General features: G+C 39.4%; 69 protein-coding genes (2 of these 69 running past the window's edge). 54 read left to right on the top strand and 15 right to left on the bottom strand.

What is annotated here, in order from left to right:
• Together ACHZEU_RS04720 and ACHZEU_RS04715 are read right to left on the bottom strand one after the other, a co-directional pair.
• On the bottom strand, window positions 1–183 hold the 5' portion of the coding sequence (locus ACHZEU_RS04720) for a DUF4260 domain-containing protein (RefSeq protein WP_404804093.1). The gene continues 171 nt to the left of window position 1, outside the view; only the first 183 of its 354 coding nucleotides appear in the window; its start codon is at window positions 181–183; its stop codon lies beyond the left edge, outside the window.
• On the bottom strand, window positions 184–609 hold the full coding sequence (locus ACHZEU_RS04715) for a MerR family transcriptional regulator (protein ID WP_404804092.1): 426 nt from the start codon (window positions 607–609) through the stop codon (window positions 184–186). It abuts the gene before it with no gap.
• A 123-nt stretch (window positions 610–732) separates the two neighbouring features.
• On the opposite strand from ACHZEU_RS04715, the gene ACHZEU_RS04710 reads away from it, so the two are divergent.
• From ACHZEU_RS04710 to ACHZEU_RS04700, 3 genes are all read left to right on the top strand, one after another.
• Window positions 733–1,239 (top strand): sigma-70 family RNA polymerase sigma factor, encoded by a 507-nt coding sequence (locus ACHZEU_RS04710; protein WP_054550910.1) that lies wholly within the window; start codon window positions 733–735, stop codon window positions 1,237–1,239.
• A complete protein-coding gene (locus tag ACHZEU_RS04705) occupies window positions 1,232–2,422 on the top strand; it encodes a hypothetical protein (protein WP_404804091.1) in 1,191 nt (396 codons plus the stop codon). Before ACHZEU_RS04710 ends, ACHZEU_RS04705 begins: the two co-directional genes overlap by 8 nt.
• Window positions 2,423–2,643: 221 nt before the next feature.
• Complete coding sequence (locus tag ACHZEU_RS04700) at window positions 2,644–4,092, top strand: diguanylate cyclase domain-containing protein (protein WP_404804090.1); 1,449 nt, start codon at window positions 2,644–2,646, stop codon at window positions 4,090–4,092.
• Between the two features lie 51 nt (window positions 4,093–4,143).
• On the opposite strand, the gene ACHZEU_RS04695 is transcribed toward ACHZEU_RS04700, so the two are convergent.
• The gene (locus ACHZEU_RS04695; RefSeq protein WP_131519866.1) at window positions 4,144–4,692 is read right to left on the bottom strand and encodes a GNAT family N-acetyltransferase; all 549 of its coding nucleotides are present in this window, start codon (window positions 4,690–4,692) and stop codon (window positions 4,144–4,146) included.
• A gap of 165 nt (window positions 4,693–4,857) precedes the next feature.
• Between ACHZEU_RS04695 and ACHZEU_RS04690 the strand changes: the two genes are divergently transcribed.
• From ACHZEU_RS04690 to ACHZEU_RS04650, 9 genes are all read left to right on the top strand, one after another.
• Window positions 4,858–5,328, top strand: coding sequence for a DUF2975 domain-containing protein (locus ACHZEU_RS04690; RefSeq protein WP_048390401.1), 471 nt, complete (start codon window positions 4,858–4,860; stop codon window positions 5,326–5,328).
• Between the two features lie 10 nt (window positions 5,329–5,338).
• Window positions 5,339–5,560 (top strand): helix-turn-helix transcriptional regulator, encoded by a 222-nt coding sequence (locus ACHZEU_RS04685; RefSeq protein WP_004229042.1) that lies wholly within the window; start codon window positions 5,339–5,341, stop codon window positions 5,558–5,560.
• A gap of 118 nt (window positions 5,561–5,678) precedes the next feature.
• Entirely contained in the window at window positions 5,679–6,329 is a 651-nt protein-coding gene (locus tag ACHZEU_RS04680) for a TetR/AcrR family transcriptional regulator (RefSeq protein WP_202341847.1), read from the top strand.
• A 56-nt stretch (window positions 6,330–6,385) separates the two neighbouring features.
• Complete coding sequence (locus ACHZEU_RS04675) at window positions 6,386–8,704, top strand: ABC transporter permease (protein WP_404804089.1); 2,319 nt, start codon at window positions 6,386–6,388, stop codon at window positions 8,702–8,704.
• A 5-nt stretch (window positions 8,705–8,709) separates the two neighbouring features.
• On the top strand, window positions 8,710–9,465 hold the full coding sequence (locus tag ACHZEU_RS04670) for an ABC transporter ATP-binding protein (protein ID WP_404804088.1): 756 nt from the start codon (window positions 8,710–8,712) through the stop codon (window positions 9,463–9,465).
• Between the two features lie 104 nt (window positions 9,466–9,569).
• The gene (locus ACHZEU_RS04665) at window positions 9,570–10,088 is read left to right on the top strand and encodes a sigma-70 family RNA polymerase sigma factor (protein WP_103117878.1); all 519 of its coding nucleotides are present in this window, start codon (window positions 9,570–9,572) and stop codon (window positions 10,086–10,088) included.
• Complete coding sequence (locus tag ACHZEU_RS04660; protein ID WP_404804087.1) at window positions 10,075–10,737, top strand: TIGR04104 family putative zinc finger protein; 663 nt, start codon at window positions 10,075–10,077, stop codon at window positions 10,735–10,737. Before ACHZEU_RS04665 ends, ACHZEU_RS04660 begins: the two co-directional genes overlap by 14 nt.
• 141 nt (window positions 10,738–10,878) lie before the next feature.
• A complete protein-coding gene (locus ACHZEU_RS04655; RefSeq protein WP_004229030.1) occupies window positions 10,879–11,430 on the top strand; it encodes a biotin transporter BioY in 552 nt (183 codons plus the stop codon).
• An 18-nt stretch (window positions 11,431–11,448) separates the two neighbouring features.
• Window positions 11,449–13,014, top strand: coding sequence for an amidohydrolase (locus ACHZEU_RS04650; RefSeq protein ID WP_281216612.1), 1,566 nt, complete (start codon window positions 11,449–11,451; stop codon window positions 13,012–13,014).
• 34 nt (window positions 13,015–13,048) lie between these two features.
• On the opposite strand, the gene ACHZEU_RS04645 is transcribed toward ACHZEU_RS04650, so the two are convergent.
• The gene (locus ACHZEU_RS04645; protein ID WP_048390417.1) at window positions 13,049–13,258 is read right to left on the bottom strand and encodes a hypothetical protein; all 210 of its coding nucleotides are present in this window, start codon (window positions 13,256–13,258) and stop codon (window positions 13,049–13,051) included.
• Window positions 13,259–13,326: 68 nt separating this feature from the next.
• On the opposite strand from ACHZEU_RS04645, the gene ACHZEU_RS04640 reads away from it, so the two are divergent.
• The 25 genes from ACHZEU_RS04640 to ACHZEU_RS04520 all read left to right on the top strand — a co-directional run bounded on the left by ACHZEU_RS04640 (window position 13,327) and on the right by ACHZEU_RS04520 (window position 32,483).
• A complete protein-coding gene (locus ACHZEU_RS04640) occupies window positions 13,327–13,449 on the top strand; it encodes a hypothetical protein (protein ID WP_255409659.1) in 123 nt (40 codons plus the stop codon).
• Between the two features lie 21 nt (window positions 13,450–13,470).
• Window positions 13,471–15,240 carry a glycerophosphoryl diester phosphodiesterase membrane domain-containing protein gene (locus ACHZEU_RS04635; protein ID WP_404804086.1) on the top strand — a complete coding sequence of 590 codons (1,770 nt, stop codon included), beginning with the start codon at window positions 13,471–13,473 and terminating at the stop codon, window positions 15,238–15,240.
• 214 nt (window positions 15,241–15,454) lie between these two features.
• Window positions 15,455–16,405: a stalk domain-containing protein gene (locus ACHZEU_RS04630; protein ID WP_305193788.1), complete on the top strand. Its 951-nt coding sequence runs from the start codon at window positions 15,455–15,457 to the stop codon at window positions 16,403–16,405.
• A gap of 318 nt (window positions 16,406–16,723) precedes the next feature.
• Window positions 16,724–17,515 (top strand): DeoR/GlpR family DNA-binding transcription regulator, encoded by a 792-nt coding sequence (locus tag ACHZEU_RS04625; RefSeq protein ID WP_004229022.1) that lies wholly within the window; start codon window positions 16,724–16,726, stop codon window positions 17,513–17,515.
• A gap of 13 nt (window positions 17,516–17,528) precedes the next feature.
• Entirely contained in the window at window positions 17,529–18,794 is a 1,266-nt protein-coding gene (locus ACHZEU_RS04620) for an aspartate aminotransferase family protein (protein WP_004229019.1), read from the top strand.
• Window positions 18,795–18,837: 43 nt separating this feature from the next.
• Window positions 18,838–19,857 (top strand): phosphotransferase enzyme family protein, encoded by a 1,020-nt coding sequence (locus tag ACHZEU_RS04615; RefSeq protein WP_269898676.1) that lies wholly within the window; start codon window positions 18,838–18,840, stop codon window positions 19,855–19,857.
• A 25-nt stretch (window positions 19,858–19,882) separates the two neighbouring features.
• A complete protein-coding gene (gene eat, locus ACHZEU_RS04610; protein WP_048390427.1) occupies window positions 19,883–21,289 on the top strand; it encodes an ethanolamine permease in 1,407 nt (468 codons plus the stop codon).
• Window positions 21,290–21,309: 20 nt separating this feature from the next.
• The gene (locus ACHZEU_RS04605; RefSeq protein WP_004229012.1) at window positions 21,310–22,053 is read left to right on the top strand and encodes an HAD-IA family hydrolase; all 744 of its coding nucleotides are present in this window, start codon (window positions 21,310–21,312) and stop codon (window positions 22,051–22,053) included.
• A 4-nt stretch (window positions 22,054–22,057) separates the two neighbouring features.
• Window positions 22,058–22,348, top strand: coding sequence for a hypothetical protein (locus ACHZEU_RS04600; RefSeq protein ID WP_004229009.1), 291 nt, complete (start codon window positions 22,058–22,060; stop codon window positions 22,346–22,348).
• Window positions 22,349–22,363: 15 nt separating this feature from the next.
• Window positions 22,364–23,845: an aldehyde dehydrogenase family protein gene (locus tag ACHZEU_RS04595; RefSeq protein ID WP_374805979.1), complete on the top strand. Its 1,482-nt coding sequence runs from the start codon at window positions 22,364–22,366 to the stop codon at window positions 23,843–23,845.
• A gap of 14 nt (window positions 23,846–23,859) precedes the next feature.
• Window positions 23,860–24,141, top strand: a complete 282-nt coding sequence (locus tag ACHZEU_RS04590) for a BMC domain-containing protein (RefSeq protein WP_004229005.1) — start codon at window positions 23,860–23,862, stop codon at window positions 24,139–24,141.
• A gap of 16 nt (window positions 24,142–24,157) precedes the next feature.
• Entirely contained in the window at window positions 24,158–24,772 is a 615-nt protein-coding gene (pduL, locus tag ACHZEU_RS04585) for a phosphate propanoyltransferase (protein ID WP_404804084.1), read from the top strand.
• Window positions 24,773–24,777: 5 nt separating this feature from the next.
• Window positions 24,778–25,398 (top strand): hypothetical protein, encoded by a 621-nt coding sequence (locus ACHZEU_RS04580; protein WP_404804083.1) that lies wholly within the window; start codon window positions 24,778–24,780, stop codon window positions 25,396–25,398.
• Window positions 25,399–25,413: 15 nt separating this feature from the next.
• Window positions 25,414–25,704 carry a BMC domain-containing protein gene (locus ACHZEU_RS04575; protein WP_048390435.1) on the top strand — a complete coding sequence of 97 codons (291 nt, stop codon included), beginning with the start codon at window positions 25,414–25,416 and terminating at the stop codon, window positions 25,702–25,704.
• Window positions 25,705–25,734: 30 nt separating this feature from the next.
• Window positions 25,735–26,505 carry a 3-oxoacyl-ACP reductase FabG gene (gene fabG, locus ACHZEU_RS04570; RefSeq protein WP_016995121.1) on the top strand — a complete coding sequence of 257 codons (771 nt, stop codon included), beginning with the start codon at window positions 25,735–25,737 and terminating at the stop codon, window positions 26,503–26,505.
• 18 nt (window positions 26,506–26,523) lie between these two features.
• Window positions 26,524–26,799 carry a BMC domain-containing protein gene (locus tag ACHZEU_RS04565; protein ID WP_048390439.1) on the top strand — a complete coding sequence of 92 codons (276 nt, stop codon included), beginning with the start codon at window positions 26,524–26,526 and terminating at the stop codon, window positions 26,797–26,799.
• 16 nt (window positions 26,800–26,815) lie between these two features.
• A complete protein-coding gene (gene pduL / locus ACHZEU_RS04560; protein WP_066037475.1) occupies window positions 26,816–27,658 on the top strand; it encodes a phosphate propanoyltransferase in 843 nt (280 codons plus the stop codon).
• A 6-nt stretch (window positions 27,659–27,664) separates the two neighbouring features.
• Window positions 27,665–27,934, top strand: coding sequence for a EutN/CcmL family microcompartment protein (locus ACHZEU_RS04555; protein WP_016995124.1), 270 nt, complete (start codon window positions 27,665–27,667; stop codon window positions 27,932–27,934).
• The gene (locus tag ACHZEU_RS04550; RefSeq protein ID WP_112117870.1) at window positions 27,924–28,316 is read left to right on the top strand and encodes a BMC domain-containing protein; all 393 of its coding nucleotides are present in this window, start codon (window positions 27,924–27,926) and stop codon (window positions 28,314–28,316) included. Before ACHZEU_RS04555 ends, ACHZEU_RS04550 begins: the two co-directional genes overlap by 11 nt.
• Window positions 28,317–28,350: 34 nt before the next feature.
• Window positions 28,351–29,289 (top strand): malate dehydrogenase, encoded by a 939-nt coding sequence (gene mdh / locus ACHZEU_RS04545; protein ID WP_048390446.1) that lies wholly within the window; start codon window positions 28,351–28,353, stop codon window positions 29,287–29,289.
• A 171-nt stretch (window positions 29,290–29,460) separates the two neighbouring features.
• Window positions 29,461–29,994 (top strand): cysteine hydrolase family protein, encoded by a 534-nt coding sequence (locus tag ACHZEU_RS04540; RefSeq protein ID WP_404804082.1) that lies wholly within the window; start codon window positions 29,461–29,463, stop codon window positions 29,992–29,994.
• The gene (locus tag ACHZEU_RS04535) at window positions 29,984–30,529 is read left to right on the top strand and encodes a GNAT family N-acetyltransferase (protein ID WP_404804081.1); all 546 of its coding nucleotides are present in this window, start codon (window positions 29,984–29,986) and stop codon (window positions 30,527–30,529) included. Before ACHZEU_RS04540 ends, ACHZEU_RS04535 begins: the two co-directional genes overlap by 11 nt.
• Window positions 30,530–30,554: 25 nt before the next feature.
• On the top strand, window positions 30,555–31,424 hold the full coding sequence (locus tag ACHZEU_RS04530; protein WP_048390452.1) for a DMT family transporter: 870 nt from the start codon (window positions 30,555–30,557) through the stop codon (window positions 31,422–31,424).
• Between the two features lie 477 nt (window positions 31,425–31,901).
• Window positions 31,902–32,045 (top strand): hypothetical protein, encoded by a 144-nt coding sequence (locus ACHZEU_RS04525; RefSeq protein ID WP_279494655.1) that lies wholly within the window; start codon window positions 31,902–31,904, stop codon window positions 32,043–32,045.
• Between the two features lie 15 nt (window positions 32,046–32,060).
• The gene (locus tag ACHZEU_RS04520) at window positions 32,061–32,483 is read left to right on the top strand and encodes a hypothetical protein (RefSeq protein WP_048390454.1); all 423 of its coding nucleotides are present in this window, start codon (window positions 32,061–32,063) and stop codon (window positions 32,481–32,483) included.
• 35 nt (window positions 32,484–32,518) lie between these two features.
• Here ACHZEU_RS04520 and ACHZEU_RS04515 read toward each other — a convergent pair whose 3' ends face one another.
• On the bottom strand, window positions 32,519–33,592 hold the full coding sequence (locus ACHZEU_RS04515; protein ID WP_066037480.1) for a hypothetical protein: 1,074 nt from the start codon (window positions 33,590–33,592) through the stop codon (window positions 32,519–32,521).
• Entirely contained in the window at window positions 33,585–34,139 is a 555-nt protein-coding gene (locus ACHZEU_RS04510; RefSeq protein WP_066037481.1) for a sigma-70 family RNA polymerase sigma factor, read from the bottom strand. The genes ACHZEU_RS04515 and ACHZEU_RS04510 overlap by 8 nt, the downstream gene beginning before the upstream one ends.
• A gap of 163 nt (window positions 34,140–34,302) precedes the next feature.
• On the opposite strand from ACHZEU_RS04510, the gene ACHZEU_RS04505 reads away from it, so the two are divergent.
• The 3 genes from ACHZEU_RS04505 (at window position 34,303) to ACHZEU_RS04495 (ending at window position 36,667) form a co-directional block, all read left to right on the top strand.
• Complete coding sequence (locus ACHZEU_RS04505) at window positions 34,303–34,860, top strand: GNAT family N-acetyltransferase (protein ID WP_048390456.1); 558 nt, start codon at window positions 34,303–34,305, stop codon at window positions 34,858–34,860.
• 176 nt (window positions 34,861–35,036) lie between these two features.
• A complete protein-coding gene (locus ACHZEU_RS04500; protein WP_054550937.1) occupies window positions 35,037–35,636 on the top strand; it encodes a hypothetical protein in 600 nt (199 codons plus the stop codon).
• A 47-nt stretch (window positions 35,637–35,683) separates the two neighbouring features.
• Window positions 35,684–36,667 (top strand): hypothetical protein, encoded by a 984-nt coding sequence (locus ACHZEU_RS04495; protein WP_066037482.1) that lies wholly within the window; start codon window positions 35,684–35,686, stop codon window positions 36,665–36,667.
• A 251-nt stretch (window positions 36,668–36,918) separates the two neighbouring features.
• Here ACHZEU_RS04495 and fumC read toward each other — a convergent pair whose 3' ends face one another.
• Together fumC and ACHZEU_RS04485 are read right to left on the bottom strand one after the other, a co-directional pair.
• A complete protein-coding gene (gene fumC / locus ACHZEU_RS04490) occupies window positions 36,919–38,310 on the bottom strand; it encodes a class II fumarate hydratase (RefSeq protein WP_404804080.1) in 1,392 nt (463 codons plus the stop codon).
• 278 nt (window positions 38,311–38,588) lie between these two features.
• Window positions 38,589–38,804, bottom strand: a complete 216-nt coding sequence (locus ACHZEU_RS04485) for a hypothetical protein (RefSeq protein ID WP_004228943.1) — start codon at window positions 38,802–38,804, stop codon at window positions 38,589–38,591.
• A 386-nt stretch (window positions 38,805–39,190) separates the two neighbouring features.
• On the opposite strand from ACHZEU_RS04485, the gene ACHZEU_RS04480 reads away from it, so the two are divergent.
• The 3 genes from ACHZEU_RS04480 to eis all read left to right on the top strand — a co-directional run bounded on the left by ACHZEU_RS04480 (window position 39,191) and on the right by eis (window position 42,135).
• Window positions 39,191–39,748, top strand: coding sequence for a hypothetical protein (locus ACHZEU_RS04480; protein ID WP_328011805.1), 558 nt, complete (start codon window positions 39,191–39,193; stop codon window positions 39,746–39,748).
• A 435-nt stretch (window positions 39,749–40,183) separates the two neighbouring features.
• Window positions 40,184–40,915: an AAA family ATPase gene (locus tag ACHZEU_RS04475; protein ID WP_404804079.1), complete on the top strand. Its 732-nt coding sequence runs from the start codon at window positions 40,184–40,186 to the stop codon at window positions 40,913–40,915.
• A complete protein-coding gene (eis, locus tag ACHZEU_RS04470) occupies window positions 40,912–42,135 on the top strand; it encodes an enhanced intracellular survival protein Eis (protein WP_257961251.1) in 1,224 nt (407 codons plus the stop codon). Before ACHZEU_RS04475 ends, eis begins: the two co-directional genes overlap by 4 nt.
• A 30-nt stretch (window positions 42,136–42,165) precedes the next feature.
• Here eis and ACHZEU_RS04465 read toward each other — a convergent pair whose 3' ends face one another.
• Window positions 42,166–43,548: a PLP-dependent aminotransferase family protein gene (locus tag ACHZEU_RS04465; protein ID WP_313871982.1), complete on the bottom strand. Its 1,383-nt coding sequence runs from the start codon at window positions 43,546–43,548 to the stop codon at window positions 42,166–42,168.
• A 110-nt stretch (window positions 43,549–43,658) separates the two neighbouring features.
• On the opposite strand from ACHZEU_RS04465, the gene ACHZEU_RS04460 reads away from it, so the two are divergent.
• A complete protein-coding gene (locus ACHZEU_RS04460) occupies window positions 43,659–44,099 on the top strand; it encodes an N-acetyltransferase (protein ID WP_103117897.1) in 441 nt (146 codons plus the stop codon).
• A 73-nt stretch (window positions 44,100–44,172) separates the two neighbouring features.
• Here the strand turns inward: ACHZEU_RS04460 and ACHZEU_RS04455 are convergent, their stop codons facing one another.
• Complete coding sequence (locus ACHZEU_RS04455; protein WP_103117898.1) at window positions 44,173–44,865, bottom strand: class I SAM-dependent methyltransferase; 693 nt, start codon at window positions 44,863–44,865, stop codon at window positions 44,173–44,175.
• Between the two features lie 232 nt (window positions 44,866–45,097).
• Between ACHZEU_RS04455 and ACHZEU_RS04450 the strand changes: the two genes are divergently transcribed.
• The 5 genes from ACHZEU_RS04450 to ACHZEU_RS04430 all read left to right on the top strand — a co-directional run bounded on the left by ACHZEU_RS04450 (window position 45,098) and on the right by ACHZEU_RS04430 (window position 47,827).
• Window positions 45,098–45,700 (top strand): CPBP family intramembrane glutamic endopeptidase, encoded by a 603-nt coding sequence (locus ACHZEU_RS04450; RefSeq protein ID WP_103117899.1) that lies wholly within the window; start codon window positions 45,098–45,100, stop codon window positions 45,698–45,700.
• 72 nt (window positions 45,701–45,772) lie between these two features.
• The gene (locus ACHZEU_RS04445) at window positions 45,773–45,958 is read left to right on the top strand and encodes a hypothetical protein (RefSeq protein ID WP_048390683.1); all 186 of its coding nucleotides are present in this window, start codon (window positions 45,773–45,775) and stop codon (window positions 45,956–45,958) included.
• On the top strand, window positions 45,951–46,118 hold the full coding sequence (locus tag ACHZEU_RS04440; protein ID WP_016993359.1) for a hypothetical protein: 168 nt from the start codon (window positions 45,951–45,953) through the stop codon (window positions 46,116–46,118). The genes ACHZEU_RS04445 and ACHZEU_RS04440 overlap by 8 nt, the downstream gene beginning before the upstream one ends.
• A gap of 8 nt (window positions 46,119–46,126) precedes the next feature.
• The gene (locus ACHZEU_RS04435) at window positions 46,127–46,759 is read left to right on the top strand and encodes a hypothetical protein (RefSeq protein WP_103117900.1); all 633 of its coding nucleotides are present in this window, start codon (window positions 46,127–46,129) and stop codon (window positions 46,757–46,759) included.
• A gap of 81 nt (window positions 46,760–46,840) precedes the next feature.
• On the top strand, window positions 46,841–47,827 hold the full coding sequence (locus ACHZEU_RS04430) for a YafY family protein (RefSeq protein WP_103117901.1): 987 nt from the start codon (window positions 46,841–46,843) through the stop codon (window positions 47,825–47,827).
• Between the two features lie 130 nt (window positions 47,828–47,957).
• Here the strand turns inward: ACHZEU_RS04430 and ACHZEU_RS04425 are convergent, their stop codons facing one another.
• Entirely contained in the window at window positions 47,958–49,307 is a 1,350-nt protein-coding gene (locus ACHZEU_RS04425) for an IS1182 family transposase (RefSeq protein ID WP_279494669.1), read from the bottom strand.
• 336 nt (window positions 49,308–49,643) lie between these two features.
• On the opposite strand from ACHZEU_RS04425, the gene ACHZEU_RS04420 reads away from it, so the two are divergent.
• On the top strand, window positions 49,644–50,273 hold the full coding sequence (locus ACHZEU_RS04420) for a type 1 glutamine amidotransferase family protein (RefSeq protein ID WP_066037491.1): 630 nt from the start codon (window positions 49,644–49,646) through the stop codon (window positions 50,271–50,273).
• Window positions 50,274–50,327: 54 nt separating this feature from the next.
• Here ACHZEU_RS04420 and ACHZEU_RS04415 read toward each other — a convergent pair whose 3' ends face one another.
• Window positions 50,328–50,825, bottom strand: a complete 498-nt coding sequence (locus tag ACHZEU_RS04415) for a hypothetical protein (protein WP_066037492.1) — start codon at window positions 50,823–50,825, stop codon at window positions 50,328–50,330.
• A 93-nt stretch (window positions 50,826–50,918) separates the two neighbouring features.
• Here ACHZEU_RS04415 and ACHZEU_RS04410 point away from each other — a divergent pair, with 93 nt between their 5' ends.
• Together ACHZEU_RS04410 and ACHZEU_RS04405 are read left to right on the top strand one after the other, a co-directional pair.
• Window positions 50,919–51,659 (top strand): sulfite exporter TauE/SafE family protein, encoded by a 741-nt coding sequence (locus ACHZEU_RS04410; RefSeq protein ID WP_279494671.1) that lies wholly within the window; start codon window positions 50,919–50,921, stop codon window positions 51,657–51,659.
• Between the two features lie 12 nt (window positions 51,660–51,671).
• A complete protein-coding gene (locus ACHZEU_RS04405) occupies window positions 51,672–52,628 on the top strand; it encodes a PD-(D/E)XK nuclease family protein (protein WP_341715419.1) in 957 nt (318 codons plus the stop codon).
• Here the strand turns inward: ACHZEU_RS04405 and ACHZEU_RS04400 are convergent.
• The 3 genes from ACHZEU_RS04400 to ACHZEU_RS04390 form a co-directional block, all read right to left on the bottom strand.
• The gene (locus ACHZEU_RS04400) at window positions 52,582–52,830 is read right to left on the bottom strand and encodes a tyrosine-type recombinase/integrase (protein ID WP_404804569.1); all 249 of its coding nucleotides are present in this window, start codon (window positions 52,828–52,830) and stop codon (window positions 52,582–52,584) included. The two genes, ACHZEU_RS04405 and ACHZEU_RS04400, sit on opposite strands and share 47 nt — an antisense overlap.
• A 20-nt stretch (window positions 52,831–52,850) precedes the next feature.
• Entirely contained in the window at window positions 52,851–53,291 is a 441-nt protein-coding gene (locus ACHZEU_RS04395; protein ID WP_404804078.1) for a hypothetical protein, read from the bottom strand.
• A 189-nt stretch (window positions 53,292–53,480) separates the two neighbouring features.
• Window positions 53,481–53,660, bottom strand: coding sequence for a hypothetical protein (locus tag ACHZEU_RS04390; RefSeq protein ID WP_404804077.1), 180 nt, complete (start codon window positions 53,658–53,660; stop codon window positions 53,481–53,483).
• Window positions 53,661–55,060: 1,400 nt separating this feature from the next.
• Between ACHZEU_RS04390 and ACHZEU_RS04385 the strand changes: the two genes are divergently transcribed.
• Together ACHZEU_RS04385 and ACHZEU_RS04380 are read left to right on the top strand one after the other, a co-directional pair.
• Window positions 55,061–55,693 carry a hypothetical protein gene (locus ACHZEU_RS04385; RefSeq protein ID WP_066037497.1) on the top strand — a complete coding sequence of 211 codons (633 nt, stop codon included), beginning with the start codon at window positions 55,061–55,063 and terminating at the stop codon, window positions 55,691–55,693.
• A gap of 21 nt (window positions 55,694–55,714) precedes the next feature.
• Window positions 55,715–55,877, top strand: partial view of a hypothetical protein gene (locus ACHZEU_RS04380; protein WP_066037513.1) — the beginning only. Its footprint extends 410 nt past the window's final position; only the first 163 of its 573 coding nucleotides appear in the window; its start codon is at window positions 55,715–55,717; the stop codon falls past the right edge of the window.

The following is a 55,877-nucleotide window of genomic DNA, read 5'->3' as shown; positions in this document are numbered from 1 at the left end:
ATGCCCCATATTATAGAAAAGAGCGCCTATTTTTGTATTGATGAGATAGCCAACCATGGTGATGTCTGGGAGCAATAAAAACACAATAAAATAAAGCCATGGAAAATTTAGATGACCATAGAAAAAAGCTATGATGATGAAAGCAAGGATATATTCGATTGAGATGATTTTACGTAGTGACATTTAACCACGACCTTCCAGTAAATTTTGATACATATCCTCAATGAGTAAGGCAATTTTTTCTCGATTTTCTTCAAATTGTCCGTCAGCCATTAATGTTTTTGTCAATTGTAACGAATGAAGCGCATGCTGATAGAATCGTAGTTGCTGCTCAATTTGGGCAATCTTTGTGGAAAATAGCTGTACCGTTTCTTCATTACATGCTGTTGAAATAGGCTTTTGTTCGAGTGTCAGTAAATGTTTAATTTCTTGAAGCGTAAAGCCTAGCTGACGTAAAACGATAATAAATTTCATTGTATGTTCACACATGGCATCATACACACGGTAGCCATTGTCTTGTTTTTGCGGCTGTAAGAGTCCCTCTTTTTCATAGTAGCGAACGGTATCAGTTGTTAATTGAAATTTCTCGGCGAATTGTTTAATTTTCATGTAAGTACCTCCTAAATTCATCCTAACATTGGAGTATGCTCCAAGGTCAAGGTGCTTGAGGAAAAAATTTAAAAAAATGAAACGGTCATTCAGTGGCAGTCGTTTATAGTGTAAGAAGGGGAGGTGGACGGCATACTTGAGGAAATGATCGAAGAACATGCAGCACATTTATTACGTCTCGCCTATTTTTATGTAAAAAACCGACAAACCGCAGAGGATATTGTGCAAGAGGTCTTTATTAAATTTTCTCAGCGTGGTTATGAAGAACGCGGGCAGTTGCGTGCGTATTTATCCACTCTAACGATTAATCAAAGCAAGGATTATTTAAAAAGCTGGCATTATAAGAAATTACTATTACAAGAAAAAATATCTCCTATTCAGGGGAATAGACAACGAGATGAGCTCGTGGCAGCAGAGGAACGGTCTCACATTGGGGCAGCTATTTTAAAGCTTTCACTTACCTATCGGGAGCCTATTATCCTTTATTATTTTGAAGAAATGAAAATTCGTGATATTGCCCAGCTACTTGGCATTGCGGAGAATACGGTGAAAACAAGACTGAAGCGGGCAAGAGAAGCATTAAAGCCTCATCTAAAGCAGGAGGAATGGGAGGTGCTTAGACATGAATGAGATACAGAAGGAATTACTCAAAGTCGCTGGTGATATGACAGCAAGCAAAGAACGAGTCAAAAAACAAGTACTACAACAGTCTATCAATAGAAGGAAGCCTTTTCGTTTCACTCTATTAACCATCCTACTGACACTTTGTGTGGTGGGGTTTATGATGGTGCAGCTTCTTACGAACGAAACAGAGCAAACAACCTCACTATTTCATGAAAGACAGCTTGAGCATTTCGAACGTATTAATCGGCTAATGTGGCCAGGGAAAGAGCAGGAATTTTATAAAGAGGAAGCCTATCTATCGTATGAGAAGCTCGTTGCCGCCTACTATTTTGCGAAATCATTAGGGATTGATTATTCTAAGGCAGAGCTAGAGGCGGAGAGAAAGAAGCAGGTAGAACAGTTGGAAATGCTTTATCAAGCATCTGAATACGAAGCACTATTTCAGGGATTAGCACCGAAACAGTATGTTGAAACATATCTCGAGCCCCTACTGCCGATGTATACAACGCGAACAAAGCTTTATGCCTTCTATAAAGAAAAATATCCAACTTTTTATGTTTACCAAGAAGTAGCCAATATTGATGCCAAACGATATTTCCAAGCGCATTATACTGATCAGGCAAAAGCCTTTCAAGAGGAGCATAACATCGTCATACGGACTAGTTCACATGGCTCTTCAATGGTTGGAACAGTTGCAGAGGTTGAAGCGAATGTTTTCTTATTTATTGAAGGAGTGATTCCCAAGGACCTTGATCATATGACGGAAGAACAGCTTGCTGAAAAATATGAACAGGCCAATTGGTATCCTGTGCTGGATGATTTTCCTGTCAAGCAGGGGGATTATATTACTTTAACTTCTATGGGAACAGGCAGTATAGAGGAAAACGGGGTCGTAAGAAAATATGGTTTATTATCTAAACTGGAAAAGCTAGAGCCAACCATTACAAAAAAGCTTGAGCTAGAAAATGACAAAGAGGTCGCTCAGTTTTTACAGGATATCCCTTGGCAGCCCGCAAATTATATGAAAAGGCCACCCGAATATTCATTTGAAGTAGAAGGCGTCCGTATTGAAATGTGGAAGGGCTATGGCGGTTCAATTTATCTCCAAAAGGCTGGAAGCGGAGAAATTCACCTTAGTGCCAACAGAGCGAAGGCATTAATAGCCATCCTAGGCATAGAAGAATCTTAACAAGTCTCTTGAAAGAGGCTTGTTTTTTGTTTAGGGGAAAATTATAGTGAAAGTACCATGTTAAAATAACCTTTAATTGAATGTAGGAAAAAATACACAGTGATTTTCTTTATTAGGCTGAATTACTTAATGTCGAAAAAATAAATGAGTCCAAAGAATTGTAATATTTTAAGGTCAAAGGTAGTATTAAAGAAGTAAGGATGAAGAAAAGGAGGGGCGGTATGAACGCACAAGAATTTGAAGAACTATGGATTACGCTTAATGAGTTATATAATGCGGATCGTTTTTTAGAATATATAGAAATAAGTAGTGCCGCAATTGAAAGTGCCATTAAGCTTGAAATGTATGATAAGGCTATCCTTCTATTACGTTATAGCTGTGCCAGTTATTTTCAAACGGGTGATTTACAGCTTTCTATAAGTGTCCTTGAACAATATCGTGAGTTAACCTTTCAACATGGCAACGATATTGATTTAATTCAATATTACAATTTAGCAGCCATTTATTGGGGAACATTTGGTCATTTAAAGAAATCAGAAGAGTTGATGCTGAAAGGCTTAAAAATTGCTGAAGCAATCCAGCACGTGGAGAGCATGGGGAAAATCTATAACAATCTGAGCGACTTAGAAATATCCATGGGAAGCTATCGGACAGCTAAGGAATTTGCCTTAAAGAGTTTATATTATGCGAATGCGTTTGAAATAAAGCATAAAGAGCCTTATACAGGGATTATCCATCCGAAGACAAACCTAGCTGTTGCACTTATTTGGCTTGAAGAATTTGAGGAAGCCAATACGATATTGCAAGAATTAATGGCAACGATTCATCATCCACCCTATTCGAAAGTACAACTTGAGGTACTCAATGCCTATGCCTTCCTGTGTGAAAGACAGGGACGTATAAGTGAGGCCATAGATTTATATCAAAAGACAAAGCATTATGCTTTACAAAACAATGACCTTTCTCTACTTCAACTAATTTATAATTCTTTAGTGAAGCTAATTGAGGAGCAAGGCAATAAAATTGTATTATGTGCGATACAAAAGGAATATATAAATATTTTGTTAGAAATCCAGCGTGAAAACTATTCACATGTATTGTTTGAAATGGAATATAACGATCATAAGAAGCAGTTTGAAAAAAATGCCTATATTGATCCTCTGACGAATATTTACAATCGTCGCTATTTTGATGAACAGGCCAAAAAGATGGTCGAAAAGGCGACTGAAAATCATCAGCAATTGGCCTTGATGATGGTGGATTTAGACCATTTTAAAGAAATCAAGGACATGAATGGCCATTTATTTGGCGATGATGCTTTGACGAATACAGCCAAAACTTTACAGGACTATTTTCAGCCCTTTGAGTCCATTGTTGCCCGTTTTGGTGGGGATGAATTCATTGTGTTGAGTCAAGTAAAGGAAGGTGAGTCCGTGCAAACATTGGCTGACAACCTGTATCAAACCTTAACGGCACTATCACTAACAGTGAATAATCAAACGGTTCAGTTGGAATTTAGTATTGGTGTCAGTACGAATGATCATGGCAAAATTCAGAAAGTAGAGGAGCTTATCCAGCATGCGGATGAAGCGCTCTATAAATCAAAGCGTAACGGCCGCAACCAAATTACGCACTATAATCATTATTGCGATGTGGGAAATGGTATTTAAAAGAGAGAGAGGCATATCTACGCGGAAAGTGCCTCTTTCGTAAACGTGTTGCTAGTGTGATGGATTAAGCAAGCCATAAAACACAATATCTTCAAAAGTCCCGTTTTTATAAATATGCTCCTTTAAGGTTCCCTCATAGTGCATGCCACATTTCTCCATAATTTTCCCAGAGGCGGGATTAGATTGGAAATACCGGGCATAAATACGATGATACTGTTTCACCTGAAAGGCAAATTCAATCATCGCTTGAGCAGCCTCTGTTCCGTAGCCATTACCCCAATAGGGCTCTCCAATCCAATAAGCGATTTCTCCTCTTTGATGTTGGGATTGATTTGACAGTCCTATCGCTCCATATAATTGTCCACTTTGTTTGTCTGTTATCGCAAATTCGTAACTTCGATTTTCCTCAAAGTTTTGTTGATGCGTGGAAATCCATGATAATGCACATTCTAATGTATAAGGATAAGGTAAACTCAATGTGCTTTTATAGATCGCATAATTGTTACATAAAACACTTACTTCCTGTGCATCTGCATTCGTAAAAAGTCGAAGTATTAAACGTGTCGTTTCTATCGTCTTTTCGGTTGGCGAATAAATCATCGAATACCCCCTTTTCAATGGTTGGATTGATTATAGCACAATAAAAAGTAAAGTAAACCAAATAATGGGTGTTATAACGCATCTTGAATTGGAATAAAAATTTATTGAAAAACGATAAACTATATGATAAATTAAACAGGAGAATAAATAAAAGAGGTGCGTAAGATGAAACGAGAAACGCTCTTTTTAAAGATAGCTGTTTTTCTAATAGGTATACCCGTTCTTGCCTTATGTGTATGGGTGGTGCCTCGTGTTGCTTTGAATACAGTGGAGCATTCTCCCATTTTAACCATTGTTGCTTTAATTGGCGTCTATGCAACGGCTATTGCTTATTTTGTTGCGCTATTTACGACGATCAAACTATTAAGCTATATTGACCAAAACATTGCATTTTCAGAGCTGTCTGTCAAAGCTTTAATCAAGATCAAATATTGTGCAATTATTATTAGTAGTGTTTACGTGGTTGGCATGCCACTGATATACTATGCTGCGGAAGTAGACGATGCCCCAGGTCTTATACTTATTGGAATGGTCATTATTTTTGCTTCCTTTGTCGTGGCAGTATTTGCTGCTGTGCTGCAAAAGCTTCTAAAAAATGCCATCGATATCAAATCAGAAAATGATCTAACGGTTTGAGGTGAATACTATGGCAATGATCATTAACATTGATGTAATGCTGGCGAAACGAAAAATGAGTGTCACAGAGCTTTCAGAAAAAGTTGGCATCACGATGGCGAACCTTTCGATTTTAAAAAACGGCAAGGCCAAAGCCATCCGCTTTTCAACATTAGAGGCTATTTGTGAGGCATTGGATTGCCAGCCTGGCGATATTTTGGAATATCGGAAGAACGAGGAACTACAAAAATAAGGATCTGCGTAAAGCAGATTCTTTTTTTGAAGAAATTATTGCCAACAGAAGTAGTCCTATGCTAGGATAAAGAAAAGATATATCGACAGGCAGTCGGTCAATTATAAGGAGTTGTCTTATGAGAGAAATAAAAAAAGCGGAAGAACGCAGAAATGAAATATTAGATGCAGCGGATGAATTATTTGCACAGAAGGGATTTGATGGCACTAGTACGAGTAATATTTTGGAAAAAGTAGGCATTGCTCGAGGCACCCTCTATTATCACTTTAAATCTAAGGAAGATATTATGGATGCGCTCATTGAGCGTTATACAAGCACGATGCTAGCAAAGGCAAAAAACGTTGCAGCAGACAAGACTATAGCTGTAAATGAGCGGATATTGCGCGTTGTCATGGCATTGAATATGCAAAATGAACAGGGCGGACAGGAAATGATGGAGCATGTTCATAGGCCGCAAAATGCTTTGATGCACCGTAAAATACAGCAAGTGGTCATCAATCAAGTACCACCAATCCTCACTGCCATTATTCGTGAGGGCATTGAGCAAGGTATTTACCAAACGCCTTATCCCTATGAGTGTATGGAAATGATTATTGCTTATACCAATACGGTGTTCGATGATGATCTCGTCTTGATGACAGATGAGGAAAGAGCTGCCCGTATTCCGGCATTGATTTTTAATATTGAACGAATGCTAGGGGTGGAGAATGGTAGCTTATTGTATATGATGCAAATGTTTGGAAATAAAGAAGAAGGCAGTACGAACTAAGTTTTTTAGGTCTTGTTAGGTTTGATGGAGGTTAACAATATACAAAGAGGTGACTTATGTATTGGAAAATTGTTCGAAATGATATGGCGAATAGCAAGCTAATTACAGGTATGACCATGCTATTTGTGGCGGTAGCAGCTTTACTTGTCACACTATCAGCAGTACTTATTGTCCATTTGACAAGTGCAATTGACACGCTGATGAAACAAGCAGAAACGTCTCATTTTCTTCAGATGCATGCAGGGGAAATCGATCAAGTGCGGCTGACTGAATTTGCAGAGCAAAATAAATATGTAGATGAATATCAAATGAATGAATTTCTAAATGTGGAGGGCACGAAGATCAATATTGCGGGTACCACCTTGGCACATAGTGTGCAGGACAATGGTTTCAGCACACAAAGTGAGAAATTTGATTATTTACTTGATCTTGATGGTCATGTGATTGAAGTGGCAAATGGTGATATTTATGTACCTGTAAGCTATTGGAAGGACGGCATCGCTGACTTGGGGGATACTGTCATCGTTCATGATCAAACCTTTACAATAGCAGGATTTCTAAGGGATTCACAGATGAACTCAATGCTGGCTTCCTCCAAACGCTTTCTTGTCAGTGAACAAGATTATGCAGCAATCCAGGAAGCGGGAACAGTTGAATATTTAATTGAGTTTCGTTTGAAAAATTTGGCGGATTTGAAGAATTTTGAAGAAGCCTATACAAGTGCAGGGTTAGAAGCAAATGGACCAACCATTACCTATAAGCTTTTTCAAATGCTGAATGCCATATCAGATGGGCTTATGATTGCTGTTATCTTGCTCATCAGTGTCCTTGTAGTCGCTATTGCGTTTATGTGTATTCGATTTACATTGCTCACTAAAATTGAAGAGGATACTCGAGAAATCGGTGTGATGAAAGCAATTGGCCTACGAGTGGCAGATATTCAGAAAATGTATCTAGCCAAATATGGCGTTATAGCTGTGATTGGTTGTATGCTCGGTTTTGCCTGTTCCTTCTTCCTTCGAGATATTCTATTAGAAAATATCCGTCTGTTCATGGGAGAAACAGACAAAGTTTCACTCATTTGGTTGTTCACGGGTCTGGGGTTGTTGCTCGTGTTTATCGTGATTATGGGCTATGTGCAATCGGTACTGAAACAGTTTCGCAAGCTATCAGCCACGCAGGCTCTGCGCTTTGGCACAATGCAAGGAAAAGGGCAACATGCAAAATTATTGAACCTCAGCGCCAATAAAAGGCTACCGATTAATCTTTTCCTTGGCATAAAGGATGTGCTATCACGAAAAACACTTTATGCGACAATGCTTGCAGTATTAGTATTGGCAACATTTATTATCATCGTCCCTCAAAACTTACACAACACAATTGCAGCTAAAAGCTTTATTACGTATATGGGTATTGGGAACAGTGACATCCGAATTGATATCCCACAAGGCAAGCAAAATGAACAACAGGTGGCAGCGGTGAAGGATAGGCTTGAGCATGACACAGCCATTAAGAATTATACTGTTTTGACAACAAAAAAATTCACAACGATTGCCGAGGACGGAACAGCGCAAAACCTAAAAATAGAGCTGGGTGACCATACGATTTTTCCCTTAGAATATGCACACGGAGAGGCTCCGGTTGCTCCTAATGAAGTGGCACTTTCGGTGCTCAATGCAGAGGAGCTTCAAAAAAAGGTTGGCGATAGTTTAGCAGTGGTCATTAATGGACAGAAGAAAAATTTGAGGATCAGCGGTATTTATTCAGATATTACCAATGGAGGCAAGACTGCGAAGGCAGCTTTCTCTGACCATTCTACGGATAGCATGTGGAGTGTCGTCTATAGTACGATGGCAGATCCATCTCTTGTTGCAGATAAAAGGGCGGAATATGCAAAAACCTTCTCATTTGCCAAAGTGTCAGGTATTGATGATTATATTTATCAAACTTTTGGTACGACGATTCATGCCATCGAAAAGGCAGCTCGTGCAGCACTCGTCATTGCCTTATTGCTGTGTGTGCTCGTGACATTATTATTTATGAATATGCTGATTGCGAAGGATCAAGCGCCCATCGCTATCATGAAGGCATTGGGATTCACGAATGTCGATATAGCTACACAATATGCTGCACGTTCGATTTTTGTATTACTGCTTGCTATCTCGATGGGGACGTTGCTCGCAAACACGTTAGGTGAATATTTAACTAGTACGGTCATTGCCTCATTCGGGGCGGCTTCCTTTGATTTTATGATTAATCCACTAGCAGCGTATGTTTTTTGCCCACTAGCGCTTACAAGCGTTGTTCTGCTAGCTACGCTATTTGGTACGTCAAGGGCAGGGCAGGTAAAAATTATTGAGCATATAAAGGAGTAGAACCTATGAATATCGTAAGTGGTGAGCAAATAGCAAAGACGTTTCAGGTAGGCAAAGAACAGCATCCCGTTTTACTGGATGTATCAGTTGCCATCAATCAAGGGGAGTTTATTTCCATCATGGGCCCATCAGGCTGTGGTAAATCGACACTGTTGTATGCCCTTAGCGGAATGGACAGTATTGATCAAGGTCAGGTCATCTTTGATGGAATGGACTTAACGACATTAAGTGACAAAGAACTGGCTGATTTGCGTAGAACGAAAATGGGCTTTGTCTTTCAGCAGCCGACCTTTCTAAAAAGCTTAAATATCCTCGATAATATCCTGTTACCTGCGATGCGTGATGAGCGAAAAAATGTCAGGGCCTTGACAGAAAGGGCACTACAGATCATGAACAAAATGGGGATTGCAGACTTGGCAAAGCGAGATATTACACAAGTGTCTGGTGGGCAGCTTCAACGGGCAGGCATCTGCCGGGCCTTGATTAGCAACCCGCAGGTGATCTTTGGAGATGAACCCACAGGCGCATTGAATTCAACGTCTGCTCAGGAAATCATGGATTTATTAGCCKCCATCAATAGTGAAGGCACAACGGTGATGCTTGTGACCCATGATCCAAAGATTGCCGCAAGAACAGAGCGTATCCTTTTTATGTCTGATGGTGCTATCGTGAATGAATTGAGATTGCCTCGATTCACAGGCGCCGATTTAGACGATCGAATGCTCAAAGTTGTCTCTACTATGCAAAAAATAGGTATTTAGCTTGAAGAAATCCGTAATGATTTAAAAATTACGGATTTTTTTTTGATAAAATGAATCGCATTCGTTATGGCGACCGTCAGTAGTGTAGAAAGTAGGTGAGGGCAATGATGGCTATTGAACAGATAATCGAGGAGCACGGTGATTACTTACTAAAGGTCGCTTATCTATATGTAAAAAATAAGGCAACGGCGGAGGACATCGTGCAGGATGTGTTCATCGCCTTTTATCAAAAGCAGGGACAGTTTCGTCAGGAAGCATCCTTACGTACATATTTAGTGAAAATGACGGTTAATCGAAGTCACGATTATTTACGAAGTTGGAAAAGTAAACGACTGACATTGTTTGAAAAGATCACGGGGCGCACAACAGCTATGACACCTGAAAAGGAGATGCTAGAGAAAACTGTAAAAAAAGAGCTGGTAGAGGCATTGTTTACATTATCAGTTGCCTATCGAGAGGTCTTGATTTTGTATTATTTTGAGGAGATGTCGACAGTGGAAATTGCACAGCTTGTACAATGTCCGGAAGCAACGATTCGCACAAGATTACAGCGAGCTCGTAAACAATTAGCAACAGCAATGGGTGACTTTGATTGGGAGGTGCTACGCCATGAATCAATTTAAAGAGGAACTATTAAAGGAGCTACAAGATGTCAAGCTCTCACAGCAGCGCAAACAGGTAATCACGGAGAAAGCACGACGAAAAGTTCAACGTAAAGCAGATGGTCAATGGACGTATCGCATCGTGTTCGCAACCTTTACTATTTTTGTTATCGGTTTTAGCTATATCCTGACACAACAGAAGGGGCAACAGAGTTCAGGCCATCAGGCGGCTAGCCTACAGTCGGATAATTGGCATTGGTGGTCACTATTTGCTTCGGATTATGTAAGAGGAATGATTTTACTGAGCATTTTTATAGGCGCTACATTTATTGTCAAACGCTATCTATTGAAAAAGGGGTATGGTTTACCTGTTTGTATTGAATGTGGGGAGAGTTGGTCTGAGAAGGATGCACGTAAATTATATCGCAAAAATAGTGAAATTGTGTGCCCTCATTGTGGACAAAAACAATATCGCACAAAAAAATCCATGCAAATCAGTGGTGTAATGACGATGCCAGTGCCACTGCTGATTATGCTACAGCATGTTTTCCATCATTTTGTTATCGGTCTCATTTTCTTTTTAGTGGGCATGCTCTTCTACCATTATCAAATTGCGCCATATGTGTTTAAGCTACAAGAGAAAGACCCGATGAATGAACCTTTATGGTAATGATTTTGGCAAGAAATTGCTAGGCTAATCTAGCAATTTCTTTTTTTATTCTAAAATAGATTGACAATGGTTTTCATTTGCTTTATCTTTGTGTTAACTTATTTTTATTATTAGTTAACGCACAAGGGGAGGCTTTTTACATTGAAAAAAGGAAGTACATATCAATATGTGTTAGCAGCATTTGGGGCAGCAATAATCGCAGTTTTAGCACAGGTAACAATCCCACTACCACTTATCCCGATTACAGGTCAAACGTTAGCGGTTGGAATTATCGTGACGATTTTAGGGACAAGATTAGGCACGTTATCTGTTCTATTATATATTTTACTAGGGGCAGCAGGTTTACCTGTATTTAGCGGTATGTCAGGTGGACTAGGAATTTTAGTTGGTCCAACAGGTGGATATATTGTAGGCTTCCTTGCCACAGCCATTATTATGGGCTTATACTTAGATAAATTTGGTATTACGTTTACTCAAGCTATTATTGCGAATATCATTGGGATGATTGTTACATTAGCGTTTGGGACAGTGTGGTTAAAAATTGTAGCAGATTATACATGGACAGCTGCCTTTATGGGTGGTGTTGCACCATTTATCGTGGTTGGTATCGTCAAAGCGGTACTTGCAGCATGGATTGGTGTGATCGTTCGACGTCGCTTAGAAAGAGCGCACTTAATTGAAGCAATAGCATAGGACATGGGAGGAATTGTTTTGGCAACATTATGGACAGGTGGTAAGATTTACACGATGGCTCAGGTTGGTGAAACAGTGGATGCAGTCCTTGTTGAAGATGGAAAAATTGTGGCGACAGGCTCAGTGGAGAGCTTGTCGCCACTAGCTGCTTCTATCCAACATTTAGAGGGTAATATCATGTATCCAGGCTTTGTCGACAGCCATTTACATATTATTGGCTACGGAGAAAAACTCAAGCATCTTGATGTATCGGCAGTTACGAGTAAAGAGGCGTTACTTGTGAAGCTTCAGGAGCGAATGGCTGAGGCGTCAGCACATGAATGGGTCATTGCGATTGGACTAAATGAAAACCAATTTGAGGAGCCCGTTTTTCCGACCTTAGCAGAGCTAGATGCCCTTGGAGATGCTCATTTAATCATTAAACGGAGCTGTCATCATTTGATTCTAGCCAATTCCAAGGCACTCGCTTTTGCAGGAATTACAAATAGGACTCCTTCGCCAGAGGGGGGTGTCATTGACAAAGTAGATGGTCAGCTCACAGGGATCCTAAAGGATGCTGCATTGTATTTAATTGTTAACCAGATGCCACATATCACACCTGCTTATATTGAGGATGCACTGACAAAGGCGGTGACCTCATTGCAATCCTATGGTTTAGTAGGGGGACATTCAGAGGATTTAAGCTATTATGGACCGCCAAGCCAGCCGATTCAGGCTTATCGCAAAATAGTAGAGGCACAGCAATCCTTTAAGGTGCATGTATTACAGCATCATACAGTCTTTGAAGAGGTTGCGAAGATGGATTTAGCTTCCTCACCATTTTTGGAGTTTGGTGCGATGAAAATTTTTATTGATGGAGCCTTTGGAGGTCGTACGGCTGCACTACGTCAGCCTTACTGCGATGATTCGGACAATGCAGGGATGCTTATTCATACAACTGAGCAATTAACAAGCTATGTTCAGCTGGCACGTCAATATGGACAAACCGTTGCCGTGCATGCCATTGGGGATTTAGCAATCGACACGATTTTAGACGTTTTTGCGGCATATCCTCCTCAGGAAGGTCAGCTTGATCGCGTAATTCACTGTAGCTTAGTCGATGAGGAACTATTAGCCAAGCTAGCTGCATTACCAGTGGCAGTGGATATGCAGCCGCAGTTTGTACAGGGAGAATACCAAGCAGAGCTATCGAGACTTGGAGAGGAGCGCGCACAGGGCTTACATCCTTTAAAATCGCTTCTTGACAGAGGGCTGATTGTCGCAGGCGGCAGTGATGCGCCAATTGAAGTGCCAAACCCGTTGCATGGTATTTATGCGGCTGTCACTAGAAGAAATTTTGAGGAAACACATGATGGCTATAACCCTCATGAGAAAATTTCCCGATTTGAGGCAGTCCGTTTGTATACAGTAGGAGCGGCTGAAATCATTGGACAGCAATTGATGCGTGGCAAAATTGCAGAAGGCTTTGCTGCAGACTTTACGATTTTACAAGAAGACGTTTTTACGGTAGAGATGGAGCAGCTTCCACACATTCAAGTCGCATGTACGGTTGTGAATGGTCAGATAGTATATGAAAATCGCTGAGAAGGTTATCCTTCCCAGCGATTTTTTTATGGGACTATTGTTTGTCAGTTAATTGTTTTACTTGTTGTTCTAGGGTCGACACACGTTTTGATAAGTCCTCTACTTGCTGTTGCATGGTTGGTGGAGGAGACACAGGGGCAGTGGATTTCATTTTTTTGATCATATGGATCATTACGAAAAAGATCGCTAGAAACATACATAAAAGAACGGTTGTACTAATGATATCACCAAGGTTGAATTTCATGTTTGCGCTCCTTTCTGTAGCGGGTATCTAGTTATATACAGGGTAGCCTGCTAAAAAGTTTCAAAAAAATGGTGAATGTCACGATTAATACAAAAATTGACGCCTACTTTGGTGTAGAGGAGTGCTATTTTATTGGCTTCGAGGAATGGGTCATAGCAGTCAAAACATACGTTAGTAGTGAGCGATTTTAACAGCATGATAGGGGTGAGTATGTGCACAAGGCAGGACAAGTAATGCGACAGGCTGTCCATAATATTTATGTTTATCGATTCGATTATGTACAGGTTTTCGCATTAATTAGAATCTTTCAGTTTTTATTAATGATCCCTGTAACCTCTATCGTTTTGAAGCTCATGCTACGAGTAACAGGGTTTACACATATTACTGAGCAAAATTGGCAAAGCTTTGTTACGCATCCCTTTGTGATGATAATGATTTGTCTATTAATTTTGCTGTTTTTATTATTTGTATATTATGAGATGGGCTTTCTATTTCTCATGGCCTTTCATCAGCAACGAGGACTTCGCTACCGATTTCTTCCTTTATGGCAACAATTAAATCGCAAGGTTGTCTATTTTTTTAGTGTGCAAGTTCTATTTCTCATCGTCTATTTAGCACTATTAATGCCACTAGCTTCCTTTATACTACCCCTTACATTGACTCAATCCATCTCCCTACCACATTTTCTAACTGAAGAAATCATGAGTAGTCGAGCGGGTAGGCTAGCATATGCTGCGGTGGCAAGCATTATCGTGATGATAGGTATTCGAAGCATCTTAACGTTACCCATCTTTACAATCCAGCCGAACATCTCTATTTTGCGTTCTTTTAAGCAAAGCTGGCGATTTTCCAAGCGTGGATTATTTGAACTAGTCGTGCTACTAGCTATGCTTTTAACAGGTCATCTGTTGATGATGCTTGGTATCACAGTGGTCGCTACGTTTCCCCTCTATTTAATTGAACGTTTAATGCCAAGTGCAGCCTTGGTTACGGCTGGGCTGACACTAGCCTTTTTAGAAATGGTCTTTGTGGTGCTATTTAGTTTATTACAGGCGATGTTTTCACAAGTTATGGTCGCCATCACGTATAATACGCTAGTTATAGGCAAATTGAGCGGGACTACACATCGGAAGCGGCGCTATAAGCCATTACTATTGATCAGTGGCATTGTGTTTCTCGTATTAAGTATGATGAATATCAATTCATTAGAGAAAAGTGTCTATGCGCCAGATACCAAAATTATTGCCCACCGCGGCTATGTAGCAGGCAATGTAGAAAATACAATTAGTGGATTGGTGAGTGCAGCCAATGCGGGGGCAGATTTAATTGAAATCGACATTCAACAAACGGTGGATGGGGAATTCGTCGTCTTCCATGATCGAACATTACGAAGGTTAGCAGGTAAAAATGGTGTTATTGCGAATATGACCCTGAGCGAACTAAAAACGTTAACCATTCATCAAAATGGCTTTAGCGATAAAATTGCTTCATTAGATGATTGTATTGAAATTGCCAAAGCGTTAGATGTGGCGCTTCTAATCGAATTAAAGGTGCATGGTCAAGAAACAGAAGATGTTTTACCTAAATTAGTAGAGAAGCTACGAAAATACAAGGTGCTAGATTCCTATTATGTGCAATCCGCTGATGGACAGAAAATGACGCAATTAAAAAAATTGGTGCCGAATTTGCGAGTCGGTATTGTCTATGCACTCAATATTGGACCGATGGAGGAAAATGTTGATTTTATCGCACTGGAGGAATCCTGGGTAACGGAGCAGCTTATCCAAGAATTGAAGCAACATCCGACCGATTTATTTGTTTGGACACTCAATGACGACCGCTCCCTGCAAACTTTTATCGAAAAAAATGTCAGCGGCGTCATCACTGACCACCCCGACGTCGCCCGTGAGCTAAGAACCCAGCAAAGCGAAAACCAGTATTTCTTACAGCGCATCCTGAATCGTCTGAGATTTATCTTTTGATCGGGGGAGAATAAAATTGCGAAGAAGCGAATATCCGAAAGCAAAGCACCGCCATCTAGTAAATCGAATATTCAAGAGAAGTCGCTCGCAAATCGCTATCGCTCAAAATGAGGAAGCAAAGCTCTAGCCATAAAAATGGAGACAGTTTGTAACCTTTTTCGTGTGAACACGACTACTTTATTGAATTCGGGAAAATGAAGGAGATGCTTTTTGTATGAAAATGACGAAAGTCGTACCATTTGCTATGTCAGCATTATTATTAGGGGGCGCGATTGGAGCTCCAACTGCATCAGCGAACGAAGGAGAGGCTACTGTGATTAACGCAGAAACTTCGGAGCAACAAGTGCAGTCTATTTTTATTAAAGTGACAGGTACAGTTGAAAACGTAGAAGTACGTGAAAATGCCACATACTATACAGTGGTTGATGGTGACAATACAAATATTGTGATTGCCAATAAAGACTCATTAGTTTTTGACAATATGGGAAAAGAAGCCAAGCTTCAAAAAGGAGATAAGGTGTCAGCTTACTCATATGCCAAGAAGCCGATGCTTGCGATTTATCCACCACAATACAACCCAGAAGTAATCATTGTAGAAACAGAAGAAATGGGTAGCGTGGAAGTGGATTTCTTCAATAAAGATTTAGTGGATACTGAAAATAACCTCAAGTTAAATGTTGGGGAAGACACGAAGCTAGCAAGTGCTACTGGCAAAGCTGTGAAAGTGGACGATTTAAAAGAGCAACATTTAGTGGTGTTCTACACAATCGCAACGATGAGCATCCCTGCTCAAACACCGCCATCAAAAGTGATAGTATTAGATACAATTGAGAAGGAAGAGCCTGTTGAAGTGGATCCAGTTCCAACACCAGAACCAGCTCCAGTTGATTCAGCGGTTCAAGAAATTATCAATAAAGACTTTTACGAAGTAGATGGGACAAAAATGGTGCCGCTACGCTTAATCGCTGAAAAGCTAGGCTTTAAAGTAGAAGTAACGCCAAAAGGTGCCATTGTTTCAAAAGGAGCCCTTTCGTATACAATTACGCGAGGTCAAAAAGAATATGGTTATAATAAAGCGCTTCGCCAATTTAAAGTAGCCCCTGCTTTATTAGAATCTGGCAAAACATACGTACCTGTTGAATTTGTAGAGGAATTAACAAAATAATCTCGTCATCTCCCTTTATGGTTTCTACCATGAAGGGGGATTTTTTATGGGAAAAAATAGTTGTAGAAAAATATTTTAAAAAAGGTTTTAGAGAGCAGTTGGAGACAACTGAAATTGGTTTTTTGTGGAGTTTTCATTTTACGCTTAAGAGAAATAAGTGGCTTTAGAGAGAAAAAATCATACAGAAAATAAGATTCAGAGTATTGACAATTGTTAAACTATTATTTAAAATTCAAAACAAATCCACATAAATACAGAAATAAAGTGTTGGATTTGTGGATTTTGTTGGATTTAACTTTGTGTTTGGAGTGATGATGTATGTCTCTTTCGTTTGAGGAACGTAAAAAAGTGATTTTAGATATTTTAGATTTAGAAGGAAAAGTGAAGGTAAGTGATGCAGAGCAGCTATTAAATGTATCAGGCGAGACTATACGTAGAGATATGGATCGATTGGAGAAGGAAGGGCTTCTACACAAAGTCTATGGGGGGGCTGTGAAGGCAAAGGAAAAGTATGAGAGGACCTTTGAACAGAAAACGTCACTTAACAATATAGAGAAGAGAAGGATTTGTAAGGCTGCTGCAAGTATTGTGGAAGACGGTGATGTTATTTTTATCGGTCATGGTACAACAGCCTATGAAATCGTTCGTTATTTAGGTGATAAGCCCAACGTCATTGTCGTCACAAATTCACTCCCAGTTCTATCATTAGCCGCAGAATGCTTTCAAGGGAAGGTGCTCTTTGCGGGAGGAGAATATGAACATCGACAAAAATTTATGGGAGGTCCATTAGCTGATTTATTTTTTAATCAACTAAAGGCAAATAAAGCCTTTGTTGCTGCAGGCGGAATTTCGTTAGCAGATGGTATTACCGACTATGATATTACGGGCGCAGCGATTTCAAAGAAATTAATAGAGCGGGCAGAAAATACGATTATTTTAGCAGACCATACGAAATTTGGTGTCTCTACATTTGCGCATATTTGTCATTTAGAGGACGTTTCGATGGTGATTACAGATCAAAAGAGCTCCACACAATGGCAGGAACGATTACAGCAGAAAAAAGTGGAATTATTCATTGCAGGTGAAATGTTGGATGACGTCAATGTATAGGAAGGTGGAAACTATGGACTATTTTGCAAATAAACAGGCAACCTTACAAAAATCAATTGACTGGTGGAATCCAGGAAAAACGAAACAGTGGCAAATCGATGGTGTCGATGTCGTTATCGGGAAACGAGAGGGCTATTATTTCTACGATGTGGATGGCAAAAAATTAATGAATGCGCATCTCAATGGCGGAACATATAACCTTGGCCATCGTAATCCAGAAGTCATTGCTGCATTAGTGGAAGGAACCAATTATTTTGACATTGGTAATCATCATTTTCCATCTACTGCACGTGCACAGTTAGCTGAAAAATTAGCAGCCTGCACACCAGAAGGCTTAACATATTCTATTTTCTCTAGTGGTGGAAGTGAAGCAATTGATGTGGCTCTAAAGTGTGCGCGTTATGCTACAAAACGTAAAAAAACGATTTCCATTAAAAATGGATATCATGGACACACAGGTCTTGCGGTTTCGCTTGGCAATGAACGCTATTCAAAACCATTTTTAAGTGAGGGCAGTCCCCATGAATTTGTGCACGTACCATTCAATGATCTTGCGGCAATGGAACGAGAGCTTGCTAGAGGGGATGTAGCTAGCGTAATTATCGAGACTATTCCTGCGACATATGGTTTCCCCTTGCCCACTGCTAATTACTTGGCTGATGTCAAATCACTTTGTGAACGATACGGGGCATTATATATTGCAGATGAGGTGCAAACGGGCTTAATGAGAACAGGTAAGCTGTGGGGAATTGAGCATTATGGGGTGAAACCGGATATTCTGGTGACAGCAAAGGGTCTAAGTGGCGGTATCTATCCAATTGCAGCTACAGTGGTCAATGAACGAGCAGGCGGCTGGATGGAAGAAGATGGACTAGCTCATATTTCTACATTTGGTGGAGCAGAACTAGGTTGTGTAGTGGCGATGAAAGTATTAGAAATCTCCCAACGTCCTGAAGTAGTAAAGAATGTAGAATATGTTGCTCGTTATCTACGAAGTGGTTTAGAGCGTATTCAACAACAATATCCTGATTTCTTTGTGGGCATTCGTCAGCTTGGCGTTGTTATGGGCCTAGAGTTTAATCATCCTGAAGGGGCTAAATATGTGATGAGCTCCTTGTACAAACATGGTGTATGGGCCATTTATTCAATGCTGGATACACGTGTGTTGCAATTTAAGCCAGGGCTATTATGTGATAAAGCATACTGTGATGAATTGCTTGAAAAATGTGAGGCGGGCATTAAAGAAGCAGCGCAGCTTGTAAAATTTGCACGCTATTAAAGGAAAGAAAGCTTGTCAATTTAGTAAACAGGGGGTTTTCTAGATGGGTCAAATGGATTTCATAGATTTAGAATTGGTCCTTTCCAACTTTCATCAAGCAGCAAATGATGCATTAAAGGAGTTTAGTTGTTTACTAGAAGCATCTTGTAAAATGATTGATTATTCCGAAAATGCGACGTATCTCGTAGAAGATGGGCAGGGCAAAAAATATATTCTGAGGATCAGCCGACCAAATTACCATAAAAAAGAGGAGATCGAAGCGGAGATTGCCTGGTTAAACTCGCTCCATGAGCAATCTCCTATTGATGTATCACTACCGATGCGAGCAGATGACGGTGACTACGTACATGCTCATTCGTATAATGACACGATCTATTATAGCACATTATTTACATTTTTGGAGGGCAATGCTCCTGATGAGAATAATGAAGATGACTTAATTCAGCAATTTGAAACATTAGGCGAAATTACAGCCATGTTCCATAAACACACAATCGAGCAGCATGATTATTACCAAGCCTTTCAGCGCATGACATGGGACTATGACACGATTCTAGGTCAATCTCCAAAATGGGCGAGATGGCAGGATGGACTAGGAATGACCCCTGCACGAATCGCTTTATATGAGGAAGCATCACATATCATTCAAAAGAAGCTTGAGGCATTTGGGAAAGAGAAAACACGATTTGGTCTTATCCATGCGGATTTACGCTTAGCTAATTTACTCATCTATGGAGACGAAATTAAAGTGATTGATTTTGATGATTGTGGTTTTGGGTGGTTTTTATATGATTTAGCCACATCGGTGAGCTTTATTGAGCACATGCCGTATCTTGATGAGTTGATCGCTTCATGGCTTAAGGGCTACAGCAAAATTCGATTATTAACAGACGAAGAAAAAGAAATGATTCCAACTTTTATATTAATGAGAAGACTACAGCTTATTTCGTGGATTGGAAGTCGTGATAATGAGACAACGCGCTTACTTGGTGAAAATTACACGCTTCAGAGTGATGATTTAGTGAAAGCTTATGTAGAAAAGTATCAAGACTGTACCAACTAAATAACGATAAAAGGTGGCGAATAACATGTCTTCGAAAAAGGATGAAATCATCGTATTAAAGAAAGCCCTTACACCCATCCATTTATGGACAATTGGCGTCGGCATTGTGATTTCTGGTAACTACTTTGGCTGGAATTTTGGTTTAAGTCAATCTGGTTTTTTAGGAATGCTCATTGCCACATTATTTATGGCGATTATGTATTTAACGATGACCTTAGGTATTTCTGAATTATCGACGATGTTACCTTATGCAGGAGGACCTTACTCCTTTGCTCGACGGGCGATGGGGCGTTATATCGGTTTTATTACAGGAGTTGGTGTCGTGCTGCAATATGTCATTGCCGCACCAATTATCGCGATTGGTATTGGGGGCTATATCAGCTTTTTGTTTCCAGCCGTACCGACAGTGGTGGCAGCTGCCTTTATGTATGCTCTGTTCATGGGGGTTCATATTATTGGCATTAAAGAATATGCCACGATCGAAATGGTGCTTGTTTTTATCGCTTTAGGCTTACTAGTCTTAATGTATTTCGTTGGTTTACCGCAAATTAATGTGGGCCATTTATTCCCTGAGAATGGCGATCTTATACCAGGTGGATTTAAAGGAATCTGGTCAGCATTGCCCTATGCGATGTGGCTATTCCTAGCAATCGAGATGTTGCCTATGTTATCGGAGGAGACGAGAGATGTGCAGAAGGACATGCCGAAGGGGTTAATTTCAGGTATGGTGACTTTGCTGATTTTATCCATTTTGACAACAACTGTTGCCATTGGGCTAGCTGGCATCGATGTCATGACGGTTGCTGAAGATCCATTGCCAGCAGCGATTGCCGCTGTTTTTGGAAATACGTATTGGTTGGCGCAGATTTTAGCATCTGTTGGCTTAGTAGGACTAATTGCAAGCTTTTCAGGTGTGATTTTGGCTTACTCTCGTCAGGTCTATGCTTTATCACGTGCAGGCTATTTGCCAAGCATGTTATCGAAGATGCATAAAAAGCGTCAGACACCATATATGGCCATTATTTTGCCAGGCTTTATCGGGTTAGTGTTAGTCATTTTATTTAATCCAGATGATTTAATTTTAATTTCTACATTTGGGGCATTAGTATCGTATATTACGATGAATTTATCGGTGTTGATTTTGCGTAAAAAAGAACCTCATTTAGTACGTACCTTTAAGACACCGCTGTATCCATTTACGCCTATTGTCTCACTTGTGCTAGCCGTCATTGCTATCTTTGCGAGCTTCTTTGCGAATTTGACTTTTTTCATCGTTTGTTTGGCTGTTTTTGCTGTGGCAACGATCTATTATTGGGTGTGGGCAAGACACCATATTAACGAGGATGCACCAGAGGAACGCTTTGCGAAGGACGCTACAGTGCAGGTAGAGGTGCAAGCACCAGTATCGCCAATAGAGGCTATACGAGAATAAATAAAGGGATGGGTTTTTCTATGACAAAAGTGGAATGGGTCATTTTTGATAAGGATGGAACAATCATAGAAATGGATTCTTTATGGATTGCCTGGGCCAAAAATTTATATGCTAATTTAACTGAAAATTCAGACTTAGAGATCTATTTTTCCTTACAAACTTTTTTAAGAAACATAGGGGTTAATGACAATGGAACAACGATTGACCCAACGAGTCCTCTAGCTATTGGAAGTATACAAGAAGCTGAGACGATCGTAGCGTTCTTACTCTATCAGCAGGGAATCCCATGGAGCAGAGGGGTAACACTTGCGAGAGCAGCTTCCAACTTAGCCACATCGCAGCAGGAAAATAGCAAGGTACAGGCATTACCAGGTATTCGTAATCTCTTAATAACCTTAAAAAATAAAGGGATGAAATTAGGGGTGATTACAGCTGATCAAACGGCACGAGCCAAATCACATTTACAACAGCTAGAGTTATTAGCTTTGTTTGATTTCGTTCTAGGAAGTGACCAAGCTACATCCAGTAAGCCCTTCCCAGACTTAGCATATGTGGCAAAGGAACAATTTCAAGTATCGCTTGAGAAAGCCGTGATGATTGGCGATTCGAATGCAGATATGCTCTTTGCTAAAAATGCTGGCATGTGCTTTTCAATTGGCATCATTCCTAGTGCCACATACCCAAAGGATTATTTACCTGATGCAACCGCAATTATTGAAGCGTATGACGAATCTGTTCTCACCATGCTAATCGAAAAGGAGTGAGCATATGGACAATCAGCTAATTGCCAAGATTACTGAATTGGTATTGGAAAAACTAACGCAAGGCTCTCAGCCTGAACAAGCTTCTAAAACGTTATCAAATGAGGAATTACAGGAATGGCAATCATTTCGATTAATAAAAGAAAACCAACATCAGACGCAGCAAACAACTGCCCCTGCATATGTAGCATTATCTACGCATGAATTACAGCATTGGCAAAGTCTGCACCAGCAATCATCAGGCACTGTCTCTGTAGCTAATTCGAGCGACTTAATTGCCCTAAAAAAATTTACATGACGGGAGGTTCGTCATATGGTGAGAGACCAAGATTTGGTTTCGATACAAGAGGCAAGAGACGGAATAGCAGCCGCTTCGATTGCGCAAAAAATGTATGCCAGCTTTACGCAAGAGCAGGTCGATCGAATTGTAGAGACCATTGCCCAAGCTGCTTATAAACAGGCAGAAAATCTTGCTGTATTAGCTGTTACGGAAACAAAGATGGGCATTATTGAACATAAAAAAATAAAAAATGAGTTGGCTTCTCAAGGTGTCTATGAAGCCATTCGGCATGAAAAGACAATCGGCATTATACATGAGGATAGGGTAGCAAGGCAGGTGGAAATTGCTTATCCATTCGGTGTTATTGCGGCAATTACACCTGTCACGAACCCGACTGCTACAGCCATTTTTAAAACGCTAATTGCCTTAAAGTCGCAAAATGCCATTGTCTTTAGTCCTCATCCAACAGCAGTCAACTGCACCATCGAGGCATTGAAAATTTGTCAGCAGGCAGCCGTTCGTGCAGGGGCGCCAGAGGGACTTATTCAATGGATTAGCCATCCAACAATAAAAGGAACAGAGGAACTTATGCATCATCGTGATGTACAGCTAATTTTAGCAACTGGTGGAGCAGGGCTTGTCAAAGCTGCCTATAGCTCAGGGAAACCAGCCTATGGTGTTGGCCCTGGGAATGTTCCTGTCTATATTGATCGCACAGCAAATGTGAACGAGGCAATGAAGCAAATTATCGATAGTAAATCATTTGATAATAGTACGATCTGTGCCACAGAACAAGCTATTGTCGTACATCAGGAGGTCAAAGCACAGGTGATGGCTGCTTTAGCAGAAAATGGGGCCATCCTTCTAAGTGGGCAGGACAAGGAAAAATTAGCAAAGGTGATTTCACCAGTAGCTCGTACATTAAATAGCCAAATTGTCGGGAAGCCAGCAACCGTAATAGCCCAAATGGCTAATATTGATGTCCCTCGACATACACGCGTATTAGTCGCGGAGGAACATCAGATTGGGAAGGAGTATCCATTTTCCATGGAGAAGCTTTCTCCCATCCTAGGTCTTTATACGGCTCGTTCGCAGGAAGAAGCCGTAAAGATTTGCCGTCGCTTGCTTGACGTTGGAGGGAGAGGACATAGCCTGGCTATTCATGCACAGGACGAACATTTTGTTAAGCAGTTTGCCGCTCAAATGCCCGTGTCCAGAATAGTAGTCAATACTTTAGCATCTGTTGGGGCTGCAGGCGGTACGACAAGTTTAACGCCTTCCTTTACATTGGGCTGTGGGGCCTATGGGGGAAATATTACGAGTGATAATATTTCTGCACATCATTTATTAAATAAAAAAAGAGTGGCCTATGGTGTGAAGGCACTAACGATTCCACCCCCAAAGCATCCACAAAATATACAGGCTCCAGCGATGCAAGCAATTGAAGGGGTGTCTATTGACAGGTTGTCCATTGAAAAGATTGTAGAGGAAGTACTCACAAAGCTAAGTAATTAGAGGAGGAAAAGGAAATGAGCGTAGAGATAAATGGAGCTTTAGGCATGATTGAAACAAGAGGCTTAATCGGATCAATTGAGGCGGCAGATGCCATGGTAAAGGCAGCAAACGTCAATATTGTAGGGAAAGTACATGTTGGTGGCGGCATTGTGACGGTGCTGGTGACAGGTGATGTCGGGGCAGTCAAGGCAGCGACGGATGCAGGCTCTGAGGCCGCACGTCGGGTAGGTGAGCTATTATCGGTACATGTTATTCCACGCCCTCATTCAGAATTATACGCAATTTTACCTAAGTGAAAAGTGAGGGATTGTGATGACAAACAATCAAATACATGCCACTGAAGTTACAAATCAAAGTATCCCGATTGCGATTTCTGCCCGTCATTGTCATGTTAATGAGGAGGATTTCTATTATTTATTTGGTAGAGACGCAGCTTTACAGAAATGGAAGGAACTTTCCCAGCCAGGTCAATTTGCTTCACAGCATGTTCTAACGATTAAGGGACCCAAAGGCCAAATTGACAAGGTTCGGGTTTTAGGCCCATTTCGCACTGCAACCCAAGTCGAAATCAGTCAAACGGATGCCATCAAGCTTGGTGTAACACCACCGATTCGTATGTCAGGCGACTTAGAAAAATCTGAATCAATCACATTGATTGGACCTCATGGAACTCTCCATAAAACACAAGGATTGATTATTGCACAAGCACATATTCATATGGCTGTATCCAATGCTGCTGCCTTCAATGTCCAAGATAAGGAAATCGTGACGGTTGAAATCTGTGGGGATGGACGTCAGCTCCGATTAATGAATGTGGTTGTGCGTGTCTCCTCAGCATTCGTCCTTGAGATGCATGTAGATACAGATGAAGCGAATGCCGCCGCTCTTCAACAGCATTCAATTGGCAAGCTTATCAAAATGGAGTGACAGGTATGGATATAAAAGAATTACAGAGAATCATCGAAGAAGTAGTCATATCGATGATGGATAAAAAGCATAAAAGACTTTTGCTTGTCCATTCTCATACGACCATTTCTAAGAAACAGGTGGACGTATTACAAAGCTATTGCCATGTTGAGGAGTGGCAGGCAAATGAAGCCACAAGTCCCACTCAGCTATTCTACGATGCTATTGTTTTTCTCGAAGTGGATCAAGCATTTATCGTCAGCAGTGCCCAAGGCTTGCCTACTACACCGGCAGCCTTGTACCTGTCTGAGTTGCTGGTTAGCAATCAAACAGCAATTTTAATTCCAAATGAAAAATTATCTGCTGTTGTCACAGCAAAGGAACCGAATCCTTACATGAAAATGTTGCTGAATCATATAGAGCGCTTAAAGGAGTTTGGCTGTGACATTCAGTTATTTGCACAGCTTATTCGATTTTTAAAGCAGCAAGAGGAACCGGCTCGTTCGACTATAGTGGCAAACTATTTGACAGCAGAGATGCTTCAATCGTACAAGGGGCAACGGCTGACACTACCTGCCCACACAAAACTTACACCACTAGCACAAGAAATGATTCAGGAAAAAGGAATGACGATACAAAGATATTAGCAGGAGTGTTGTTACATGATGAAATCGATTGGTATTGTGGAGACAAGAGGACTTGCGATTTCAATACGAATCGCAGATGCTATGCTTAAAGCAGCGGATATTCGAATACTTCGACAAGAAACCATCGATTTGGCTCTAGTAACCATTGCCATTGAAGGGGACACAGCGGCCATTCAGGAAGCGATAGCCATTGGTACACAACTAGCTAAAGCAGCCAACCAATGGATTGCCTCTTCAACTATTTTAAGGCCAGATATCGCGGTGAATGGATTAGTAACAGAAATTGCGAAAAAGCCAAGTACTTAAAATGAATAAAAGGAAAGGTGGAGGAACGAGTTGAAGGTCGATTTAACAGGGAAGGTTGTCATAGTTACTGGTGGTAGTAAAGGAATTGGGAAGGGGATTGCTACCGTATTTGCTGAACAGGGTGCTCATGTGGTGATTGCAGCAAGAGGTATGGAAGCTGCCACAGATGTAGCAAATCAATTACAAGCGCAAGGATTCTCCGCTTCTGCTGCCACTGTTGATGTTGAAAACTATGAATCTGTTGAAAGCATGGCTACGGAGGTTGCTAGCTCTTTTGGTTCCATCGATATTTTATGTGCCAATGCTGGTATTTTTCCCTCGATGAAACTAGAGGACATGACGACGGACCATTGGGATCAGGTATTAAATGTCAATGCCAGAGGAACGATGTTTGCTGTCAAAGCTTGCGTGCCCCATTTAAAGAAAGCGAATGCTGGCAGGGTCATTATTACCTCGTCGATAACGGGTCCAGTGACTGGTTATGCTGGATGGACACATTATGCCGCAAGTAAGGCAGCTCAATTAGGGTTTATGCGGACTGCGGCTCTTGAATTAGCACCCTATCATATTACGGTCAATGCCGTGTTACCAGGAAATATCGCAACAGAAGGCTTAGATGGTCTTGGTGACACCTATCTACAGAAGATGGCGAAGGCGATTCCATTTGGCAGCCTTGGTCGTGTGGAGGATATAGCGTATGCTGCATTGTTCCTTAGTAGTAAGGAGGCAGGCTTTATTACGGGTCAATCGATCATTATTGATGGTGGCCAAACATTACCTGAAGATGCAGAGGCATTTTAATAGAAGGAGGGATACGAAATGAATTTAGGCGCATTAGGAATGATTGAAACAAAGGGCTTAGTGGGCTCTATTGAAGCAGCTGATGCAATGGTCAAGGCTGCCAACGTGAATATTGTTGGTAAAGTCCATGTGGGTGGCGGTATTGTCACGGTGCTTGTTCGTGGGGATGTAGGGGCTGTGAAAGCCGCAACAGATGCAGGAGCAGCAGCTGCACAACGTGTTGGAGAGCTATTATCTGTACATGTGATTCCGCGACCACATGCAGAATTGGAAGCGATTTTAAAAATGCAATAATGAGTGAGGTGGCTATATGAATGAACAAGCAATAATAAAAATTGTTAATGATGTCATAGCCGAATTACTACCTAAAAAAGAAGCAGCTCCTACACCCAATGAAATTCCTATAGGTATCTCAGCAAGGCATATTCATTTACAACAAGAGCATGTCGAGCAGCTATTTGGCAAAGGTGCTACGCTGAGTGTAAAAAAAATGTTAGCTCAACCCGGTCAGTTTGCAGCACATGAAACGCTACAGGTGGTGGGACCAAAAGGAAGCATCCAAAATGTACGTGTATTAGGTCCAGCTCGCACCTTCACACAAATTGAAATTAGTCATACAGATGCCATTGCCCTAGGAATTCAACCACCTTTGCGTGAATCGGGAGAAATTGCTGGCTCAGCTAGCTGTATACTGGTAGGACCTAGAGGAAGTTTGATTTTACAAGAAGGGGTCATTATCGCACAAGCACATATTCATATGGCACCTGCTGATGCACAGCAGTTAGGGGTTCAGAACGGTCAATACGTCTCCGTTAAGGTGCAAGGGCGACGTCCCATTACCTTTGAGCAAGTGAAAATTCGTGTGGCTGATCACTATCATTTAGAAATGCATATTGATACAGATGAAGCAAACGCAGGCTTCATCCAACAGGGTGAAACGGGTACAATTATAACAGGCAAGATGGCAGGAGAGCCTTACAATAACTTCGTCAGTCCTCCAATTGAAATTAACCACAAGATTATAACGGCAAATGATGTAAGCCGTTATCAAGGTGAGACAGTGATAGTCCCCAAAGAGGCAAGGTTGACGGCACTGGCGAAGGAGGCCGTGGAAAAATTAGAAATTGAACTTCAGTTTCACGAAAAAGGATGAGGATGCATGCGGATAGGAACAGTGGTCGGAAATATCTGGGCAACACGTAAAGAGGAAGGGCTACAGGGATTGAAATTACTCATTATCCAGCCAATAAAGCTGGATGGTCAACTGAGTGATGAACAAATTGTTGCGGCAGATCGTATAGGTGCAGGTGTGGGAGATAACGTCATTTTAACAATGGGCAGTGCTGCTGTACGAAGTTTTTCTACGTCCAGTATTTGTCCAATTGATGCCATTGTTGTTGGCATTATAGATGGCACAGATGAATCGTGAGGTGAGCACAGTGACAGAAGCGATAGGAATGATCGAAACGTATGGCTTGATTGGCTCCATTGAAGCTGCGGACGCCATGCTAAAGGCAGCCAATGTCCAATTAGTGAAACAGGAGCTAGTAGACGGTGGTATCGTAACCATTATTGTCGAGGGAGATGTTGGTGCAGTACAGGCTGCGGTTGATGCTGGTAAAGCGGCAGCAACGCGAACGAGCAAGCTACTAAGCGCACATGTAATTCCACGAGCAGCCAATGAAGTATTCACAGCGATTATTGATGAAACACAGCCGATAAAAGCGACGGAGGCAGCAGCCAAAAAAACAAGCACTCGCCAGAAGCCTCAACAAACAAAACTTGTAGAGGATGAGCAGGCAGATAAGTAGTCGATGAATCTATGTTGTTAGGAGGGGGAGGCAGATGAGCTTTAGGCGACCCAAAATCGCAATCATTGGCGCTGGACATACAGGTGCAACCGTAGCGTTAATGGTCGCACAGAAACAGATCGGGGATATTGTGCTTATCGATTTACCAGACTTCGAAAATGCAGCGAAAGGGAAGGCATTAGATATTCTCCAAGCTGGACCAATAGAAAGATTTAACGTACAGGTGACGGCTACTTCAAAGTATCAGGAAATAGCTCATGCTGATATTGTGGTTATCACGGCAGGTATTGCAAGAAAGCCTGGCATGACACGGCAGGATTTAATTCATACAAATGCGGCAATCATCCGCACGGTAAGCGAACAAATCAAACGTTATGCGCCAACTAGCTATATTATCGTCTTAAGTAACCCTGTCGATGCCATGACCTATGTTTGTCTGGAAACAACGGGTTTTCCCAAAAATCGTGTCATGGGACAATCAGGTGTTTTAGATACAGCGCGCTTTAATACCTTTATCGCACAGGCTCTTCAGCTTGCTGTCGAGGATATATCGAGCTTCGTTTTGGGTGGACATGGCGATGAAATGGTGCCACTCGTTCGCTATACGTATGTCGGAGGAATACCATTAGAAAAATTAATGCCACAAGCACAGATTGAGCAATTAGTGGAGCGAACGCGAAAAGGTGGAGGCGAAATTGTCGCCCTACTTGGCAATGGCAGTGCTTACTATGCCCCAGCTGCCGCCATTGTCCAAATGATTGAAGCGATTGTGAAGGATCAACGGAAAGTAATGCCCATCATTACGTATTTACAGGGCGAATATCAAGTAGACAATGCCTGCATTGGTGTCCCTGTTGTTTTAGGGGGAGCTGGTATTGAAAGTGTAATTGAATTGCATTTAAACGAAGAGGAACAGCAAGCATTTAATCATTCGGTTCACCAAGTTTATCAAACATTAGCCTATATCAAATGATGCGAGCGCATGACACCATCTAATAGTGGCATGTATTAGATGGTACTTTACATAGTTGAGGCACCTTACGATGTTGTAAAGGTGCTTTTTGTTGTGCAAAATTTTCTTTTAATGGAAGATCGTTTTCTGTACAATTAAAAAAGTTACTACTGATGCACAAAGGAGGATACGATGAAACAAGCACTCATCATTATCGATATACAGGAGGCTTTCTTTCTAGATGGCCAGCAAAATCTTTGGAACAGTGAAGCTATTATCAAAAATATTAATGCCTCCATTACATGGGCACGGCGCAACGAAGTACCCGTTATTTTTATTCAGCATACAGACGCAGATGATGTGGATTTTGCATTAGGTCAACCAGGCTGGGAACTGTATCATGGATTACTTAGACAGGCGGAGGATCAAGTGATTCAAAAAACAACGTGGGACGCTTTCTATCAAACGGAGCTTGCAGCTTATTTACAAGCGCATCACATCGAGCAATTGATTTTCGCGGGTGCTCAAACAGAGTTTTGTCTTGATACAACAATCCGTAGTGCTTTTAGTCATGGCTACCATCATAATGTTTTAATAGAAGATGCACATAGCACCTTAGATAGTAATGTACTGGCAGCACCACATATTATTCAACATCACGAATCCATTTGGCATAATCGTTTTGTGCGGATTCAGTCAATTGGAGGATTCCAACATGCTGATTGATCAGAAAGAGCTCCAGATAAAAGAGCTATCCTATACAATTCGCTGTGCCCGACGCGAAGATGCCCAAGCCTTATCAGATTTACGCTTGCAATTAGACGGTGAAACGGAAAACTTCGATCGTGAACAGGGCGAGGCATTGATTGATCGAGCAGGCTTTGAGCAGCTTATTCAACAGGATAGCGAAAGCTCAAAAAATTTATGTTTAGTAGCGGTTGTCGGTGATCGGATCGTTGGGTTCTCAAGATGTGAGGGCTCTCCACTCAAAAGGCTTGCCCATAAAGTAACCTTTGGTGTTGGAGTCAGTAAAGAGTTTTGGAGCTATGGCATAGGAAAAGCCTTGCTGCAAGAATCCATTGATTGGGCAGATGCCAATGGTGTTCGCAAAATAGCACTAGAAGTGTTAGAAACCAATGAGAAAGCGATACAGCTCTATAAAAAAATGGGCTTTTTAGTGGAAGGCATTCTGAAAAATGATAAATGTCTTGCAGATGGCAGGTTCTATCATACGATCATTATGGGAAGATGGCAGGAATAGCATCGGAGAAGGAATTTAAAACAGCATGACAAATTTTATGTATATCTTTTGTTTGATTGTCTGGGGTCTTAATTTTATTGCAGTCAAAATTCAAGGAACGCCAGTCAGTTTAGAATTATCTTTAACCTATCGTTTAGTCATGACAGCCCTTTTATTTTTCATCCTTGCTTGGTTCTTGAAGCCACAGGGTAAACCACAACAGGGCGACGTACCTTTTATCATCGTTTTTGGCGTTTGTAATTTTGCATTCAGCTATTTAGCGCTGTATTATGCGACGATATGGAGCTCGGCTGCTATTGTCACATTAATTTTTTCATTAAAAGTCATACTAACACCCATCGCTCTACGGATATTTCTCAAGGAGCCATTGCATCGTCGTGTTTTAATTGGCGGCATTTTAGGTGTCATCGGCGTGGGGGTGCTGATTTATCCATCTTTACATAATATGGAGTTAAAAGGAGTGTTAATTGCCTTCGTAGGGACTATCCTAACAGCCATTGGGGATGCAAGCTCTGCCAGGAATGCCAAGCATCAAATCAACCCGATTTATGCGAATGCCATTGGTTTTGCAGTGGGTAGTGCAGTCATGTGTGCCATTGTTTGGCTACAGGGACAAACAGTCGTAATACCCAAATCCTTTACCTACTTATCAGCGCTCTTGTATTTAACGCTTATTGCATCCTTTTTCGCATGGTTATTTTACTTAAAACTAGTCGAACGAATTGGAGGGGCAAAAAGTGGCTATATGGTTGCATTATTCCCCGTGATTGGTGGTATTGCGTCTGTTGTCATCGGCGAATCAACACTCAGTATTTATTTAATCTTAGGCTGTCTTTTTAGCTGCATTGGAGCTGCGATTGCCTTAGGCTTTAAAATTAAGCCTATTTTACGATGAACGAAAACCCCTTTCCCTTCATAAACTAGAGAAGAACGCTTGAAAAGGGTGAGGGACAAAATGTCATTCGTTCCATTGAATGCAATGGGTATCAGGAGAGAAAAAGATGAGGATCACTGGGACATTGATCGCTGGGAAAATGATGGTGGCAGAAGCCTAGAGGCGTAAGGGAGACAGAAATTTGTCTCCCTTTAAATATTTTTGAAACCTTTTGATCAATTGCTCGTATGATAAGTAGACAAGTTTTCATTGTCAGCTATAAAAAAGGGAGAAATGATTTTTTTGAACCATTGAACAAAACGATTACTATTCATTATTTACGTGATTGTCATTGCGGATGCGTATTACACAACGCTCTATATTGAACCAAAAACACCGCCGCAACACCAAACCATCAAAGCAACAGCCATCACGGTAGACCAACTACGGTAGCAAGCCTCACAAAAGGAAGCGGACAACCCGTCGTTTGAAGCCTTTTTGCTTCAAGCAATTTCTTCAAAGCGTGGTCCAGGAATTGGTGATGCAAGAAATATTCGTAGAAGCACGAACTCCAAAGCGTGTCTATTTACATTATCAACAGCTACGTTGCTGACACCCTGTACATTTACAGGGTTTTTTTAATAGGAGGAGCAAAATATGAGTATGGCAACCTATATAGGCTTCAATTTTCCAGTTGAAATACAGGATGACTATACAGAAAATGAAGTTGACATAAATTATTTTTTCTCGGTAAAAGAGAATCGCCAAATTGTACAGGCAAAGCATTTTACAACACCCTATGTATATGAAATCGAAACAAAGGGAGAGCCCATTTGGCAAATGCATAACGAAAATAAAGTGTATTCCCCCCATAACTATGAAAAAGCCAAAAGAACTTTTCACCATGTATGTGACTTTCTAAAAAAATTCCTTCCCAAAGGAGATTATTGCGAAATCTACATTTGCTGGATAGGAGAAGAAGGAGAGGAACATGAGAAAAAACTGGCACTGCTGTTAGACCAACTGTCAGTAGATGAGGTAGAAATAGTTGAGAAATGTTTGATGATGGTGAGAAACTAAAATCTTCATAAAGTAAAAGATTGAAGCAATAAGCCTCAATCTTTTTTCTGTTTGCTAGGAAGCTGATAGCCCTCTAAGTCTGGAATAAATTCTTGTGGGTCAATAGATACATTCACTTCAAGCCTTTCTGGATGAACATAGCTTGTCAGCTCACCATTTTGGTCATATGTTTCACTTTTAACGAGAATCCCAGTATCTTTATCCACCCAAAAACGAAACGCTTCTGTCGTGCCTTTTAAATTTTCACTATTTGTCACCGTTTCATCCATTTTCCCAGCTAATACGATTGTATTATGACCTAACAACGCTTCATTTTGTTTTTCAATCTCCCAATGCTCCATATTTCTTAAATAACTAGCAGCTTTCTCATAAGCGAATAACGACATACTTGAACTTCCAAATGAAGGTCTTTCTCTCAATTTATTATATGAAATAGGGGGATATTTCAAGTCAATACTAAAAGCTTGCTCAGGAGTAACTACGTCTCGTTTTGATTTCTGTTTCGTTTCATTAACTGTATAAACTTTTTGTCCATAAAGTGCTGTATATTTTAACCAGCTCTTTCTGTTGTTATAAAAGTACTCCTGTGTATCGTTCTTGATTCCCGTCGTGTTATCATCTAAAGCGATTATTTTTTCATAGCCTCCAACTTCTTTTTTGGTACTTACTTTATAAGTAACACCCAATGTTCTAGTGGAACCGTCTTGAGAAATTTTATGTTCTTCAAATTTTCCAGCTGCTGAGTGAAAATAATCAATCGAATTTAATAATTTACTCACGACATCCTCTTTCGTCATATCCCCGTAAAATTCTTCTTGGATCGGGGGATGATAAAGAGTAGTTTCCATTATAGGTTCTTGTGAACGGTCTCCCTTATCAACTGGTTGTACTGTCAGCTCCGTGACCATAAAATAGCTAGCTCCTATAAGAAAAAAACCAATGACTGCTATAGGTAACAAATGATTGAAAATGGATTGGAATTGGGGCTGTTTCTTGTAATCTTTTCGAAGCCTCTGCCTTACTTTTTCTTTATGTTTCTCATTAAAATGAATGTCCTGGAATGCCGTGTCATCCAATGCCTTGCCTATATTTTTAAACATATCATTCATTTATCTTGCACCCTTCCATTGATTTTTTGAGCATAAGTCGAGCCCTATGAAGTCGAGACTTAATGGTTTGTAAACGCAAATCTAACAAATCAGCTATTTGGTTATAGGACAGCTCTTCATAATAATAGAAAATAATGAGTTCTCGGTATCTTATTGGTAGAGCAAGGATTTTTTCAGAAAGTAATCGTTTATCCTCCTGTCCGACTAATTCCAACTCAGGGGATTGACTAGTACTCTTAATTTTTGAGAAAAATTCTGTCAGAACAATATTTCTATAAGACCAGCTTTTTAATTTATCTTTACATAGATTGACAGTAATTCGATATAACCATGTTTTATAGGAAGATTCATTCCTGAAATTATCTAAATGCTCATAGCACTTTATAAACACTTCTTGCGCAATATCTTCCGAAAGCTGCTTGTGCTTCATATACGTAAAGGCAAGACGTGCTATGTCATCTCCATATGCCTTCATCAACCATTCAAGCCTCTCCTCCTTACTACATTCACTGCTAACTTCTATTGATGTTCTCACATGTTCAAGCATCTTCCACACCCTTTCAATTATTAGACGGAGTTGGTGCCATTTGGTTGTAATCAATTTACTATAATAACGAGTGATTTGTAATAGCAGTAAAAGAGAGTATGAGAGATTTTTGTGTTATTATTCAATAGTAAAATGCTAATAAATGGTGAAAAAGGGGAGTAGTATGCATACACAATTCGAATTTACGGTTTTTCCTCAATTGGAAACAGAACGTTTTATTTTACGAAAAGGGATAATGGATGATGGCCAAGATATTTTGAGACTTTATTCTAATGAAAATGTAGTGAAGTACCTGCCATTACCATTGTTTGCTTCAGTTGAAGATGCTATTGATGAAATCAATTGGTATGAGAAAATTTTTAAAGAACAAAAAGGCTTAAGATGGGTAATCGAGGAAATTCAGACCAACAAGGTGATTGGCACATGTGGCTATTTGAATTATGAAAAAGAGCATAATCGTATAGAAATTGGCTATGATTTAAACCCTGACTATTGGGGAAAGGGTGTGATGCAAGAGGCTTTAAGTTCGATCATCCACTTTGCCTTTACATCCATGGGAATCAATAAAATCGAAGCAAAAATAGAGCCAGAAAACACAGCATCTATCAAACTATTGGAAAAATTAAACTTTTCTCAAGAGGGTCTTTTGAGGCAACATGAATTTGAAAAAGGGAAGTATGTGGATCTCGCTATCTTTTCCCTATTGAAAAGTGAATATTAGGAGGTTAGGAAAGTCGCTCTCATCATGAGGGTGGCTTTTAATTTTGCTATTACTGCGAGATACATAGAGAATCAGCCATGTTAAACGTAACTTTTAAATGGAAAATATTATAAAAATTAACTAATGTAAGGTATTATTATAATAAATGGCTAACCTTCTAAAGAGGAGTGAGAGAGATGAAGCTCGTAAATGTTGTATTGACAGGACTATTGATAAGTGGATTGTTAATAGGTTGTACCGAGGAAGGAGAAACGAAAGGGGAACAGGTAAAAACAGAAGAAACAACAATCAAACACGTAGCAGCAGTAAACCCTTCGAAAATCTGGAATGATGTATCAACCCCTGAAGGCTTCAATAACTATGAGATTGAACCAACGTTGGAAGCTTGGATTGCCTATCATGCCCAAGATATTAACAAAACAACAGACGTAGACGAATATTATCTAAGGGCAGATCGTCTCACGAAGGAAATGATATATTTTAGGGTTCAAGGGGAAGACCTTCAAAAGGATTTTGAAAATTTAAATGTACTGCAGATTTTGATGGGACATCTGGATTATGTAATATCGGTTGAGAAACAGCAAGGTCTTGATACAGCTGAGTCCTATGGAGAATTAACTAAGTGTTTTACGTATTTCACTGAATTACTTCACGATCTCAACGTAATCATCAATAACGATGGCAAGGGTGAAACATATGGGCTCACACACCAATTAGACGGGAGCAAGGTGGACGAACTCGAAAAACTTCTTTATACAGAGGCCAGAAAGGAGTAAAAGCTCAAAGTGAAATATTTATTAGCAATATTGAAGGGGGAATATTTTTGAATAATAAACAACTAATTCCTACAAATGAAATTAAAGAAGAGTTCGAGGCTATTTTATTAGAACATGCTAGTATTGCGCATTGTGAGATTAATTTAAAAAACGGCACGTTCAAAAATATACAACGATTAGACACCCGCTATGACGAGTTTGCTTTGGATATTATGAATAATGAATTTTGTTTTAGTCTAAAAGAAAAAAATAACATAAACTTTTATAGAATTAATCTTGAAACATTTAATCAAACACATGCTATCACATTAAATTTAAATAATTATTTTTCTTCTGAAGAAATTAAGGATGAAAGTTATTATTCCAAGTTAATTTACCTTAATCCTCAATATTTGTTGTATTTTATTACGAAAAGAGAAATTAACTATGGACGTCCTTTTTATCAATGTATTTTTTTGATAAACACTTCAACAGGAGAGATAAAACGATTAAATCCTTTACTTCCAAACGGAGATAATTTACTTAGATTAGATACTTCCAAAAACATCTATCTAAGCAATCACAATCACTTATTACTATTAAAAACTGGGAGAATTAGACCCTTTGAGAAACAAGCAATGTATAATGGAGTAGATATTGAAAGTCCTTATCATGACCACCTTGAATCGATTTACTTAATGGAGGTTTCATCTTTAATTAACCAACAGAATTTTAATAATGCGACATTACTATCTTTATTAAATTATTCAGGTGTTTCTGAAAACTTACGATATGAGAACAATATTCTTTCATACGTAGTATCTGATTTTACGAACAACACTAAAGAGTTAATAAAACATGATTTGTTAGACGGGGATGTTTCAAAATTTCAAGATGACCAATTAATACGAGATTATTTAAATTATGATTTTGAATTATTACCAAACTACTATCATTATATCTCTAAATTATCTAAACAAGATAAAGCTGATACGTTTAATCTAATTGACGATGAATTGTCGTTTAATGTAAAGCTGGATAAAATAAGCTGAGAGAATTTTAACTAGTTATAAGCATCTGTAATGGAGTTATGGATTACATAGGAGGCAGAATAAACCACTCTCCGATGAAGTGACTGCATAGGATAGATACAATTATTTTCATTAGGAAGCTATTTGGCATGGATTCGATAGTCTATCGAGATTCATGTCTTTTAATTTTGCTTCCATCCATGCTAAAGATATTTCTCATAAACAAAAAAGATTGAAGCCCATTAGCCTCAATCTTTTTATGGTCGCTTTCATTATTTTACGTTCGGATAAATCATTGTTGCTGGGTCTACATATTCATCGAACTGTTCTTCTGTAAGTAAGCCACTTGCGATGGCTGCTGCCTTTAAGGTCGTGCCTTCTTTGTGGGCCTGTTTTGCGATTTTTGCTGCGTTTTCATAGCCAATATATGGGTTTAACGCTGTTACAAGCATTAATGAATTTTGTAAATTATGATCGAGTACCTCTTTGTTTGGCTCAATGCCTACTGCACAATGGTCGTTAAATGATTTCATTGTATCCGCTAATAGGCGAGTTGATTGTAAGAAGTTGTAAATGATGACTGGTTTAAAGACGTTTAATTCAAAGTTACCTTGAGAAGCGGCGAAGGCAATCGTTGCGTCATTTCCAACTACTTGCGTGACAACCATTGTCATTGCTTCACTTTGGGTAGGGTTTACTTTACCTGGCATAATGGAAGAGCCTGGTTCGTTTTCTGGGATCGTAATTTCCCCAATACCTGAACGAGGACCACTTGCTAGCCAGCGAACGTCATTGGCAATTTTCATTAAATCAGCCGCTAAAGCCTTTAATGCACCGTGTGCTACAACTGCTTCATCATGACTCGTTAGGGCATGGAATTTATTTGTAGCTGATGTAAATTGTTTGCCTGTTAGCTCACTAATTTCCTCAGCCACACGATCACCAAATTCAGGGTGAGCATTGATTCCTGTACCGACCGCTGTTCCACCAATTGCAAGCTCCTTCATATAGTCAATATTTTGGATAATCATATGCTCTGATTTTGAGAGCATGGCTGCCCAGCCACTAATTTCTTGACCTAATGTGAGAGGTGTCGCGTCCTGTAAATGCGTACGACCAATTTTAATAATGTCCTTAAATTGAGCTGCTTTATCTTCCAAAGTTGCTTTTAGTAAACGTAGTCTTGGTAATAAATAATCTTCCACTTTTAAAACAGCCGCAATATGCAATGCTGTTGGGAATGTATCATTTGAGCTTTGTGATTTATTGACATCATCATTTGGATGAATACGGTCCGCTTCACCAGCATCCTCTAATAGCTGATTCGCACGGTGAGCAATGACTTCATTTACATTCATATTGGATTGTGTACCACTACCAGTTTGACAAACCACAAGAGGAAATTGATCGTCCCATTGACCATTTAAAATTTCATCTGCAGCCTGCACGATGGCATTTGCTTTAATATCAGAAAGTTTGCCTAGTTTATTATTCGCAATCGCCGCACTTTTCTTTAGGATCGTCATAGCTTGCACAAGCTCGATTGGCATTTGTTCTGTACCAATTTGGAAATTTTCTTTACTGCGCTGTGTTTGCGCGCCCCAAATTTTATTAGCAGGTACTTTAATTTCACCCATAGTGTCTTTTTCAATACGATAATCCATGTCAAAACAGCTCCTTTAGTATGTAAAGTTCTCCTCATGTACAGATAAAAACGGATACTCTTAGTCTGATGTAAGAATATCCGTTTGATACATGCTTATTCAAAAAAGAGGGGGATTCTGAATGAAGCAATTTGGAGAAAGAAATAATCTATTGATAATGATAATTGTTATCAATTAAAAAGTCAACGGTTTTGCTTGAAGAAATTTAAAGTGAATGATTCGCAATCATTACCTATTTTATTCCCGAAAATTAAGGGAATAAACCATGTTTTAGTTGATTATCTCTTTTTCTTTCCAAGCTCTTTAAGAGGCTGCTTTTTAGGGATTTTTTCGAATAATATCTTCACATGAAAATTGTTGTCATCAACTTGAAGTACCTCCAACACCTTTGCCTTGCGCCCTTTAATGCGAATATCTTCTTCCACAGTAGGTAGCTTGACGAGCAATTGACTTAAAACAGACGTCTTGTTTTCGTAGTAATGCGTCACAAACATCGCGATTCTCCTTCTGACTTTTGATTGTTACTCAATTTATGAGCGAGGGATAATAGTTAGAACTTTGGAGATGGTGAGCAAAGAATGAATGGAACCGCTCGAGAAGCTGTTAGAGGTGATCATAAAGAGAGGAAACTTGCTCATCGAGTTACTGAAGGTAATCATAAAATGAGAGAGCCGAGCACAGAGGAAAACTAGTAATTAGTTTCCTATAGAAGTTTATAACTTAGTGAGGGGAAAGAGGCGTAGAATCCCATACAATACTTAATAGTCATATTGTGGGTGAATGGAATAAATATATTTTACATTTCCGGTTGGTTAATTATGTTAATATCACGTTAGATTAACATGATTAGATAGTAAAGAAAAGGAGGCGAGTAAGTAGAATGACAAATAATATCATTGAACAAGCAAAACGAGGGTTGGAGGGTTTTGCTATTGGAGGTTATCATACTAGCGGAAATTTTAGTAAGTATCGGGAGGATTACTATAAATATTTTGGAGATCCAGATGATGAAACAAGAAAATACGCTATAGCTGCATTTACTTGTATGCTGGGTACTTGGGAAACGGGTTCTCTTCAGATATTTCAGCCCATACAAGAGTGGGAGGAAAATAAAAAATGGAGCTCCAATCCATTAGACCAGAAGCGATTTTATCGTTTTAAAGATTATCTTTATGCACTGTTAGCACATCATGAGCAGATAGAGAAAGAATTCCCCTATATGTATGAAGATATTGTTTTATTTTTAATAAAAATAGAAATAAATCAAGGGATCAGATATGAGGAATGGTTTCCAGAGCATAACCCGAATTTGTTTCAGCGATTAAGAGAAGAAATTTTAATACCTAAACAACATTTGGTATATAAAAGAAGTCATCGGAAATTCTTATTAAAAGAAATAGGTATTGAGCCTTTTTTTGAATCGGATCAAATTAGGTAATGAAAGTAATCCAAAAGTGGATGGAATCGCTCAGAAAGGAACCCAAGGTGATCGAAAAGAGAGGCACCCCGCTTATTCAGCAAGCCACTGCGAAATAAAATTGCAATGGAAAACACTACTGCATGTTGCAGGGAAATCATTCACTTAATCAGTTAGGGAGGAGGTCAATGTCCGCTTATTTTATAAGAAAATCAAAAATATGACATGATTTTACCTTTAGAAATTGCAACTTTCGACATGTTTTTTATTTATTTCTCGGGAAATATCTCATAGTGTATAGTGAAAATGATAGGGACTTCGTAAGCTGTTTTAGGCTATTTATGTGGGGCTGGATCGAATGGATACATAAAAAGGTGTAATTTTAATCAAACAGGTGGGTGGAATACGTTTCAGCTAGGGGGATGTTCGCTATAATAAGAGTAAGGAGGAAATGAAATGTATTTAAAATCATGTAAGGTGTTACAGGATACGATTCCAGATAAACAGGAGTATCCTTTTAATATACCAAGCTTGCAGGATTTGCATGAGCTAGAATTCCCGACAAATGTGACGTTCTTTGTTGGGGAAAATGGTTCTGGGAAATCAACATTACTGGAGGCGATTGCTGATCGCTGTGATTTCAATACGGCTGGTGGTGGTCGTCAAAATTTATATGAAGTACATAAGGCGGAATCTTCATTGGGGGAATATATCCGTTTGTCGTGGCTGCCGAAAATTTCGAATGGGTTTTTCCTTCGATCAGAAACATTTTATCAATTTGCCAGTCATATTGATTTGATAGAGAGCCATCCAAGGAGATATAACGCTTTTGGTGGGAAATCACTACATCATCAATCTCATGGTGAATCCTTTCTTGCGTTATTTATGAATCGTTTTAAGGGTAAAGCCATTTATTTATTGGATGAGCCTGAGGCGGCATTGTCACCAACGAGGCAGCTAAGCTTGCTGAAAATAATGAAGGACCTCGAGCATGAGGCACAATTTATTATTGCTACACACTCACCCATTTTGCTTGGCTATCCGAATGCAACGATTTATAGCTTTGATCAAGGAGAAATTGAATCCATTCGCTATGAGGATACCATTCATTACATCGTGACCAAACGTTTTTTGGATGCACCACAGTCGATATTAAGAGAGTTATTTGATGAGGAGAGGGAATCATGAATCAACGAAAAGGCTTAATCATGCGAGAAATTCGATTGGATGAAATGGCACAGTCCATTGATTTACTGAATTATGTCTTTCAAATGTCAATGTCCATTCACAAGGATCGTCGCTTTGTGAATGCGAAGAGTAGGCAATTTAATGAAGGGCATGCTATCGGGTGGTTTGATGGTTCACAGCTTGTATCGCAAATTTTAAGTTTGCCTTTTGAGGTAAATGTGCATGGGAAGATTTATGAAATGGGTGGCATCACAGCAGTTGGGACATACCCTGAATATTCAGGACATGGCTTAATGGAGAGCTTGATAATTGAAAGTCTGCAAAGTATGCGAAATGAAGGACAGTATATATCCTATTTATTTCCATATTCTATTCCTTATTACCGCAAAAAGGGATGGGAAATTATGAGCGATATTGTGGAATTTCAAGTGAAGGATACACAGCTTCCTCATTATGCTGGGCTTAATGGGAAAATTCGCCGTGTTGATCCCAAGCATGAGGATGTGGTGGCTATCTACGCACGCTATGCGCAGAAAACGCATGGGGTAATGGTGCGCAATAGTATTGCCTGGAACGAGAAATTTCAGGAGGATTTCTGGGAGGAGAAATTTATAGATAGTGATGTGAACCTTCAGGCAGCGGTCTACTATGATGAAGAAGATGTGGCACAGGGCTACATGTTCTATCGTATTATGGAGGAAAATTATTACATTGATGAAATCGTCTATTTGCAGGAAGAGGCTCGTAAAGGTTTATGGAATTTCGTCTCGGCTCACAGCTCGATGGTCTACAATGTCTACGGGAAAACAACCGGTAATGAAGCGGTAGCCTTTCTATTAGAGGACAGTGAGATCATTCAAAAGGTATCGCCTTATTTCATGGCAAGAATCGTCGATGTCAAAGAATTTTTACTGCGCTATCCATTTATTGGTCAGAATTTCGAGCTTCAGCTAGCTGTCAGTGATCGCACTGTGGCGTGGAATAATGGCACCTACATCATCAAAATGAAAGATGGAAACCTTTCTGTGCAGAAGGTAAGTGAGACGTTGAACGCGAATGCTGTGCATTTAACAGTGCAAACACTGGCTACTATGCTGTTAGGCTACAAACGTCCAACCTATTTAGAAAGAATTGAACGATTACAGGGACGTGCAGAGGAAATTGCATTGCTCGAGGCGGTTTTACCAGTAGGTATCCCAACATTTATTGATTATTTTTAAGTGGTATGGTAAGAGCCATAACGTTGACGGTTATGGCTGCCACGCCTCTTTTAACAGCTCAATGCCCAGCTTGATTTCTTCCAGCGCTAATTTACTAAAGCCTAATTGCAGCATTGGTTCCTCATTTTTTTGATGGATAAAAAAGGGGCTTGTCGGATAAACCTTCACACCGTAAGTCGCCGCTCGTTGGATCAGCTGCTGCTCGGAAAGCGGAGACTTTATCTTCACTAATACATATAGTCCTGATTGCTCGCCTAACACGGATATTTGCTGACCGAAATGTCGTTGTAGCTCCTGTACAAGGTGCTGCATTTTTTGTTTATAGGTCAAACGCATTCGTTTAATATGGCGTGACCATTCTCCCTGCGCCATAAATTGGGCCATTGTGCGTTGATGGAGGGACGAAGCATTTTGTTCAAAATGAGCAAAACGCTCTTTATAGGGCTGAACAAGTGCATTTGGTAGCACCATATAGCTTAAACGCACACCTGGTAAAAACGATTTGGAGAAGGTGCCGAGATAGATTACCCTTGATGAGTCGATGGAAGCAAGGGCAGGAAATGGCTGTTGCGTATAGCGAAACTCTCCATCATAATCATCCTCTAGAATATAACCATCGACTTGTTGAGCCCATTGTATTAAGGTCTGTCGCTGCTGAATAGACATGGACACACCGTATGGGAAATGATGTGATGGGGTGACATACATTAAGCGTGATTGACAGTTTTGGAGTATGTCAAGTTGAGCTCCTGTTTCCATTACAGGTAGTGGCTCTAATTCGAAGTGATGTAACTGGAAGGCTTCACGTGCACCATCATAGCCAGGGTCTTCCAAAAGAATGCTTGGGAAAGTATCTTTTAATAAAAAGCCAAGATACAAGAGCATTTGCTGTGTGCTACTACCAATAACGATATTGTCGCTCGTTGTATAAACCCCTCTTGCTTGCAGTAAATACGGCACAAGCTGCTCCTTTAGCACTGATTCTCCAAACAGTTCTCCATATTCGTAACAGGTTGATTCCTGTAATACTTGATTGGCAATTTGGCGCCATGTTTTCATAGGAAAATGTTGCTGATCGACAGCTCCTGCGCGAAAATCTACAAGATAGGAGGCAGCCTTCTTTTTTGGCTGTGTCATAGGGGTCTGTTCCTGCTCTTTTAGAAAAACCTGCTCTAGTGCATTGACGAAATAGCCTTTTCGTCCCTCCCCACGTATGTATCCTTCTGCTACAAGCTGTTCATAAGCGGTTAATGTAGTATTACGACTGACCTGTAAAGTTTCTGCAAGTTTTCGTATAGAGGGCAGGGAATCATCTGTTTGAAGTGTACCTTGCATAATAAGTGCTTTAATTTGCTGGTACACTTGCTTATATTTTGCCTCTTTTTCTGTTAATAGAAAGATAAAATCGTCCATAAGGCACCACCTTGACATGTTAAAATGTTTGGAACTGTTTCTTTTGAAATGTCAGATTATTTACTACCATCATACTAGAAGGACAATCAAAAGGAAATGGAGATCAAAACATGAAAATTTGTATGGTGACACAGCAAACGATGGGAGACGTAGTCCCATTATTTAATGCCTATCGTGAATTTTATGGACAATCATCTGATTTACAGCAAGCTGAGCAGTTTATACAGGAGCGAGTAATGGGAGCAGAGTCTATTATTTTCCTGGCATATTTGGATGAGGAGCCAGTTGGATTTGCACAATTGTTTCCAGTCTTTTCATCCGTCGCTATGAAACGAGCGTTTCTCTTAAATGATTTATTTGTGGCGAAACAAGCCAGAAAACAAGGTGTAGCACAGGCGTTGATGGAGCAATGCTTTATCTATTGTCAGCAGGAAGATGCGCGTTACATGATGCTAGAAACTGCCAGAGATAATGTCCAAGCACAGAAGCTCTATGAAAAAATGGGCATGACGATTGATGACACTGTTTATTATTACAGTATTTATTGGTGATTTTTTCSAATACCACTATAAATCTAAGTTTCAGCCCCCACCATTGATTGTGACTATGGTGGGGGCTTTGTGGTTATGCGTGGCTCATCCATCCTGCGAAGAGACCTGAGGAGAAAAAGCGGGTAATGTTTTGAAAGCCCGCTTCACTTAATAGCTGTTGGATTTCTTGATCGGAGAGGAAGGAAATATTCATGATGCCCTTGCCCATGCTATCTACCTTTTCTTTTGTATAGCCGGCCTCTAAAAAGTAGCTTTGCCATATTTTGATGCGGTCTTGTAGCTCGTCACTTTCTCGTTCTCCGTAGGCACAAGCGAGGACAAAGGGCTTTCCAGGTTTTAATTGCTTGTGAATATTTTGCAGTAAATGGAGTTTCTCCTGTCGATCTTCAATAAAATGAAGAACGAGGATACAGCTTGCCGCATCGAATTTCGGTGTTGATTGGGGTAAGCGCTCAATTGTTCCTTGTAGTAACTGAACGCGACTTTCAATATCCAGTTGCACGGCTTTATGTTGTGCGATTTGGAGCATTTCCTCAGATGGATCAACCCCAGTGAACATCCATTTAAGGTTTGTTGGTCCCCATGCAGAAAGCTCGTTACCCCCACCAGCTCCTACAACAAGCAGGGATGCTTCATGTTCTCCTAAATGCATGCGGAAATAGGCTTGTGTCACGGCAAATAATGTGTCATAGGCAGGCACTGAAATTCTTGTGCTGTGCTCATATGTTCGTGCCTTTTCTAATAAATGTGTAGATAATGTACGCATTGTGATAGCCTCCAGTGTTTTATCATCTCTATTAAAGACCTTTAATATCTGTAATTGAGTATAAATGAAAGTAACTGAAAAGACAAAGGAGAAGCCCTTAGACATCGTTTTTTTATTGTAAAACATTTAATAATTAACAATAAAGATAAATAATTTAATGTTTATCGTTAAATATCTATTGAAAAAAATGGCACTTTCTTCTATGCTTGTAGTAAACAGGAGGGGAAATAAGATGATGAATAGTTTAATCAGTGCCATTTTGCAAGTGATGTTATTTTCAGTGATTCCGTTTATTTGGTGGCTTTGTACAGCGAGAAAAAAACAGCCCTTTTTAACGTGGATAGGATTGCAAAAGCCTATTATTGTGCACAAGGGAAGGTATGCTATGTACATTGTACTTTCTATTTTCACGATGTTAATACCGAGCTTTGCGCTAGTCTTTTTCTATATTGATCGCTCCTTGCTAGCGGCGAATCAATTCGCGGGACTTGGAGCTGCTGCCGTCATTCCAGCACTTTTCTACGCTATTATTCAAACAGGTTTATCAGAGGAGCTATTATTTCGCGGCTTTTTATTAAAGAGATTGATGAAGATTTTTGATTTTCAAGTAGCAAATCTCTTGCAAAGTATTGTTTTTGGCTGTGTTCATGGGGCCATGCTATGGTCGGTGCTTCCGCTTCATGTAATCTTATTAGTTGTGCTTACTACAGCGCTTGCTGGCTATGTGATGGGCTGGGTGAACGAACGAATTGCTGGAGGTTCCATTGTCACTAGCTGGAGTATCCATAGTATTGTAAATTTCATAGCGGCGTGCTTGTATATGTTTAAATTTTGACTTATTTGCATTTCTTTGCTGTCACTTGCATAATAGGGCAGAGAAGATTTTTTCGTGAAGGGACGTGCAAGCATGACAGAGTGGCCTAAGGGAGTAGCAAAACCAGCAATTCGCGCATTACATGCAGCGGGCTATACAGAATTGAAGCAGCTAGAAAGAGTTGAGCTTTCTACATTAGCTCATCTTCATGGAATGGGTCCAAAAGCTTTAGCAGCGATTGAGGCGGCACTAAAGGAAAGTAGGGAACTTCGTGAATAAGCTGACATTGTTTTTACTGGCGATGGTTGTCTATTATATCCTCGTTGTAGTCGTTATTAGCAAGCTGTTTATTATTCCTATTATGAAAGTGATGGCTCTTATCTTTTTTATAGGGGCAGGCTATATCTTTTCTCGTAAAATGCGTAGGAAATTACAGTAGGAGGTAATATGAAAATTGTTAAATTAACATTCTTTTATTTAGCTATTATTTTATTGGCATTGACGCTGTCCTTAGCGGGTGTTCGTCTATCCATCTCTCTTGGGATATTTGCATTAATTGCGGTAGGGATGATTTATCGCCATATACATATTTTATATCGCACAAACAATATGGAGCAGGTGGATAAATGGGTTAAAAATCACCGAAAAGAGCCTATATTTGCTGCTCTCTATGCATCAGCTTACGGGACAAAAGAGGAACAGATTCAGGCAATCGATGTCATCATCCATCATTATAAGCAGCCAGCCATTAAGTACAATTACCTCTTTATTAAGGCCATTATGGAGGAGAATCTTGGTGCTGCTAAAGTAGCCGCAAGACAAATCGAAAAAGAGCCTTTAACTAGCTATGCACTATGCTATATTGCTGCGCTGGAAGGTCGAGCGGCCGATATGAGAAGTGATAAATTAACACAGCCGTGGATGCAACCTGCAATTGAAGCGGTCTATGCCTGTACAATAAAGGATCAGGCTAATTTCCGCCAATTCGCGGATGCCAGCATTCAACAAGCACGTGGCATACAGAAATACGGTTTAATACATAATTTTAAGCAAATGGAAGATGAATTGGTAAAGGCATAATCGAAGGGCTACTTGATAACAGTATCAGGTAGCCTGATTTTGTGTCAGAAATCATAAATTAATTCAATGAGGTGAAAATGTTTGTCTAAAATGGATCATCTGATGCAGATTTTATGGATGTTGAATTCAGGTAGGAAAATTACCGCGAAAGAAATCGCTGAAAAATTAGAGATTAATATTAGATCCGTTTACCGCTATATTAACTCACTTTCTGCCAGCGGTGTGCCGATTATAGCTGAAACAGGTCATCATGGAGGATATACCCTGTTAAATAATTTTATTAAAAGTCCTCTTATTTTTGATGTCGATGAGAAAGCGGCATTACTTCATGCTTCTATTTTTGCAAAAGAAGCTGGCTATTTTTTAGATGAGGCATTAAACAGTGCAACAGCAAAGCTTACAATGTATTCAAATCAAGAGCAAGAAAAAATGATTCAACAGCATTTACAAGGTTTCGAGATAATCGGTCCTGATGAATCCTCCTTGGAGCCACTATTAAAAAATTTAGAAGAGAGTATAGTAAAGAGAACATCTATAGAAATGGAATACCATACTAATAATGAAGAGCAATCTAAGTCTAGGGTGGTTAATCCATATGGTTTGGTTTATTGGAAACAAAACTGGTATGTCGTTGCATTTTGTCATGTAAGAAATGAAATCCGTACTTTTAAAGTAGGCCGAATTAGTAGTCTGCATCAAACAGGCATTCCTTTCCAACGACCACAATCTTTCTCTGCCAGTGATTTTTTTATGAAAAGCCTTTTTCCCCAAGCCGAACATAAACAGAACCTTGTGCCCTTCATCATTTGTGGAAAGACAAGTGCTGTGGATGCGATCAGTCAGCATTGGTTTTTAAAGTATCACCTCCAAGAACGCACCAATAAGAACGCTATATTTTTAGTAGATGAGGAAGCATTACATACCTATGTACCCTATTTACTTTTTCCCTATGGAAAATCAATCCAAGTAGTAGAACCCATAAGTCTAAAGCAAAAGATAATTGACGTTCTATATGAGCTCATTCATTTTTATGAAAATGAAAACTTTACTGACGGAGAATGTCAGTAAAGTCAGACTGTAGACAAAAGCCCTCGAGAAGTTCACTCTCGAGGGCTTTTATCATTTTTCTTCCTATGTCGTCCTGATATTTGGTAATAGATTACCAAATCCAACATACTCTTCGAGCATAGTTGCTCTCTTAAGCTACTTGCCACGTCCAAGTAGCCAGTTTCTTTAAATTCATGGCAGCAAAAGTAAGCATCGCTTGCATGGACAATTTTTTTATACCTCTTAAGGTTGTCCATCGCATACCATGCTTTTCCTTTGCATCGGCAAAGACACGCTCAATCGTTTCTTTGCGCTTTGCATAGATTTGTTTGATGTCATAGGAATGGCGTAAATGTTCAGCTTCCTCCACATACGACTCCCAGATATGGCGTTGAATGAGTTTTTGATGATGCTTACTTTCTGTACATTGGGAAAGGCTTGGACACTTCGCACAAATCAAAGGATTCGATTTATATTGCCGATATCCTTCTTTCGTCGTTGTTGCATACTTCAATATCTGCCCTTGTGGGCAAAGATAACAATTATAGTGCTCGTCATATATATACTCATGCTTTCGGAAGAAACCATCTTTCGTTTTAGGACGTGTATACGGAAGAACAGGCAACATTTGATTCTCTAATAAAAAGTTCGTAATGGCTGGTGTTTTATAGGCTGCATCTGCCGCAACAGCGATTGGTTTTTGAACGTTTTGAATGACTCTTTCAACAAGTGGCTGCAATACATGGCTATCGTGCACATTTCCCGGAGTCACAATGGCACCTAAGACAAAGCCCTTTTCATCTGTCGCTGCATGAAAAGAATACGCAAACTGTTTCGTACGTTCATCCTTCACGTAATACCCACTTTCAGGATCTGTCGTGCTTTCCTTTATTTCTTTCCATTCTTCTTTTTCAAATTTCTCCGGGGAAAAGGGCTTTTTTCCGTGTTCCTCACGATCAATATTTAACTCTAATTGAAGTTTCTCTTCATAAGCCCGTGTTTCTTTTCGCACAACTTTTTTATCATACTTTCGTTTATTCGCACTCGCTTTCACATGCGTAGAATCGATAAATAAATGGTCTGCATGGAGGAGTCCTTGATGCATAATCTCTTTTAATATACGATAGAATATCTGCTCAAATATATCAGTGTCTTGAAAGCGACGGACATAATTTTTACCGAAGGTAGAGAAATGCGGGACTTCTGTATGGAAGCCAAACCCTAAAAACCAACGATACGCCATATTCGTTTCAATTTCTTTGATGGTTTGACGCATGGACCGTATACCAAAAACGTACTGAATAAACGTCATTTTAAAGAGAACAACAGGATCAATACTAGGGCGTCCTTTAGCAGAGTAGAGGTTTTCTACTAAAGGATAGATAAATGAAAAATCAATAGCCGCCTCTAGTTTTCGTACTAAATGATCTTGGGGAACTAATTGATCAATCGTTAGCATTTCTAATTGTTCACGTTCATTGATTTGATTTTTCGTCATCATGGTTGATCACCTCGAAAGTGTACTTTTTATCAATAGATGAATAAGGAATTCTTTATGTAGAAGTTGATTGGAACGAAGGGTGGCGACTCCTGCGGGAAAAGCGGGAAAGTCGAGATCCTGGACTAAGCGAAGCGAGGGAAGCAGCTCGACCCCGCCCGCGGAAAGCGTCCGCCCGTAGTGGAAATCAACGGCTTTACTTTATTTTATTGTAAAAGAAAAAAGACTGTAGGCAAACTCAAAATTCATTGAGTTTGTCTACAGTCTGACTTTACTGACGGAGAATGTCAGTAAAGTTTTTTTATACTAAGCATAGTTTCAATAAAAGGAGTGTTTATTATGCAGACAAGAAAAGTGTATCTTTATGTATTTGATACGATGGCAGATTGGGAGATAGGGTATTTAATGGCCGAATTAAATACAGGTAGATATTTTAAAAAGGGGTTAGAGCCTTTAGAGGTGATGACAGTAGGGATTGATAGAAGTCCTGTTACGACGATGGGTGGCATCACCATACTTCCAACGATGGCCGTTGCTGAATGTCACTTGAATAGCATGGATGTCTTGATTCTTCCAGGAGGCAATACATGGCTAGAATCTATTCATGAGCCTGTATTGAATAAAGTCTCAAAAGCGTTGAATGAAGATGTTTTCGTAGCTGCAATTTGTGGTGCAACGTTTGGTCTTGCAAAGGTTGGTTTGCTTGATACAAGACAACATACGAGCAACGATCTCGAATACTTGAAGATGCTTTGTCAACATTATATTGGGGATGAACATTTTAAACAGAAGCCAGCCGTAACTGAAGGGAATTTAGTAACGGCATCTGGCATTGCACCGTTGGATTTTGCCTACCATGTTTTGAGGCTGCTCGATGTTTTTACACCTGAAACATTACATGCTTGGTATAAGCTTTATGAGACGCAGGAGAAAAAATATTTTTATGAATTAATGACATCCATTGAATAATAATTAGTCTAAGAAGAGCATGTTCATTGTTAAAACATGCTCTCTTTTTTTACATTAACTTTTTTTAGCCAACAAAATGCCTCGCACAATCCCTATCATGAAGATGCCAAATAACAGCAGTAAAAATAAGTAAGCATGCCATTGTTGTAAAATACGTTCACGACCTAGAGCTACCGTCAGGTCATTGAATAGGGAGTAGGTAAAATACAATAGAATACTATTTTTGATGAGACAAAACGTAAGGATGCCATTTTGTCGCTGTTTATGGGAGAGAGGTGCTTTATTTTTACGCATCACAGGATAAGCTGCCTTTATCTCTAAATAGTGTAAAAGTAGAAAGAGCATAAGAGCGACAAAGGGTAAATAAAAAATAGCAATTTTCGGACCGAATTGGGCATGTTCACTCGTGAAGCTTTGCAAGACAGGAATCATGGCAGGGAGCTTGCCGTATTGAATGAGTGTCGCTGTAATGCCAGCTAGAAAAATAGTCGCCACAATAACCGTTAACTGGTGACAAAAGCGTGGTGTAGGTGTTTTTTGTTGTATATGCATCCTTGCTCCTCATTTCCATCATCATTGATAATAACAATCTGTTATACTGTATCATAGAATGATTGCTTTTTGTGTTAGGGAAAGAAGGATATTATGGAATACTTGTTGTTTTTACTTATTGGCATCATTGGGAATGTCATTGGTACGTTAGTTGGGGGTGGTGGCTTAATTACCTTGCCAACGATGATGCTAATGGGTGTACCCGTCCATTCGGCTATTGGCGCAAATAAAGTGTCCAATATGGTGAGTGCTTTTTTAAGCTTTTATACAATTTATCAACGTAAGGAATTAGCATGGAACGAAATGCGTTCGGTGTTACTTGTCTCTTTAATCGGAGGTACATTGGGGGGACTTTTCGCTTCATTCATGAGTAGTCAATCATTAACGTTCATTGCTATTATTTTACTTGGCTTTGCGCTTGTCATGTCCTTTATGGGTGGAGCTGATTTTGGCGACAAGGAACGTTTTACGATGAATCGAAAAAACGGTCCTATCCTTCTTGGAGTTGGCTTTTATGACGGTATGTTTGGTCCAGGCAGTAGTACATTGGCGCTTTATACATATGCACATGAGAAGATTTCCTATATTAAAGCCGTGGGGCTATCACGGGTAGGGGTATTTGCAATGTGCTCAGGAGCAGCGATTACCTATATTGCTACAGGGAAAATCGAATGGCCGTTAACGCTTATTTTAATGATTGGCTCGACGATTGGTGCACAAATTGGGCTTGTGCTAGCCAGAAAAGTGAAAGCACATCAGGTAAAGCTTTTACTGCGTATTGTAACGATTGTGCTGATTATACAGCTTGTTTATGATTTCATCCATCAGCTTTAGGAGGTGATTGTCCTGTTTGAAATTTCACCCTATCCAACCTTTTCGTGGTCGTTATCGCGTCATAAAACATTGACAAGCTGTGCCCGCAAATACGGCTATGAATATTACTTTTCACATAACGGGTGGCTCAGTTACAATGTGGAGCCATATCATCAACAGGTGTATCGCTTAAAAAAGCTGCAATCGATGCCTATTTTATTTGGGCAAATTGTCCATCGATACATTGAGCAGGCCATTAATGATTATTTACAAACAGGAAAAGCTCCAACAGTAGAGGAGCTAATTCAATTGGGGCGCGGGCAGCTGAATGCAGCCTTTATTGACTCCACTCGTCGTCTTGAATTTTGGAGGCAAAAACCAAACAAGTTTTATATGATGCAGGAAATCTATTACCATGGCACCCTTTCTCCTGAGCTTGTGCAAGACTATAAAGAACGTTTACGACTTGTTTTTAATCATTTTTTGATGAGTGAAACATTCCAGCAAATCACCTCACAAAAAGGCTCTCTCCGTATCGGAGAACCAGAGCAATTCCGCTCCATGAAAATAGAAGATGTCCAGGTATTCGTTGTTATGGACTTTCATTATTATGATGAATTGAGGGATAAATGGATTATTGTTGACTGGAAGACCGGTGGAGAATCTGATGATGACCGTCAGCAATTAGCCCTCTACGCGTACTATGTTCAGCAAAAATACCGTGTGTCTCTAGCGCAAATCGAGGTCTATAATGAATATTTATTAACAGGCAAGCGCAAGAAATATAGTTTTACAGACATGGATATGGAGAATATTTTGTATACGTTTCAGCGCAGTGTTTTAGAAATGAAAAAGTATCAGGCTGATATTTTTTCCAACGAGCCCGTGGACATCGAGGACTTTGAACAAACACAAGAAAAATGGCATTGTCGTGGCTGTAATTTTAGGGAGTTATGTGCGCAGAAATATGATGAAAAATTGAGCAAGTGACCAAAAAGTCATCGAAATGGTCGCTTGCTTCATTTTTATCCTTTTTGGTTAAATGACTATATGTGTTTATTGGCATTTTTATATCAGAGTGACCGAGTTGCTCCTGTATGATCTTAAAATTTACATACCGACTGACCATAAATGAGGCATATGAATGTCGTAAAGCGTGAAAATTCAACTTTGGTAAACTGTACTTTTCAATAATTCTTTTCCAAGCAAGATCTATAGCAGCAGGTTTTGGTGGATTACCATCTGATTTTTTGTAAAGTTTAAGTTTAAGGGAGTTCCATCATCATCTTTTATCAGATTCCAAGCGTCACCCATTTTATTTTTTAGTTCCAAATAGTCATCAACAAATAACTTTAGTTCACGCATCAAACTCTTTGGGACGTTAACTAATCGAGGCTTTTTGTTTTTTGGGGGTAAAATTTTTAGTTTTCTAACTTCAATATCAAATTGAAGGGTTTTGTCTACATAGATAGTATTATTTTCAAAATCAAAAGATTCCACACATAATCCTGCTATTTCTGCTAGTCGTAGTCCAACCATTGCTGCCAACTTAATCTGGAGCTTGAGTTTAGGATTTACGTTTTCTAATACTCTGAAAAGATGTTTTAACTGTTCTTCGTTGTAAAATTCTAAGTCCTTCTTTTTAGGTTCCAAACGAGAAGATTTAATGTTTGTCCATAGGATTATCTTTAATTAATTTCCATTCAATCCCTTTAGAGAAGATGCTTTTTAAAACAGTATATTGTCCTTTTGCTTCACTAGGACATCTTTCTCTCCATCTTTTTAGACATTCTACTAGATATAGGKTTTAGATGTTAKAATGTTTATAGTCACCTAAATCCTCTATAATACATTGATCAATAAAATTTGCAAATTTAATATTTTCAAATTTTCATCTTCTTTATTTAATACTTCGATTTCAAAATCTGTAATAGCTTCCTTTATTGCATATTGCACGATCAGACATGGATTTCGTACGTATGGTTTTAGTATATCTAAGTCGTTTACCAGTGTCTTCATCATACCCATGTTCAACAGTAACTTTTATTCGAGGTTCTCCTTTCTTGGTAGGTGGTAAAACTACATATAAATCCTACTTACTCTTGTACCCTTCAAGAGCTTCATCTAAAAAGTCTTCAGTTACGTTAAGAAAATCAGCTAGCTCATAACGATTCACTATTTGTAATTTATGAGCTTGTATTATTTTTGAAAAGGAAACAAGTATCATGTATCCCAATCCACGTGCTCTCAACTCTTGTGGAAACTCTGTTCCGCCACCATTTGCCGAAGCATTTGTATGAGCAAATTTACCTGAGATGTGTGCAACTAGCAGTAGATACGCAATGAATATTTGATAAATTTTGTAGAGAAGGGAGAATGGAAATGAACAACATAGTTATCCACGAATTAAGGAGGAAGTTGCAGCTATTTTAAAACAATCACCAGCAGAGCCCACATTTGAAGATACAGTTATAGAAGGAAAAGAAAGACGTTATACAATAATTAATGAGCTTGATGTTGAAAAGTATTTAAACATTGGAGAGCGACAAGAACTAGCGATTGTGTTAGTTAGGATCTCCAAAACATTAAGAATGGGATAAACCGTTGGGAAAGAGTTGCAGATTTTCCTTAGAGTTAATGAACAATATGCTATTTCTTTTCATATTTTTTACTATCCCATGCCCAATTTAAAAAAGCATAAACAATTACTGCCCATAAAGAAAAGAAGAGATTATTAAGAAAATCCCAATTACCTTTTTTGAAATAATCCGAAACAGATAAAAGTAAAAAAAGTATAACGAAGTAAACAATATTCAAGTATTTTCTGATAAATGTCATTAGAATCACCTTAATATGTATTTTGTGTAAATTATAACATAAAAAGTCTTAGTGATTTGTGACTTAATGCTTCTAGCCAATGATGACTACTACCAAAACCTAAAACGCATCATCAAGACTGTGGAAGACCTATACAACGAGTTAGGTGAGGATATGCATACCATTGTAGATATGCGTTACTGGATACAGATGACTGTTATGAATGCGAGGACATAGCCGATAAGCTTATATTTCACGTCATAAGGTATTGTGTAAACGTAACATTTTAATAGATAAAACAGCAGAAAGTATTGGTTGGGTTTAAAATTTATTTCATTTCATTTGTATTTTTTAACACTACTAAAGTCATGTTTTATTATAAATTAAATATTATTATAGTAGAATCTTGATTTGAAAAAATAGATGATTCAATATAAGAACCTTCATCATTAAAGAATGGAGGTTCTTTGGCAATGAATTGGTGATTTAACACTTTATAAATTGTAACTATTTGTCATTTAATAAAAGGTAATTAAATACTATTTAAGTTTATTTTGTAAAATTATACAATTGCGGTGTACCCAGAAAAATAAAGGAGTGGAAAAATGAAGAAATTTAGCGGATTATTGATAGTTTTATTTATGACTATATTAGTAATTCCTGTAACAGCAAAAGCTAACGATGATATTTTATCGGAGTTAGTAAAAAAAGAGGCACAAGATTACTGTGGTGTTTACACTCTAAGTCCAATGGACGGTTTTGAACCTATAGAAGTGCCTGAAGGCGAAATTCCAACTGATGAAATAAACTTTGCTGAAGAGAACGAGGCAATGAAAGCAGCGTCACCGATGAAAGATCAGGTGGCAACATCATCCTCTGGTTCAAAGATTGTAATGCCAGCAGCTAAAACTAGAAATTACGGTTATTGTCATATTTATGAGTATCATATGAAGTTTTCTAAGGGGAAAATAAAATATGAAACTCAAGTAAACAATGAATGGAAATCACAATTCAAATATGCTTATTATCCAGCAAAATCTATGGATATCGCAATGGAAGTAATAAATGGAACAGACGAACTGTTAAAAGATCCTACAGTTAAAGATCGTTATACAAAAGAATTTATTTCGTTTAAAGAAGGACAAAGAGTTAGGGTTGCAATTCAAAAAGGGAGTTCATGGTCAGGGTCATATTCAAAGTATGATTGGATTATTGTATCAATGTTCCCTGTATTCTAAATGTGTGTTATAATCTATATTATGGAAATTTTTAAAGAAAGTGACTATGGTATGGAAAATAATAAAATTATACAAAATGTGAAACAAACTATTTCTGGGATTGAAATTGGGTATTTTACCACTGCCAAAAACTATATTTATGATGAGTATTTTAAATATTTTAATGATGATGATAAAGAAACTA

This window comes from Lysinibacillus sp. S1, from assembly GCF_044986265.1.
Lineage (GTDB): Bacteria > Bacillota > Bacilli > Bacillales_A > Planococcaceae > Lysinibacillus > Lysinibacillus capsici.
The sequence above is the reverse complement of the archived record's forward strand: the minus strand, read 5'-3'. Positions and strand labels throughout refer to the sequence as shown.

Excerpts from the sequence above, each read along its gene's own strand:
- ACHZEU_RS04715 (WP_404804092.1), bottom strand. The coding sequence starts at position 609 with ATGAAAATTAAACAATTCGCCGAGAAATTTCAATTAACAACTGATACC.
- ACHZEU_RS04705 (WP_404804091.1), top strand. The coding sequence starts at position 1,232 with ATGAATGAGATACAGAAGGAATTACTCAAAGTCGCTGGTGATATGACA.
- ACHZEU_RS04700 (WP_404804090.1), top strand. The coding sequence starts at position 2,644 with ATGAACGCACAAGAATTTGAAGAACTATGGATTACGCTTAATGAGTTA.
- ACHZEU_RS04695 (WP_131519866.1), bottom strand. The coding sequence starts at position 4,692 with ATGATTTATTCGCCAACCGAAAAGACGATAGAAACGACACGTTTAATA.
- ACHZEU_RS04690 (WP_048390401.1), top strand. The coding sequence starts at position 4,858 with ATGAAACGAGAAACGCTCTTTTTAAAGATAGCTGTTTTTCTAATAGGT.
- ACHZEU_RS04685 (WP_004229042.1), top strand. The coding sequence starts at position 5,339 with ATGGCAATGATCATTAACATTGATGTAATGCTGGCGAAACGAAAAATG.
- ACHZEU_RS04680 (WP_202341847.1), top strand. The coding sequence starts at position 5,679 with ATGAGAGAAATAAAAAAAGCGGAAGAACGCAGAAATGAAATATTAGAT.
- ACHZEU_RS04675 (WP_404804089.1), top strand. The coding sequence starts at position 6,386 with ATGTATTGGAAAATTGTTCGAAATGATATGGCGAATAGCAAGCTAATT.
- ACHZEU_RS04665 (WP_103117878.1), top strand. The coding sequence starts at position 9,570 with ATGATGGCTATTGAACAGATAATCGAGGAGCACGGTGATTACTTACTA.
- ACHZEU_RS04660 (WP_404804087.1), top strand. The coding sequence starts at position 10,075 with ATGAATCAATTTAAAGAGGAACTATTAAAGGAGCTACAAGATGTCAAG.
- ACHZEU_RS04645 (WP_048390417.1), bottom strand. The coding sequence starts at position 13,258 with ATGAAATTCAACCTTGGTGATATCATTAGTACAACCGTTCTTTTATGT.
- ACHZEU_RS04640 (WP_255409659.1), top strand. The coding sequence starts at position 13,327 with ATGGTGAATGTCACGATTAATACAAAAATTGACGCCTACTTTGGTGTA.
- ACHZEU_RS04630 (WP_305193788.1), top strand. The coding sequence starts at position 15,455 with ATGAAAATGACGAAAGTCGTACCATTTGCTATGTCAGCATTATTATTA.
- ACHZEU_RS04625 (WP_004229022.1), top strand. The coding sequence starts at position 16,724 with ATGTCTCTTTCGTTTGAGGAACGTAAAAAAGTGATTTTAGATATTTTA.
- ACHZEU_RS04620 (WP_004229019.1), top strand. The coding sequence starts at position 17,529 with ATGGACTATTTTGCAAATAAACAGGCAACCTTACAAAAATCAATTGAC.
- ACHZEU_RS04615 (WP_269898676.1), top strand. The coding sequence starts at position 18,838 with ATGGGTCAAATGGATTTCATAGATTTAGAATTGGTCCTTTCCAACTTT.
- eat (WP_048390427.1), top strand. The coding sequence starts at position 19,883 with ATGTCTTCGAAAAAGGATGAAATCATCGTATTAAAGAAAGCCCTTACA.
- ACHZEU_RS04605 (WP_004229012.1), top strand. The coding sequence starts at position 21,310 with ATGACAAAAGTGGAATGGGTCATTTTTGATAAGGATGGAACAATCATA.
- ACHZEU_RS04600 (WP_004229009.1), top strand. The coding sequence starts at position 22,058 with ATGGACAATCAGCTAATTGCCAAGATTACTGAATTGGTATTGGAAAAA.
- ACHZEU_RS04595 (WP_374805979.1), top strand. The coding sequence starts at position 22,364 with ATGGTGAGAGACCAAGATTTGGTTTCGATACAAGAGGCAAGAGACGGA.
- ACHZEU_RS04590 (WP_004229005.1), top strand. The coding sequence starts at position 23,860 with ATGAGCGTAGAGATAAATGGAGCTTTAGGCATGATTGAAACAAGAGGC.
- pduL (WP_404804084.1), top strand. The coding sequence starts at position 24,158 with ATGACAAACAATCAAATACATGCCACTGAAGTTACAAATCAAAGTATC.
- ACHZEU_RS04580 (WP_404804083.1), top strand. The coding sequence starts at position 24,778 with ATGGATATAAAAGAATTACAGAGAATCATCGAAGAAGTAGTCATATCG.
- ACHZEU_RS04575 (WP_048390435.1), top strand. The coding sequence starts at position 25,414 with ATGATGAAATCGATTGGTATTGTGGAGACAAGAGGACTTGCGATTTCA.
- ACHZEU_RS04565 (WP_048390439.1), top strand. The coding sequence starts at position 26,524 with ATGAATTTAGGCGCATTAGGAATGATTGAAACAAAGGGCTTAGTGGGC.
- pduL (WP_066037475.1), top strand. The coding sequence starts at position 26,816 with ATGAATGAACAAGCAATAATAAAAATTGTTAATGATGTCATAGCCGAA.
- ACHZEU_RS04555 (WP_016995124.1), top strand. The coding sequence starts at position 27,665 with ATGCGGATAGGAACAGTGGTCGGAAATATCTGGGCAACACGTAAAGAG.
- ACHZEU_RS04550 (WP_112117870.1), top strand. The coding sequence starts at position 27,924 with ATGAATCGTGAGGTGAGCACAGTGACAGAAGCGATAGGAATGATCGAA.
- mdh (WP_048390446.1), top strand. The coding sequence starts at position 28,351 with ATGAGCTTTAGGCGACCCAAAATCGCAATCATTGGCGCTGGACATACA.
- ACHZEU_RS04540 (WP_404804082.1), top strand. The coding sequence starts at position 29,461 with ATGAAACAAGCACTCATCATTATCGATATACAGGAGGCTTTCTTTCTA.
- ACHZEU_RS04535 (WP_404804081.1), top strand. The coding sequence starts at position 29,984 with ATGCTGATTGATCAGAAAGAGCTCCAGATAAAAGAGCTATCCTATACA.
- ACHZEU_RS04530 (WP_048390452.1), top strand. The coding sequence starts at position 30,555 with ATGACAAATTTTATGTATATCTTTTGTTTGATTGTCTGGGGTCTTAAT.
- ACHZEU_RS04520 (WP_048390454.1), top strand. The coding sequence starts at position 32,061 with ATGAGTATGGCAACCTATATAGGCTTCAATTTTCCAGTTGAAATACAG.
- ACHZEU_RS04515 (WP_066037480.1), bottom strand. The coding sequence starts at position 33,592 with ATGAATGATATGTTTAAAAATATAGGCAAGGCATTGGATGACACGGCA.
- ACHZEU_RS04510 (WP_066037481.1), bottom strand. The coding sequence starts at position 34,139 with ATGCTTGAACATGTGAGAACATCAATAGAAGTTAGCAGTGAATGTAGT.
- ACHZEU_RS04505 (WP_048390456.1), top strand. The coding sequence starts at position 34,303 with ATGCATACACAATTCGAATTTACGGTTTTTCCTCAATTGGAAACAGAA.
- ACHZEU_RS04500 (WP_054550937.1), top strand. The coding sequence starts at position 35,037 with ATGAAGCTCGTAAATGTTGTATTGACAGGACTATTGATAAGTGGATTG.
- fumC (WP_404804080.1), bottom strand. The coding sequence starts at position 38,310 with ATGGATTATCGTATTGAAAAAGACACTATGGGTGAAATTAAAGTACCT.
- ACHZEU_RS04485 (WP_004228943.1), bottom strand. The coding sequence starts at position 38,804 with ATGTTTGTGACGCATTACTACGAAAACAAGACGTCTGTTTTAAGTCAA.
- ACHZEU_RS04480 (WP_328011805.1), top strand. The coding sequence starts at position 39,191 with ATGACAAATAATATCATTGAACAAGCAAAACGAGGGTTGGAGGGTTTT.
- ACHZEU_RS04475 (WP_404804079.1), top strand. The coding sequence starts at position 40,184 with ATGTATTTAAAATCATGTAAGGTGTTACAGGATACGATTCCAGATAAA.
- eis (WP_257961251.1), top strand. The coding sequence starts at position 40,912 with ATGAATCAACGAAAAGGCTTAATCATGCGAGAAATTCGATTGGATGAA.
- ACHZEU_RS04465 (WP_313871982.1), bottom strand. The coding sequence starts at position 43,548 with ATGGACGATTTTATCTTTCTATTAACAGAAAAAGAGGCAAAATATAAG.
- ACHZEU_RS04460 (WP_103117897.1), top strand. The coding sequence starts at position 43,659 with ATGAAAATTTGTATGGTGACACAGCAAACGATGGGAGACGTAGTCCCA.
- ACHZEU_RS04455 (WP_103117898.1), bottom strand. The coding sequence starts at position 44,865 with ATGCGTACATTATCTACACATTTATTAGAAAAGGCACGAACATATGAG.
- ACHZEU_RS04450 (WP_103117899.1), top strand. The coding sequence starts at position 45,098 with ATGATGAATAGTTTAATCAGTGCCATTTTGCAAGTGATGTTATTTTCA.
- ACHZEU_RS04445 (WP_048390683.1), top strand. The coding sequence starts at position 45,773 with ATGACAGAGTGGCCTAAGGGAGTAGCAAAACCAGCAATTCGCGCATTA.
- ACHZEU_RS04435 (WP_103117900.1), top strand. The coding sequence starts at position 46,127 with ATGAAAATTGTTAAATTAACATTCTTTTATTTAGCTATTATTTTATTG.
- ACHZEU_RS04425 (WP_279494669.1), bottom strand. The coding sequence starts at position 49,307 with ATGATGACGAAAAATCAAATCAATGAACGTGAACAATTAGAAATGCTA.
- ACHZEU_RS04420 (WP_066037491.1), top strand. The coding sequence starts at position 49,644 with ATGCAGACAAGAAAAGTGTATCTTTATGTATTTGATACGATGGCAGAT.
- ACHZEU_RS04415 (WP_066037492.1), bottom strand. The coding sequence starts at position 50,825 with ATGCATATACAACAAAAAACACCTACACCACGCTTTTGTCACCAGTTA.
- ACHZEU_RS04410 (WP_279494671.1), top strand. The coding sequence starts at position 50,919 with ATGGAATACTTGTTGTTTTTACTTATTGGCATCATTGGGAATGTCATT.
- ACHZEU_RS04390 (WP_404804077.1), bottom strand. The coding sequence starts at position 53,660 with ATGATGAAGACACTGGTAAACGACTTAGATATACTAAAACCATACGTA.
- ACHZEU_RS04385 (WP_066037497.1), top strand. The coding sequence starts at position 55,061 with ATGAAGAAATTTAGCGGATTATTGATAGTTTTATTTATGACTATATTA.